Source organism: Paenibacillus sp. LX16 (assembly GCF_036252815.1).
Lineage (GTDB): Bacteria > Bacillota > Bacilli > Paenibacillales > Paenibacillaceae > Paenibacillus > Paenibacillus polymyxa_B.
Genome location: NZ_CP141152.1, coordinates 1,661,992 through 1,719,662 on the forward strand (window position 1 = coordinate 1,661,992; position 57,671 = coordinate 1,719,662).

Sequence of the window (57,671 nt, forward strand, 5' to 3'; positions counted from 1 at the left end):
CGTTGCTCGTACAGCGAATGTCCGTCAGGGTGTGCCCGATGTCGAATATGTGCGCAGCAAAAAAGTGTTCCGCAAATAAGGAGGCAACCGGGAATTTGTGATGAGCTTGTATTATGAACCTATCGTATATACGATCCCTCCTGAGGAGGAGGGCATGCTGCTGAAGACTATTTTACAAAAACGTATGAACATTTCTCGAAAGTTAATATCCAAACTCAAGCTGACCGAGCAAGGTATTATGCTGAACGGGACCCGTGTGTACATCAGCGTAAAGGTGAAGTCCGGAGATCGAGTAGAAATTCGTATGGAGCGCGAGCGTTCTGATGATATTTTACCTGAACCCATTCCTTTTGAGATATTGTTTGAGGATGAACATCTATTAGTGGTGAACAAGGCGGCGGGCATGATTGTCCATCCGACTCACGGACATTACACAGGAACACTGGCTAATGGGGTTGTGCATTATTGGCAGGCCAAGGGAGAGCTGTTCCGGTTTCGTCCTGTTCATCGTCTTGATCAGGAGACGACGGGTGTGCTGGTAGTAGCCAAAAATCCGTATGTACACCAGCATATTTCTGAGCAGATGATTGCGGGAACGGTGGATAAGCGCTATACGGCTCTGGTGCATGGGCACCCTGAGCTGCAGGAAGGTAAGGTAGACGGACCGATTGACCGCAACCCGGATGATCCGCATTTACGTATGGTGACCCCGGATGGTTATCCTGCCCTTACGCTGTATAAGCTGGAGGAAGTGTGGAACGGGGGAAGCCGCATCGGACTAAAGTTGGAATCCGGGCGTACGCACCAAATTCGAGTGCATATGACTTATATCGGTTGTCCGTTGATCGGAGATAAAATGTACCGGATTACACCCGATGATGCTGCGCAACGTGAGCGATATGATCAGCTTGATGCCAGAATGCCTCGACAAGCCTTACATGCCTCAGAGCTGTCCATGGTGCATCCTGTAACCGGGGAGCGGCTGACATTCTATGCTCCGCTGCCTGAAGATATGGCTGAAATGCAGGAGCTTTTAAGAGAAAACCAAATGGAGGTTAATTTAGCGATGAGCCAACTGAAAGTATATCAGTATTCTAAATGCAGTACCTGTCGTAATGCAGTGAAATGGCTGCAAAACAAGGGACATGATACGGAACTTATTCCTATTTTTGAACAGCCGCCCGGCCCGGAGGAATTGGAAGACTTAATTCGCAAAAGTGGGCTGGAGCTGAAAAAGTTTTTTAATACAAGCGGTGAGGTGTACAAAGAGTTAAAGCTGAAAGATAAGCTTGGAGACATGAGCCGTGAAGAGCAAATTTCGCTTTTATCCTCGAATGGAAGATTAATCAAACGCCCGATTGTAACCGACGGTAACAAAGTAACGGTAGGATTCAAAGAGGAAACATTTGAGGGCACATGGGGAGCTCAATAACGCCCAATTTACCCCCATGATATGTTATACTGTGGGGGTTAAATATTATGATGAATGGGAGCAATACAATCTGTGACACAACGCAATGAACAATCCGTAATGCTGGTTGACGGCATGGCCCTGCTATTTCGCGCTTATTATGCAACCGCCGCAAACGGCTATATCCGTCGTACAAAAGCTGGGGTGCCAACGAACGCCATATATGGTTTTATTCGATATTTTTGGGATGCAGTCCAAACGTTTAATCCTACGCATGTCATTTGCTGCTGGGATATGGGCGGAACGACATTCCGTGGGGAACATTTTGCTGCGTATAAGGGAAACCGAGCCGACGCACCAGATGATTTGATTCCCCAATTTACATTAATTCGTGAAGTGACGGACAGCCTCGGCATTCCCAACATTGGAGCGGAAGGCTTTGAAGCCGATGATTGTATCGGTACGCTTGCACGCCATTATTCGCAAAATGAGGACATGGATGTAATGATTCTCTCGGGAGATCATGATTTACTTCAATTGGTGGATGAGCGGACACGGGTCATTATTATGAAAAAAGGGCACGGCAATTATATGGTATACACCCCGGAGACCCTGCTGACTGAAAAAGGGCTTAAGCCGCGCCAAGTGGTGGACCTTAAAGGTCTGATGGGGGATGCAAGCGATAATTATCCAGGAGTACGAGGTATTGGTGAGAAAACGGCACTCAAGCTGGTGCAGGAATACGACTCTATTGAAGGCATTCTGGAGAATTTGGATCAATTAACACCCTCGGTCCGTAAAAAAATTGAGAGTGATTTGGATATGCTGCATCTTTCACGCAAGCTTGCTGAAATTCACTGCGGTGTACCTGTAGCATGTGCTTTGGATAGCTGTCTGCTGACGCTGGATCACGTGCAAATTGTAGACAAGTTTGAGCAGCTTGAAATGAAAAGCTTGTGTACATTGATGGGTGTCGCAACCGGATCATAATGAAGCTTGTTAGGCTTGATACGGACAATTTAAGTGAAATAAGTTTATAGGGATGCTGACGCTGGGTGCGTTAGTGTCCTTATTTTTATACCGTTATGTCAACGGAGTTGTATGTCATGTGAAGGATTATATACAATTGCGACAAGGGGATTGACCTCGGGCACATTTCAGGTGAATATAGTGGATAGAGAACCGGATTATTGAAAGGGGACAACAGCAACTATGACAGTATTGGGAGCAATTGAGGCAGGCGGTACCAAATTTGTATGTGGAATTGGCAACGAACATGGGGAGGTACTGGAACGAGCAAGCTTTCCAACAACCACCCCAGCAGAAACAATGGAGAATGTCATCGCATTTTTTGAAGGCAAGGGCATTGAAGCGTTGGGCGTAGGCTCGTTCGGGCCGATTGATCCTATCGAAGGCAGTGATACATATGGCTATATTACAACAACGCCAAAGCCACATTGGGGAAATTACAATCTAATTGGCAAACTGAAAGAGCATTTTGATGTGCCTATGGGGTTTGACACGGATGTGAATGGAGCAGCACTTGGTGAGTCTATTTGGGGTGCCGCCAAAGGATTGGACAACTGTCTGTATATTACGATAGGTACAGGCATCGGGGCGGGTGCTTTGGTTGGTGGAAAGCTGATACATGGATTATCCCACCCGGAAATGGGGCATATTCTGGTACGTCGTCACCCAGAAGATACTTATGAGGGGACATGTCCTTATCACGGAGATTGTTTGGAGGGACTGGCAGCAGGTCCTGCGCTCGAAAAAAGATGGAAGGTTAAAGGACATGAGCTTTCTGTTGACCACCCAGCCTGGGAAATGGAAGCGTACTATCTGGCACAGGCTTTAATGAGCTATGTATTAATCCTGTCACCGCAAAAAATTATTATGGGCGGGGGAGTGATGAAGCAAGACCAATTGTTCCCGCTCATTCGTACCAAGCTACAAGAACTTTTGAACGGATACGTACAGCATTCGAGTCTGACAACAGATATTGAGCAATATATCGTATCTCCGGGATTGGGTGACAATGCTGGATTGTGCGGTGCTCTGGCATTGGCAAAGGAAAAGCTGAATCATTAGAATTTATGGTTGACGGCACTCCAAGGTACGGTTATTATATAGGCAACAGCATAGTACGGCTCAAAAAGGGAAGCACCTTTCTTGCGAATACGCAGGAAAGGTGCTTTTTTTTGCGTTTTTGTGTTGTGCGGGACTGTCTTTCAACGATATGAGGGAGGAAGAAATCATGGAGATTGTATTTTTAAATCGCTTGTCCAAACGGAATGAACAGGGCTATGAGGACTTTGCTCAGGTATGGATTGGGCAACATGAAGGGGGATGGAGTGCAGGCTGGAGCACACAACATGTCCCGGATGAAAGTATAGACGACCTTTGGTATGAGGGCGGCTTGTGGCAGGAATTACTGCATGTATACCGTCATGAGCTAGCGCTCAAAATGGCTGAGGGCTACAGGCCCTTAATCCATGGCGTATTTCATGAGCAAGAAGGATCATCAGGACGAGGACAAACGCTGCAAAAGCTGTATTGCTACAGTGATTTGTTTCCACGTGATGAAGTGTATGAGCAGTTGACGATGTGGAGACGGCAAAAAGCAGCAACGGAACGAAAAGCGCCTTATTTTATTGCTACGAATCGGCTGCTTCGGCTCATTAGCGTCTATCTTCCCCATACCGAAGAAGAATTGTTGGAGCTGCCTGGTATGGGTCAGGGTAAGGTGTCGCAATATGGGACGGAGCTATTGGCTATTACGACACAAAATGACCGGACCACACCATTTCCGTTGAACTGGGTAACAGAGACGCTGGAAGAAGAAGTATTTTTGTCATGGCTATACAAGCAAAAAGAGAACCAATACAGGCAGGAGCTGAATAAATTCAGCCTAACTAGAACGATTATCGAAGGTATTTCGGACGGTCTTTCATTGGAGCATATCGGGATGAAGACAGGTTTGCATCGTAGAGAGATGATTGAAGCTGTGGAGCATTTGGACAGGGATGGTATTGATATGGAGAAGCTGATCCGCAAGGAATTGGTTAATGTATCTGAGGAGGAGCAGGCAGCCATCTGGTCTGCTTATGAAGAGTTGGGGGATACGCTGCTCAAGCCCGTCATGCTGAAAGTGTATGGGGAAGAAAAGGCGGCAGAAACAGGACTGGATCAAATTTATGAACGTCTGCGTCTGATCCGTATACGGTTTCGCCATCAGCAGGTACCCGACCGACATGTTGGATAGTATGGAACTTATTGGATAAACCTAAAGTGTTAGAGTACATTCAGGGTCCAACAAACTAAAAAGCAGCAGCCAGTTCCTCACAGGACACGGCTGCTGCTTTTTATGACCAAGCTTGAACATCGAAATAAGTATCCAACTCGGTACTTTACTTACCCTCTTCTTTTTAAACCCAGTCTTTCTTGCGGAAAATACAGAACATACTGACACCTAATGCCACCATAATACCAATGACGACAAAATAGCCATAACGTGTATGAAGCTCAGGCATATTATCGAAGTTCATCCCATATATTCCGGTAATGACCGTCAATGGCATAAATACGGTCGTTATTGCCGTAAACACACGCATAATTTCATTGGCACGATTGGCGATACTGGATTGATAAGCTTCTCGAAGGTTACCCATCAAGTCGCGGTAAGTTTCAAAAGTCTCCGAAATTTTCACAGCATTTTCATAAATGTCGCTGAAATATTTTTGTAATTGATCGTCGATGAGTCGCAAATCCCGTTTGTTCAGGGTATTGATGACTTCCTTTTGTGGACCCAGCACTTTTTTCAGCCACAGAATCTCACTTCGCAAGCCGATGATTTCGTTCAAATGCGACTTTTTCGTATGCATTAGAATATCTTCTTCCAGCTTTTCAATGCGGACCTCAATCCGGTCACCAACCAGAAAATAGTTGTCAACAATCAAGTCGACCAACAGATACATAAAACGGTCAGGCTGGCTGACTTCTTGCTCCCACAGCATAGGCTTGAGGGTACGAAGCTCATTGATTTTCTGCTTGGTCACCGTAATGATAAAATGGCGGCCGAGAAAAATGTTCAACGCTCGCAAAAATATTTCTTCATCATCAAAACGAATGCTATTTACAACGATAAAATAATGGCTTTCATAAATTTCAATCTTCGGACGCTGCTCTTCTTCACTCAAACAATCTTCTACTGCAAGATCATGCATGGAAAATAAAGGTTGGAGCACTGCCAAATCATCGACATCGGCATCAATCCAATAAAAACCTTCTGCCGGTGCAGTAAGCGCCATTTCAATTTCTTCGACAGGGGTAAAAACCCCGTTGTTGACCAAACGGATTTTCATATATGTCACTCCTTATGCTCCGTCGTAACGGAAATACGTTTACCTTAAGCATAAGGAATGGACTCAGTTAGCCAGTTAGCCGGTGCGGGTAAGCGTGCACTTCCATCAAAAGCCGGAGGCTTTTGGAGCATGCAGAGCCTGGCGTCCCGTCTTTCGGCAAGCTGAAGTCATTCCTATGCTGTTGTTCAGGGATCGCCGCCTATTCGGACTCGGGTCGCCTTCCATTCCGGATTCACCTCTCAAATGTTCTTTTTTAGATTGCCACAGTATCGCAGGAAACACTCAAATCTGCACTACTGCTCCATATTTTTGCCTAATAGCACTTGTATAGTATAACGCTCGGCCTACGGCCTTTCAAGCGCAAAATCATGGGCTAAATCGACAGTAGTGGCAAGAGCTGCCGCGGTAGGAGGATATGATTTAACCTATGGAAAAGGTAGACAAAATGTGAATGCAGGGCACAAATTTACAAGTCCTATCTTGACGAAGCCCAGCCGATGCATTAAAGTGAACAACAAGAACTTTGTGAACCCAAAATGAATATAGCGAAATCTTATCAAGAGCAGGTGGAGGGACTAGCCCGATGATACCCGGCAACCGGCGATTTTAATCGCACGGTGCTAATTCTTGCAGGACGCGCGCTTTGTACAAAGAGCGTCGCCCTGACAGATGAGAGAGGCGCATATGGATACAAATATGACCTTTCTCTAACCAGAGAAAGGTCTTTTTATTATATGCCCGGCATCTCAACAAGACGATTTTCGCAAAACTTACCGAACAAGGAGTGAGTTTACATGCCGATTAAAATCCCAGACACGCTACCTGCCAAGGAAGTGCTGGAGGGCGAAAATATTTTCGTAATGGATGAAAGCCTGGCTTATCATCAGGACATTCGTCCATTGCGTATCGCCATTTTGAATTTAATGCCTACAAAGGAAACGACGGAAACCCAACTGTTGCGCTTGGTCGGCAATACGCCGCTGCAAGTGGACGTCACGCTGGTGCACATGAAGTCTCATATATCCAAAAATACATCGCAAGAATATTTGAACATGTTCTATAAAACGTTTGACGAGATCAAGAACAGTCGTTTTGACGGCATGGTCATTACAGGAGCCCCGGTTGAACAGCTTGAGTTTGAGGATGTGAACTACTGGGAGGAGATCCGGCAAATCTTTGAATGGACGAAAACGAATGTAACTTCGACCATGCACATTTGTTGGGCCTCACAGGCAGGTTTATACCATCATTTCAATGTCCCGAAATACGGGCTCGATTACAAATGCTTTGGCGTATTTCCACACACCGTGATTAAACCTAAAGTAAAATTGCTACGCGGCTTTGATGAACTGTTTTATGCTCCTCACTCCAGACATACGGAGGTTCGGCGAGAAGATATTGATCATATTGCCGAATTAGAAGTTTTATCCGAATCCGAGGAAGCTGGAGTGTACCTGGTAGCCACGCTTGACGGTAAACAAATTTTTGTAACTGGACATTCTGAATATGACCCGCTTTCACTGAAATGGGAATATGACCGCGATGTGGCCAAAGGAATGGATATTGAAGTTCCCAAAAATTATTTTCCTAATGATGATCCTGAGCGCACACCGCCCTCAATCTGGCGGGCACACGCCAATTTATTATTCTCGAATTGGCTGAACTATTATGTATACCAAGAAACGCCTTATGATATCGGGCCCCAGATTTAAAAAGGGGCTTGTAGTTTACCCTTGTACAGTACCACCTTGCAGTAGCGCAGCAGTATAGTCTTTGACATCCATTTTTGCAGGATATGTTATAGCACCCACTATGGAAGTTAACAGGAGGATTCATATGAGTGAGAAACAGTGGAAAATCGAAAGCAGATTGGCACAAATCGGCTCAGTAGAGGAGCCAGTAACCGGGGCTGTTAATTACCCGATTTACCAATCTACGGCGTTCCGCCATCCCCGTCTGGGTCAAAGCACAGGATTTGATTACATTCGGACGATCAATCCCACGCGAAAGGTACTGGAAGAGGCTTCTGCTGCACTTGAATCGGGTGATGCAGGCTTTGCATGCAGCTCAGGTATGGCGGCGCTGCAAACGGTATTTGCATTGTTTGGACAGGGAGATCATCTCATAGTATCGCTGGATCTGTATGGCGGGACCTATCGTTTGTTGGAGCGTATTTTATCTAAATTTGGTGTAACAGCCAGTTATGTGGATACAAACGATCTTAAAGCGCTCGAACAGTCATGTCGACCGAATACCAAAGCTGTATTCATAGAAACACCTACAAATCCGTTAATGATGATTACTGATATTCGAGCGGTGGCTGAATGGGCATCACAACATCAGTTGCTTACCATTGTAGATAATACGCTGCTAACCCCATATTTCCAGCGACCATTGGAACTGGGCGCGGATATTGTGGTACATAGCGCAACCAAATATTTGGGTGGACACAACGATGTGCTGGCAGGGTTGATCGTAACCAAAGGCAAAGAGCTATCAGCTGAAATTGCCTTTCTGCACAATTCCATAGGGGCCGTGCTTTCCCCAAGCGACTGCTACCAGTTAATGAAGGGCATGAAGACGTTAGCGCTGCGTATGGACCGACATGAGCATAATGCAACAGTGCTGTCTAACTATTTACTGACGCATCCGGCGGTGGCGGAAGTATTTTATCCAGCTCTCGAAGGCCATCCAGGTCGTGAGATTCAAAATAAACAATCCAGCGGAAATACAGGTATCTTCTCCTTTAAAGTAAAGGATGCTCGTTATGTGGAACCTTTGCTTCGTCACATTAAGCTCATTGCGTTTGCGGAAAGTCTCGGCGGTGTGGAATCGTTAATGACCTATCCCGCTGTGCAGACCCATGCGGACATACCAGCAGAAATTCGGGATGCAGTCGGGGTAGATGATAGGCTGTTGCGTTTCTCCGTAGGCATTGAGCATACAGACGACCTAATTGAAGATTTGCGTTCGGCGTTGGAAGCGGCACGTCAAGAAGTAGAAGGAGGAGAGCTGCAATGATAGAGGATGCGAGGAGGATCGGCCAGGATCTGAACAAAGAGCGGAAGTTCGCTACCAAGCTGCTACATTTTGGTTCTGAAATTGACAGCGTTACGGGTGCCTCGAGCGTCCCGATCTATCAAGCTTCTACCTTTCACCATCATGATATTTTTAATCCTCCACAGCATGACTATAGCCGTTCAGGTAATCCGACACGACAAGCTTTGGAGGATTATATCGCTTTATTAGAAGGCGGGGCGTGCGGCTTTGCCTTTGCGTCAGGTATGGCTGCCATTTCCACTACATTTATGCTCTTGTCTGCTGGAGATCATGTCATTGTTTCCGAGGACGTATATGGAGGAACATATCGACTGCTGACCTCCATTTTGAAACGGATGAATATCGAAACGACCTTCGTAGACATGACGGACCTCAACCTTGTGAAAGAGGCGTTGCAGGAGAACACAAGGGCTGTATATATGGAAACCCCGTCCAATCCGACACTCAAAATTACCGATGTAGCAGGAATAACCTCTTGGGCACAAGACAACGGACTTTTAACTTTATTGGATAATACTTTTATGACACCTTATTATCAACGTCCGATTGAGCAGGGAGTCGATATTGTATTGCACAGTGCGACCAAGTTTCTGGGCGGACACAGCGATGTGCTGGCAGGACTTGCGGTAGCGCGTACCGAATGGTTGGGGAGACAAATCAAGCAGCTCCAAAATGGACTGGGTACCGTGCTGGCTCCGCAGGAGTCATGGTTGCTCATGCGTGGTATGAAGACACTGGAGGCTCGTATGGCTCACAGCGAAAAGAGTGCAGCCAAGCTCGCTAACTGGCTGAACGAGCGCAACGACATTGAGGCAGTATACTACCCGGGTCTGGAAAATCATCCAGGGCGTGAAGTTCATGAGCGTCAATCCAGCGGTTATGGTGCAGTGATATCGTTTGATGTGGGTTCTGGTGAGCGTGCAAAAGAAGTCCTCAGCCGCGTACGTATTCCAATTGTAGCCGTGAGTTTAGGAGCTGTGGAAAGCATCTTGTCGTATCCGGCGATGATGTCACATGCGGCTATGCCCCATAGTGTACGATTGGAGCGCGGGATTACAGACGGACTACTTCGTTTCTCCGTAGGTCTGGAGGATATTGACGACCTGATCAATGATCTGGATGAGGCGCTGCGCTAGAGCGTTAGCACATCCGCAGCATCTTTGTCGTTTTCACGCCGGGAGCAAATATGTACAGTACTAAACAGCAAGTTTCCAGTATTTCAGGAGGCTTGCTGTTTTCTATAAGAATGACATAAAGGACAGTGTGAAAAAAGGCACTTTTCAGTCCTGTTTTGTTATTACTTGGCTATATGCAATGTTGAGATAAGCTTGGCAGTTGCCTGTTTTCCTAGGTGAAAAGCAGAAAGAAGCGGGAATAAGTATGGTTCCTTACCTAAAGATATGTTAGTATTATCATTAGGTTTTACAATGCTAAATAGCACAGACAACATACAAGGCCAGTCATGAACATACATTACGGCAGGGTTCGAACGCAGGTTTGTGAAAGCATTCTCGTTCATAAGTCCTGTCGTTCATTTCGTCGCCCTGTGACAGCGAAGGAGGATACACCATGAGTGTAATCGACCATATTTTAGATAAAGCCCTACGCGGCGAACGCCTGAATTTAGAGGATACCGTTGCTTTGTTCGAATCAGACGAGGTAGAAAAAATAGGTCACGCGGCGAATAAAGTCATGAATCGCATGCACCCCGATCCCATTAAAACCTTCGTCATCGGACGAAATATTAACTATACGAACGTATGTGACGTATACTGTCGCTTCTGCGCTTTTTACCGTAGACCGGGTTCCGATGAAGGTTATGTTTTGCCGGATGAGGTGATCTTTCAGAAGATCAAGGAAACGCAGGAGGTAGGTGGCACCGAAATTCTAATGCAAGGCGGTGTGAATCCAAATCTGCCATTCAGTTATTATACTGATTTGCTGAAAGCTATCAAGGAGCGTTTTCCCGATATTACGATGCACTCCTTCTCGCCAGCTGAAATTCACAAAATGAAGGAAAAATCCGGTCTATCCATGGAAGACACGATTCGAGCCATTCATGAAGCTGGATTGGATTCGCTGCCAGGTGGAGGCGGAGAAATATTGGATGATCGCACACGCCGCAAAATTAGCCGTCTTAAAGGCTCTTGGCGTGATTGGATGGATGTCATGCAAACGGCTCACAAGGTTGGGATGAACACAACTGCTACGATGGTTATCGGCTTTGGCGAGTTAATGGAGGAGCGTGCGCTGCATTTGTTGCGTGTTCGTGATGCTCAGGACGAATGCATTGAAAACAAATATAATTCTGAAGGATTTTTGGCCTTTATTCCTTGGACCTTCCAGCCAGACAACACCAATCTGAAGAAGGAACGCCAGACGCCAGAGGAATATCTGAAGACCGTTGCGATCAGTCGTCTTGTATTGGATAACATCAAGCATATTCAATCCTCATGGGTAACTATGGGACCGGAAATCGGTAAAAAATCGTTATACTACGGTTGCGATGATTTTGGTAGCACCATGATTGAGGAAAACGTAGTTTCCGCTGCGGGCGCAACGTATAAGGTTAACATTGAATCCATTTTACAGTTGATCCGCGAAACGGGTCACATTCCGGCACAGCGCAATACCCGTTATGATATTATTCGTACTTTTGACAGTGCCAGCAGTATTGAACATGATTTTATCATGCAAAATTAATATCCGTTAATATATTGTTAATTACAAAACGCTTATCCATCACTAATCTATGTACAAGGATTAGTGTAGATAAGCGTTTTTTGATGTGTTACTTTGCTAAGCTTTCCATCGTTTCATATACATGATCTCAGCCTGCGGGTCAGCCATTTGGATGACTGCCTTAAAGCGCTGCAAATCCAATAGATGAACGCTGTAAACGATGACCATTTGTTCTTTTTTATCCTCAGATTCGCTTTTAATCTTGCCCTCTATCTGGGCAGCGCCTACAACAGGCGTGCTGTGTATACGCAGCCTGCGATATATGGCATCCTCGACGGTTGGCTGCTTCTTGCTGACAACACAAACCATACGCGTCAGACCGGTAAACATCAGCCGGGTCGTTTCATAGGCGGCGAGGCAGGATAAGGCTGAATAGAGAGCTGGCTCCCAGCCTAGCACAAAGCCAGCTGTAATGAGCAGCAGACCATTACACAGCATAACAATCTGTATTAATGGAATCTTGCGGTGTGTTAGCAACAATGTGGATGGACGGCCATCGTCAGATTCGTTAAGTCCTAGTGAATCGAGCAGACCACCATGACGAGCTGCCAGCCCTGCGCCAAGACCGATACAGATTCCGCCGCCCAAAGCGCATACGACCGGATGGCCACTCACTGCCGGAAAAGGTGAAAGAATGATGGCTGAGCCTGAAAAGGCGAACAAGCCGGGTAGTGCACGAAGCAGCATGGGTTTGTGAGTAGACAGAGAATACAGCAACATGAGTGGCAAGTTCAAAACAAATAGCAGTAACCCAAAATGCTCCTGTGTATAAAGCGACATGAGTCTGGAGATCCCCGTGACGCCTCCAGCGATCATATCATGCGGATGTAAAAACAATTCCAGACCGACGGATGCCGTAATTCCACCAATCACCGTATAAAAGACAGGGAACCTGCTCGCATCTCCTGAAGCGGGCTTCACAAGCCGTCTCATAGAGTTTCGGCATGTTTTACAGCGTGCGGCATAGCCTTCCCTCCTATGGATTGTCGTATCCAGCTTTTGCAGTTATGCTGAGTTACTTTCTTCCTTTCGTAGGCGGGGGTCCTTGAACTTAAATATTTTGTTTAACATATTAAAAATAGGTTTTGACTGCTTTGTCAGAAGTGGTCCAAGAATCGCCAGTATGAGTACATAGATGGCTGCAAAGGGTTGAACAATATCAAGCAAACCGCCTTCTTTACCCAAGTTGGCCATGATGATCGAAAATTCACCCCGTGCCACAATGGTCAGGCCGATATTTGCTGACGCTTTGGGAGATAAGGAGGCCGTACGCCCAGCCAGCATTCCTGCCCAAATGTTACCAAACAACGTGAGGACAACTGCTGCAAGCGCAAGCCATATCGCGTTTCCTCCTAGGGACAGTGGATCAATGGATAGTCCAAAGCTGAAGAAGAACAGGGCGCCAAAGAAATCGCGGAAAGGAACAATTAAATGCTCGATTCGTTTGTTATGTTCCGTTTCGGCTAGTACCAGACCGACCAACAGGGCGCCGATAGCTTCCGCCACATGAATCGTTTCCGAAAAACCTGCCACCAGAAACAGAGAACCAAAAACAAAAAGTCCGAATACCTCATTGGAGCGAATACGAAGAATCCGATTTAACAGAGGGACGGCCTTACGGCCGATAATAATGACTGCAAGCATAAAGCCAAGCGCGATTAGCGCTGATAGCAGCACACCCCCGAGCGAGGATGAATCGCTAAGAACCAATCCGGAGAGGATGGAGATGTATACGGCGAGGAAAACATCCTCGAACATAATAATGCCCAAAATCATTTCTGTTTCAGCATTGGCAGTCCGCTTGAGATCTACCAGCACCTTCGCAGCAATAGCACTGGATGATATGGTTGTAATTCCGGCGATAACCAGTGTCTCTGCTACAGGAAAGCCGCTCAGGAAGCCAAGAGCCAGCCCCAGTGTAAAATTGATGCCAATATAAATGGTGCCGCCCACGGCAATGGAACGGCCTGATTTAATTAACCGACCTACTGAGAACTCCAGACCCAAGTAGAAGAGAAGAAACAGCACTCCGATTCTTCCCATAAAATCAATAAAAGGGGCGCTTTCGATAAAGCGAAAATCAAAATGCCATAGCTCCATCGCATGCGGGCCAACTGCCATTCCGATCAGGATATAAAAAGGGATGACCGAGAAGCGCAGTTTGGAGGAGATAAGTCCGGCTGCAGCGATGAGAGCAATTGCCAATCCAACCTCAAATACCAGATGATCCATCCAATCACCCGCTTCCGTTCATAAGGATTTGTTTAAAGCGTTTTTGCTGATCGCGTTCCCCAACAACGACTACAGTGGCATCATCGTTAATAATCACTTCAGGACCAGGATTTACATATTTCTTTCCTTTTTTCTCCACAATGGCAATAACAGTGGCTCCCGAATTTTGCCTTACATCCAGCTCACCGATGGATTTGCCGATACTTGCATAGTGGGATTCGACTCTATACCATTCGATAATAAAATCGTCAAACGTCATTTCTACACTTTCAAGCTGTTTGGGCTTATATGTCATACCACCGATGATGGAGGCTACCAATCGCGCTTCCTGATCATTCAGGGTTGTCATAGAAATACTTTGTTCCAGATCCTCGTAATCAAAGTGATACAACTCGCGCCTGCCATCATCATGAATAATAATGACAATTCGGTCGCCACTCTCTGCATCTATTCGATACTTAATCCCGATTCCTGGCAAAATAGACTCTCGAATATCCATTTGTAAAGCCTCCTGTACAATACGTTATTTAAATGAATGGTATGGGAAATAAATCACATACTTTGGGAGTGACATGGAAACTTTCTTTTTGTATTAAATTTTATAAATTAACATAAAAAAATTGGTAAATATGCTTTAGGTAGTACACTTATTGGGAAGGTTAACAAATAGACATGCAAATGTGGAGATCTGCATGCAAGGGAGGTTAAGCCACATAACTAGAGGTGAATTTGATGGGGAACAAGTACAATTGCTTCTTTAGTTTGCAAATGACAGGAATAAAAGGCAGACGTAGTTTAGGGATGCTCAATAGCAGCACAAGCGCTATCAAAATGACAAAGGGAAGTGATTTGGCCGCAGCGATCACCAGATGAAGTAAAGGAGAGGATTTGCGTAAAGCTGGTTTGGAATGGTGCTCCAGACCGTGAGAATCTGTTTCTAACAAGGAAGCATCAGCATGAGGCACAACAGAAGATCCCGCAGTAAACTGAAGAGATTGAGTGGTGTCTTCCGCATGAAACGTCACAGGAAGGGACAAAATCTGAACGAGGCTCAATATGACGATCATGAATGTACGCAGCATGTTCAGCATCGTTAACATCTTATCTCCTCCCTCTTGTGAAAAATTCATATTACTATAACCTTAACATACCCCACCCTAAATATTCAAACGTCTTTCGTTATTTTCCTATATCACAGTCATTGTTTATAACACGCCAACCGGCTTTTTGAAACTTGATCATCCTCTTTTGGATATGTCTTTCTGTTTCCAGTCGTTCACTTCGTATAACCCTTCAGAGGCCGCCATATACTGAAAGCAGTGATCGAAAGGAGTGAGCCAATGGAACTGTTTACAGTGTGGACCAATACAGACGGAGATCAGGAAACCGACCGGTTTTACGAAGTGGTCAAAAGTAGAACAAAGGGACTACATATGTCACGGCGCGGATTTCGATTCACTTTCAGACAGTTGGACAACAAAGTGGCATGGACCTGCAAGGGCACAGAAAGCAATTCGGCGTTTGAAAGCTTTCTCCCCTGTGTATACAGCATCATGTCTTCGGCAATAGCGGATTATATTATCGAAGTCAAGGAGTGGGGGATGCTCAATCTCATTCTCACCAAAGCCTGTTCGCTGCTGGAGAAAGAGGATACAGAGCAAATTCGTAGTATGATTCGTTCGCTGTTAAATGATGATGGCCCGAGAGGTCGTTTAAAGCGTCATGGTAAGCTGACCACTCTCCTGGAGAAGGATTTCAAGGAGCTTCGTGTGATTAATTTGGAAGGTCTGATTCAATTTAGGCTCCATGCGTATAAAAAAGAGCTTGAAGAAATCGTCGACTATGCCATGGAAGAATTCTGGGCAGATCGGCAATACGAAGAATTTATGGGGCTGCTTAAATATTTTGTTTTTTTTCAGGAAAGCAAAGTTCCGCTCGTACACGTACTTCACCAAGGCGGACATAATTTTACGATTCTGGATAGTGCCATGGTACCCATACCGACTCCTGATGCAGATGACATCATTGTCGAGATGCCAGGCATTGAACTAGAAATGGAGGTCGAAGATCGAATCGTAAGCACCCTTATTTCGATTTCTCCTGCTTCCATTATATTGCACACAGACGATGAGCACACCCCCATAGTGCGGACACTCCTGCATATTTTTGAAGATAAAGTGAAGCTGAGCAGACTTTATCCAGGTCAGGATGTTCAAAAATAATAATCTTTTCGTATAAACCAATGGATTTCTGGAAAGCCTTTGCCTCAAGGGGAGGTTTTTTATGAGATCCATGTTGGTATGGAAACGGATTTTGGGAACCGTGTTAATTGCAACCTGTCTGGTATTGCCCGGCAATGAAGTTTACGGTCACAAAGAACCGGTCCAGCATAAAAAATGGCAGTCCACACCTGTTTTGGCTCCACGCGAAGAGCAGGTGATTACGACCATGACGGTCACGGCAACAGGATATACAGCAGGCTATGAATCGACTGGCAAACGGCCAAGTCATCCCGGCTACGGTATTACGTATTCCGGTGTAAAAGTGCGTCGTGACAAGAATACACTGTCTACGATTGCGGCTGATCCCAAAACGTTTCCTTTGGGAAGCATATTGTACATTCCAGGTTATGGATACGGGATTGTAGCGGATACAGGTTCTGCGATTAAGGGCAATAAAATTGACTTGTATTTTAAAACAACCCGGCAGGTGTATTCTGAATGGGGCAAGAAAGATGTGGATGTTCAAATTATTAAAAAAGGGAACGGAAAATGTACGGAAAAGATGGTGAAATCGCTCCAAAAGGCGATAGAAACGCATAAAACTATTCCGACTGCGACGCTGGATGCTTCCATATAATCCTTGAATATTGTTTTTTCCAACATCACATACTATGTTGCGGGATGAGCTTATCCCGCAAAACATACTGGGAGGTTGAGAATTATGCCAAATCAAGGCGGAAGTTCTTTCACGAACAAAGGCTTCAAGGCAAGCACAGGAAATCAGTTCAAAGCGGAATTTGCACAAGACAATACGGTAGGTGTCGTTTCACAAAAGGTAAAGCAGTCTGAACAAAATAAAATTCAAGACAACTTCCAGACACCAAATGAGAAGTATGATGAAGAATTTGCAACAGATCAAGGCGGTATAGGTGCAGTAGCGCAAAAAGTTCAAAACTCCAGTCGCAACAAAATTCAAAACAATGCTCAAACACCGAACGAAAAGTTCGACGAAAACTTTAACACGAAATAAAAAAGCATATACAATCGATAATGCTCCGGATTATATCCGGGGCATTTCGTTTTAAATGAAAGTGATTAGGTACAATAGGTCTAAGGTTTTATCTCCTTTTTAATTGTTTTTAAGGTGGAATTAAGGTTTAAAGTGCAAAATAAAGTCAGTTAAACAACACCACCTTGAAGCATAGGGTTTGGGAGGAGATATACAATGGACGAATTTAAAAATAATAACTCCGGACGCCGGAACGACAACGATCAGGTTGATACCGATAACGCAACTCGGCAAAACGATTCGAACGGTTCCTCATATTATTATTCTTACGGTCCTTTTTCTTCAGTTCAATCGGACGGACAACGTAAGGAAGGGCAGTCGGTGGAAAAGGATGTTGAGATTACGCCACCGCAGGCCGTGAGACCTCTTCCTCCCTCTTACCATCGGGCTATGCCTGAGCAACAGGATGGTTCGGGTCGGAATGGCGGTAACTGGCAATTCAAACCGAATAAGCCCAAGTCGCAAGTGAAAACAATTTTCTTATCTTTTTTGGCCGGGATGCTGGTCATTACGGTATTGATGTATACAGCTGACCGAACAAATATGTTCACACCCGAGACGGCATTGACTTCGGCGGCAGCTGAAAGCGGAGAAACGACTAATTCAGGAACAACCAGCTCGACTCCAAGCGCAGTTCCGGCTGTGATGCCTTCAGGTACCGCTGATGTTCAATCTGTTGTGGCCAAGGCTGGACCGGCAGTCGTCAAAATCGAAACGCTTGCCAAACAAACCAGTGGCAGTAGTGGCAGACAAAGCAGCCCTTATTATAATGACCCGCTGTATCAATACTTTTTCGGTAATCAGTATGGTGACAGTGGCAGCAGCGGTAACAGTAATGAAAATGAAGGTAGCAACAGCGGGCAGCTGACTCCGCTTGGTATTGGTTCCGGTTTTATTTTTGATAAATCGGGTTACGTCCTAACCAACAACCATGTTGTTGAAGGCGCGAGTGTGGTTCAGGTTACAGTAGAGGGAACTAATAAGCCTTACGAAGCCAAAGTCTTGGGCAAAAATGCTGATCTTGATTTGGCGGTACTTAAAATTGAAGGCAAAAATAACTTTCCGACAGTAACTTTGGGCGACTCCGATAACGCTAAAGTCGGCGAATGGATGGTCGCAATCGGCAACCCTGAAGGCTTTGAACATTCGGTAACAGCCGGGGTGCTAAGTGCGAAAGAACGTACGATCACCATTAATAGTGAATCGACTGGAAAACCGACGCAATACAAGCATCTCATTCAGACGGATGCGTCCATTAACCCTGGTAACTCTGGCGGACCGCTGTTAAATCTGCAAGGGCAGGTTATCGGTATGAACGTAGCTGTTAGTGCAGACGCACAGGGAATCGGATTCGCGATTCCGTCCAATACGATTTTGGAAGTCGTCGATAAGCTGAAAAATAACCAGCCTATCCCGAAAGAACCTGTACCTTTCATTGGTGCAAGTCTGTTAAATTTGAGTCCTGAAGTAGCCAAAGAACTGGGTACATCCCTGACCGAAGGCTCGGTTGTACGGGATATTATATACAAATCACCAGCTTATCAGGCCGATCTGCGTCCTTACGATGTGATTATCGGAGCGAATGGCACGCCTTATAGCACATCACAAGAGCTGATCCAGTTCATTCAAAAACAAAAGGTGGGTACAGCACTGACACTTAACATCGAACGAGCCGGGCAGAAAAAAGATGTTCAGCTGAAAATTGGCAACAAAAATGACTTTAGCTCGACGCTTCAGCAATAAGATGATAACTCTACAAAAATGAACAAGTGCACGTAAGAAACGGAAGGAGGATCCCTTCCGTTTTTGCTGTATGAAGAAGCAGCCAGATGCTACACGCGTCTACTCCTGCTACAATAGAAGGAAAAGAAGAGATAAAGGAGTTCGATCGTGTATGCGTTCTACTATTCTAATCATTGATGACGATGAAAAAATTGTTTCCATGCTCCGCAGAGGGCTGGCATTTGAAGGCTATGAAGTGCTGACAGCCGCCAATGGAGCAGAGGGATTAAATAAAATGCTAACAGCTGAGCCTGATGTGGTCGTGCTGGACGTAATGATGCCGCAGGTCGATGGTTTTGAGGTATGCCGTCGTATGCGGGAGGGTGGAAGCACGGTACCTGTCCTGATGCTTACAGCCAAGGATGAGGTGGAGAACCGGGTCAAAGGACTTGATCTGGGAGCCGATGATTATCTCGTCAAGCCGTTCGCTTTGGAGGAGCTGCTGGCACGAGTACGAGCGCTTTTGCGGCGTAAAACCGAACAACAGGACAATAACGGAAGTCGACTTACCTTCGAGGATTTACAACTGGATAACGAATCTCGTGAAGTGGTTCGTGGCGGTAAACGCTTGGAACTGACGGCCAAAGAATTTGAACTGCTCCATTTGTTCATGCAAAACCCGAAGCGTGTTCTCTCGCGTGATCTGATTATGGACAAAATTTGGGGCTATGACTATAGCGGAGAATCGAATGTGCTGGAAGTATATATTGCCATGCTGCGACAAAAAACGGAGCAGGATGGCGGTAAACGACTCATTCGTACAATTCGGGGAGCTGGCTATATTTTAAGAGGTGATGTGTAATATGTCTATTCGGTGGCGGCTGACAGCTTGGTATTCAAGCATCTTGGCTATAGTACTTGTCATTTTTGGTCTGGCTATTTACGGACTGGTATATTACTACACATATAATGAAGTGAAAAGTCAGCTTATGACTCAGGCGCCACAGATTAACAAGCAATTACGCCTTATTATTAAAGGGGGATTGTTTGAAGTCCCTAACCTTGATTTGGGATTGGAGCAGGGGCGTGGAATTGATGACTCTCAGCTATATGTACAAATTTACAATTATACATCAGGTGTTACCAAAACGACTCAAAATATGAAAGACCTTAATATCACTTTTCCTGTTCCATCTACAGCGGCAGGAGCAGTTCAAAATGAGGGGATTCGGCGTGTGAACGTAAATGGGGATTCCTTTATGATTAATCAACAGCCGATCAAATCCGAGGAGTTGGGCTTGGTGGTCGGGTTGCTACAGGTAGGACAATTCACGGGCTCTCAGGACCGACTTATGAACAGGTTACAAAATGTGCTTGTATATGGTTCGTTGTTTGCATTACTTGCTGCTGCGACTTCAGGTCTCTTTCTGGCTCGCAAGTCTATGAAGCCGCTGGTCAAGGTCATTGAGGGGGCAAATCAGATTCAATCCAGTAATGATTTGAGTGTTCGGATTGAATATGACGGACCACCAGATGAAATTGGTCAATTAATCGGGACGGTTAACAACATGCTGGGGCGCACAGAGGTGTTTTACAAGGAGCTGGAAGATGCGTACGGCGCACAGCGCCGTTTTGTGGCTGATGCTTCCCATGAGCTTCGTACGCCGCTAACGACGATCCGTGGCAACGTTGATTTTTTGCTCAAAATGTGGACTACCGAACCAGGAGAGCGACCGAATATGGATGAAGAGATGATTCGCGAGCTTTCTATGGAGGCATTAAATGACATGGCGGATGAAGGCAAACGGATGAGCCGTTTGGTGAGTGATATGTTGTCACTCGCGAGAGCGGACACAGGGAAAACGTTCGATAAGACTCCCGTTGCGCTGGAACCGCTTGTAAGTGAGGTTGCCCGTCGTGCTCAGTTTTTAGAGCGAACGGCCGAATGGAATGTGGGAGATTTTTCGTTGCTGAATGGTATTTATATGGATGGCAGCAAGGATTATTTGCAGCAAATGCTATTCATTTTTATTGATAATGCATTCAAATATACACCTGAAGGCACAGTCCGATTTGATGCCATTGTTTATCAAGGACAGGTGGGGCTACGGATCAGTGATACGGGCATTGGAATGGACAAGAGTGAGGTTCCCTTTATTTTTGACCGCTTTTACCGGGCAGATGAGTCACGCGGGGTGACAGAGGGAATTGGGTTGGGGCTATCTATTGCCAAGTGGATTATTGATGAACATCACGGGTCTGTGGAAGTGGTTACGCGACAAGGAGAAGGAACGACATTTGTCATCTGGCTTCCGGTCAGCTTTTCCGCGCCTTTGGAATAGGCTATAATAGGAAGGCAACTACATCATAGAATTGGCCGGTAAAGGCTAGGATGCCCACAGCTACCGAGTTATCGGAGCTGTATACTGTGTCGAAGAAAGCGGGGGCTCATTTTGGAAGTACTCAGAATTTCGCCCCGGGGTTACTGCTACGGCGTAGTCGATGCCATGGTATTGGCTCGTCAGGCAGCCAGAAATCTGGACTTACCCCGGCCTATTTATATATTGGGCATGATTGTGCATAACAGTCATGTCACCAATTCCTTTGAAGACGAAGGGATTATTACACTGGACGGCCCGAACCGTATGGAGATTTTAAGCCAGGTAGAGAGCGGTACTGTTATCTTCACTGCTCATGGCGTATCACCAGAGGTTCGCAAGCTGGCACGAGACAAGGGGCTGACTACGGTAGACGCGACTTGCCCTGACGTCACAAAGACGCATGATCTGATTCGGGAGAAGTCTGCTGAAGGCTATCAGATTGTTTATATTGGCAAAAAGAATCATCCAGAGCCAGAGGGAGCTATCGGTATTGCTCCTGATCATGTTCATCTGATTGAAAAGGAAGAAGAGATCGACAGTCTTACGTTGCCAGCTGGCAAAATTCTTATCACGAATCAGACGACCATGAGCCAATGGGACATCAAGCACATTATGAAGAAGCTGCTGGAGAAGTTCCCGGGTGCTGAGATACACAATGAAATCTGTTTGGCGACACAGGTACGTCAGGAAGCGGTAGCTGAGCAGGCTGGACAGGCGGATCTGGTGATCGTTGTCGGTGATCCGCGCAGTAACAATTCAAACCGATTAGCTCAGGTTTCGGAGGAAATTGCTGGTACAACAGCTTATCGTATTTCAGATGTAACTGAGCTGAAGAGGGAGTGGCTTGAAGGCGTAGCCAAAGTGGCTGTGACTTCTGGGGCTTCAACGCCGACACTGATTACCAAAGAGGTTATTACGTATTTGGAGCAGTATGATGCGGCTAACCCGGATACGTGGGAGATTCAGCGAACCATAGATATGAAAAAACTGCTGCCTCCTGTACGAGAGAAGTCAAAAACAACGAAATAGTATGTGATTGATTACAGCCGTTATTCGGATACAACCATCCGGATAGCGGCTTTTTAAATTGTTTTAAATTGTAGATATTATCCGATTAGCTTCACTAAGTTAGAATATTGAATAATTCGGGATAATTAAGCCTTGACGAGTATAGCTAAAACAGGTATAGTTGCTTTAACGAATAAAAGCTTAAAAGCGAACAAGCGTCTAAGTGTCATAATATTAACCTATATGTTGGTTTATAAAATATGTTTCATAGAGAGGAAGAAAAAAATGATCGTTATCGCTGGTGTTCAAACACCTGAAGAGCATATTCAAGCTATTGTTGAAGTTATTGAGAAAGAAGGACTGCAGGCTCATGTATCAAGGGGATCGGATCGCACGATCATCGGACTGATCGGTAGCGTAGAGCCCAAGCTGGCTGAACATCTGCGTCAAATGAAAGGCGTAGAAAATGTGGTTAAAATATCGAAGTCCTATAAACTGGCCAGCCGTGATTTTCATCCGGAAAATACGGTTATCTCTATTAAAGGTGTAAATATCGGCGGGGGCGAGCTTGTCATTATGGGTGGACCATGTGCTGTTGAGTCTGCTGCACAGATAGATGAAATTGCGGGATTGGTCAAAACTGCAGGCGCGCAAGTTCTCCGTGGGGGTGCTTTTAAGCCGCGTACAGGGCCATACAGCTTCCAAGGAACGGGTGTAGAAGGTTTAATCATGATGGCTGAGGCGGGGCAAAAGCACGATCTCTTGACCATCACAGAGGTCATGACACCTGAATACGTAGACATTTGTGCGGAATATGCCGATATCCTGCAAGTAGGTACACGTAATATGCAAAACTTCGATCTGCTGCGCAAGTTGGGTACTTGCGGCAAGCCAGTGTTGCTCAAACGCGGTTTTAGCTCGACTTATGACGAGTTCTTGAATGCTGCCGAGTACATCCTGGCAGGTGGCAATCCGAATGTTATGCTGTGTGAGCGCGGTATCCGCACATTTGAAACCTACACCAGAAATACACTCGACTTGTCCGCGATCCCTGTTTTGCAACAGTTGAGCCATTTGCCGGTCATTTCCGATCCTAGCCATGGCACAGGTAGACGTGAACTGGTTGTTCCTATGACGAAGGCTTCGGTAGCTGCCGGAGCGGATGGTTTAATTATTGAGATGCATACAGACCCTGACAACTCGATGACGGGTGACGGCGTACAATCCCTGTTCCCAGATCAATTTTCAGATTTGCTAAAAGATTTGGAAATATTGGCTCCTGCTGTGGGGAAAACATTTCACACGCCTACTACCATTGCTTAAAACCAATGTTTAACATTAATGCATAAAAGTTTTGCTGCAACGCAGTAATGAGATTTAAATTGCCTAAAAGCCCGATGTTTCGGGCTTTTTGTGCTATTCAAATGTTATCAAGGGCGTAAGAATATCTAACATTAGTTTAAAAAATACCTTACATAGCTATTGACCCGTGTCATGTTTGAGATTTATAATGACGACAGAAAAAAACATTCGATCATGAACATTTCAGGGTTGTATAAGACTTAATGTTCGGAAAAATTGGGAGGAAGAAGACATGTCCGTTGAAAACGTATTGAAAACAATTCAGGAAAATAATATTGAGTGGGTAGATTTTCGTTTTGTAGATTTGTCTGGTCGTGCTCACCATATTTCATTGCCAGCTTCCGAAGTAGATGAAGAGACATTTGTTAACGGTGTTGCTTTCGACGGTTCTTCCATTCCCGGCTATCGTGGCATTGAGGAATCCGACATGGTTATGCTGCCCGATCCAGAAGCGGTTTTTATCGACCCTTTCACTCAGCATCCTACACTGAATATCCTGTGTGACATTGCTACGCCAGACGGCGAAAAATACGACCGCGATCCTCGCGGCATCGCAAAAAAAGCTGAGGCATTTCTGCAATCGGCAGGAGTGGGCACAGCAGCATTTTTTGCACCAGAGTCCGAGTTTTTCATCTTTGATGATGTACGCTACGAAAGCGGCATGAACAGCTCCTCCTTCTTCGTAGATTCCGAGGAAGCAGCTTGGAACACGAACCGTAAGGAAGAAGGCGGCAACCTGGGCTTTAAAGTGGGAGTGAAGGGCGGATATGTACCTGTAGCGCCAGTAGACACCCAACAAGATATCCGTAGTGAAATGTGCCGTTTGCTTGAAGAAGCAGGTCTGAGAATTGAGCGCCATCACCATGAGGTAGCTACGGCAGGCCAAGCGGAAATCAACTTCCGTTTTGATACACTCAAGAAAACAGCAGACAACCTGCTCGTTTATAAATACATTGTACACAACACAGCTCGTCAATATGGTAAAGTGGCAACATTCATGCCGAAACCGATTTTTGGGGATAACGGAAGCGGTATGCACGTTCACCAATCTATTTTCGATGGGGACACTCCTTTGTTCTACGAAAAAGGTGGATATGCTAATCTGAGCGAAATGGCTCTTCATTACATTGGCGGTATTCTGTACCACGCACCTGCGTTGATCGCTTTGACCAACCCAAGCACCAACTCGTTCAAACGTCTCGTTCCTGGCTACGAAGCACCAGTTAATCTGGTATTCTCCAAAGGTAACCGTTCTGCGGCTGTACGTATTCCAGTAGCAGCTGTTACTCCTAAAGGCTGTCGGATCGAGTTCCGTACACCGGACTCCACAGCTAACCCTTACCTTGCCTTCTCAGCAATGCTGATGGCGGGTCTGGATGGCATCAAGCGCAAACTGAACCCAATCGAATTGGGATATGGTCCACTTGACAGCAACATCTACGAGCTGTCTGACGCTGAAAAAGGTAAAATCCGTAGCGTACCTGGTTCATTGGATGAGGCTCTGGACGCTCTGGAAGCTGACTACGAATTCTTGACTGAAGGCGGCGTATTTACGAAGGACTTTATTGATAACTATGTAGAGCTCAAACGTTCTGAAGCTAAATCGGTGAACATCCGTGTTCATCCACACGAATACAGCCTGTATTTTGACTGCTAATAAGTCGATAGCATAGCTGCTTTGAATAACAAGCATTAGCTTACGAGTAACAGTTGTTATTCAAAATAGGTCTCCGGTCTTATGCCGGGGACCTTTTGATATTAAAGTGAAAATCACAGAATAAAGATGTTAAATATGTTAACATTCACAACTCTGTCACATCATAAATGAAATTAAAAACATTTTTATACAAGTCTTGAACGCATTTACGAATACTGCTATCATAGCGATAATATCCACACCAGAGTAGAGAAGGGATGGGAATTTGTTGAGTAAGAGAGCCTACAATTTTAATGCAGGACCAGCGGCATTGCCGCTCAAAGTACTGGAACGTGTACAAGCTGAATTCGTAGATTTCCAGGGAACAGGGATGTCGATCATGGAAATGTCACACCGTGGAGCTGTGTATGAATCTGTTCATAATGAGGCGCAGGAACGTCTGTTATCTCTGCTGGGCAATCCACAAGGCTACAAGGTGTTATTCCTACAAGGGGGCGCAAGTACGCAGTTTGCAATGCTGCCTTTAAATTTCTTGCGCGAAGGACAGACTGGGAGCTATGTAATGACAGGTAGCTGGTCGGACAAGGCATATAAAGAAGCCAAGCTACTGGGCAAGGCTCATATTGCTGCATCCTCCGCTGATGAGAAGTACATGCGTCTTCCGAATGTGGATTCCTTGGACTTGCCTGAGAATACTGCTTATGTGCATATGACGTCCAACGAAACGATTGAAGGTACACAATTTAAGCAATTCCCGGATACGGGTTCCGTACCATTGATTGTGGACATGTCCAGTGATATTTTTTGCAAGCCTTTTGATGTTACTCAATTTGGATTGATTTATGCTGGCGCACAAAAAAATCTGGGACCTTCTGGTGTGACGGTCGTGATTGCCCGTGAAGAGTTGCTGACTTCCTCACCGGACAATATTCCTACGATGTTGCGTTATAGCACATATGAAAAAAATAACTCTCTCTACAATACTCCCCCATCCTTTGCCATATACATGGTGAATGAAGTGCTGAAATGGATTCAGGAAGAAGGCGGTTTGGAAGGCATTGAGCGTGTGAACCAGCAGAAAGCTGCTTTGCTATACGACCGCATTGACAGTAGCGAAGGTTTCTATCGTGGTTGTGTGGACAGTGCTGATCGCTCTATCATGAATGTAACCTTCCGCCTCGCGAACGAGGATCTGGAAAAACAATTTATTAAGGAATCCGAACAGGCCGGGTTTATCGGACTGAAGGGGCATCGCAGTGTAGGAGGACTTCGCGCCTCAATCTACAATGCTGTTCCGCTGGAGAACTGTCAAGCATTAGCCGAGTTTATGGACGGATTCAAGCAACGTAATAGTTGATTACATGGACATATATTTCGATACACGATATTAGAAATCGAAAAAGTAAATGTAGAGCCTTCCCTGAATGTGTATAGGGGAAGGCTTTTAGTGGTGTGGGTTGAAATTTTTGTCGTTTGATGTTCAAATCTGTCTGATTTTGTTAAAATAAAAGAATGTGTATGTTTTCAATGTATACACTTTGGTTAAACTGTAGGTTATTTGTCTGATGAATTTAAAGATGAAGGGAACGAAACGTGATGCCATTACATATTGTGCTTGTCGAGCCGGAAATCCCGGCTAACACAGGGAATATTGCCAGAACGTGTGCTGCAACCGGAACTCATCTGCATCTGGTGAAGCCACTGGGCTTCCGTACCGACGATGCCACATTAAAACGGGCCGGACTTGATTATTGGTATGCTGTCCACATTGAATATCATGAGTCTTTTGCTGAAGTGCAGGAAAAATATCAGGAAGGTCGCTTTTTTTATGCGACGACCAAAGCGAATCAGCAATATAGTGATATTGCATTTCAAGATGGAGACTTCTTGGTATTTGGTAAAGAAACGAAAGGTTTGCCGCCAGAGCTGCTAGCTGCTAATCCAGATACATGTATCAAGATGCCTATGTCTGATAAAGTAAGATCTCTAAACTTGTCGAATTCCGCTGCGATTATCGTATATGAAGCGTTGAGACAAATGGATTTTCCAGGTTTATCGTAAAGAACATCGAGTGAACAAGTATAAATGCGAATAAAGAACCAGGACCTTAGTTGGTAATAAAAGTTTCACCTATATTGCTAAATCTACATGATAGTGGAACTTAAATAAAGGTTGTATGGTCAAAAATTTGCGAAATTTCTCAGCGAGGGCTAATGATAATTGGCTTTCCGGTCGATAAAAATATTATAGACATTCTGTACCATACTTTGATATGGTTCATGATTTTATGAAAAAATGTAATAAAATTTCCTGTGATCAGCAGGATTCGACAAAAAGACAGCGAATACTACATAAAGAATAGTGTCTTTGTACCTAGTTTTTCGCATGCTAAGAAATTTGTAAGTTATTACTCAATAGGAGAGGTGTACGATCACGATGAAACCTGCCGGTGTGGTACGTAAAGTTGATCAGCTGGGAAGAATAGTTTTGCCTAAGTCACTGCGTAAAAGATATCAAATGAATGAGGGAGATCCTGTCGAAATTTTGGTTCAGGGTGACCATATTATTTTGGAGCGTTACCGTCCAAAATGTGTATTCTGCGGGTCAGTAGAACAAGTGAACGATTTCAAAGACCGTTATATTTGTGCTCAATGCCTGACAGAAATGACACAGTATTCCTCCTAAATGAGGCAAAAGCATCACGACATTCGTTCGTGATGCTTTTTTTCGGATAGAGCCGTACGTCGGCAAGCATATTTAATTTGTTAGCAGACTACACATAGCTATTTATAGAACAAAAAATGAGTAGGGACTGGACGCAAATTACCATCTGACGGTTTGTTTACGACTCGACCGTTAAGTATAAGCGACGAGGAACCGCCTCCGTCCAAGTTATAGGCATCTTGAACACCTAGATTGTACATTTTTCCTTGCAGTTCTTCGAGCGTCGCGCCCGAACCCCCGCTTTCATTGTAGCCGTCTACGACAATGATGAGCAACTGATCATCTTTATAGTTGCCAATGACCGTACGTGGGGCCCGCTTGGGGGAGACTTTCCATTTGTCAGGAATAGGCATTTTTTGTCCCCTTTGCAGCAGAACGGGAACGAAGGTAGCTCCAAAGGCAGGCTTTAAGCTGTCAAGAGCACCTTGACTGTAAAATTTGCCACCGATAAGCTTGCCATCGTTACTCAGTCCGACGAAGGACAAATCCTTAAAACTGGACTGAAAGCCAGTAAGGTAGTGGCCGTTCAAGACAGTAGTGCTTAATGGATAGCGTTTGCCGTCTCCATCCGCAAAGCCGCCTGCATTGATGCCTGCAATAGCTCCGTGTCTCAAGACTGCACGCATGGTGGTTTCGGAGCCACCCAATTTGTCACTTCCCAAAGACATTTTCATAGCAGTAGGATCTTTAAGTTTGACCTTCATAGCGTAGCCATGATAAATTCCCGGGTTTACCTTAAACAATTCAATAGTAATCCGGTTGCTATCTACCCGCTCATAGGGAACTCCCAGTTTGGCGGTGATGCGTCGATCATAGATGACCGCGGGCCGCTTGGACTGCGTAGAGGCAGTCACGACAAGCTGATTCATCGTTTGCGTCGTTTGCTTGTATAGCTCAGAAGTCCGGCGAATTGTAGACAAGGTGTATGTTGCCGTTTGTTTGGCTTCATCAAGCTGCTTCCCTACTGATTGCGTTTGTAGAGTGACTTCAGCTTTTTGCAGACTCGAAGAAGTAGACCCAGGAAAGCTCAATGAGGGATGAACTAACAAAATACACCCCAACAAACCGATAAAAGGAGCAAGGGCCAACATAAAGAACCGGTTCACTTGTTTTGCGTCTACATTCATTTTAGCAAGTCCATTTTTTTCTGAAGTGTATTGAGTTGCTGCTTGACTTCGTTTAATTGGGTATACAGTTTATTGCTGTTATCGGTCTTATTGTTTGCATTATCCTTCGTAAAGGTCAGTAGTTCATTGAAGGACTGGACTTTGCCCTGCAATCCGCTAACTTCCTTGGAAAGAGCAGTCAGTTGCTTTTCATAGTCAGATTTGAGTGCTTGAATCTGTTGGTCTGTATGGATTTGCATCTCGTTTAGCATTTGCTGCTTCAAGTGATTGCTATACAGATAGGTTGCGAGAGCACCTAATATAATAAGAATGAACCAAAATAGCAGAAAAGCCTTTACGGGTAACCCCTTTCTTGAATTGCTCCGCCGAGCTTCGGCAGGAGGGCGTTCAGGTGAAGCTTGCATACGATTTTCAACTCCCGTGTAAAGTCAAATTTCCAGTCTTTATTTGCAGTTCCAATTCTATCATGGGCCTATTTATTTCGCAAAAGCGAAATAGTTGTATAAAAATATTGGAAAAAGAGATTGCATCGGAAGGAAGTCCTAGGATACAATTTCCTTAAACGTTTTTCGCTTCCTATACGTTCACATTCGCGCAATTTCTACATATGCAATCACCAATTTTAGAATTATTTTCGCTACTAACTATGTATTTTTTTGTGAAATCAGGAGGTTTAGATATGAGAAAAGTATGGCAGGTGGTTATCATAGATATCCATCCTACAAGTATGCTGGGAACAAAGCTTATTTTGGAAGACCAGCAGGATTTGCTTGTCAGAGGGATGTCTTCCTCCGGAACGGAAGGCTTGGAGCTGGCTTGCTCCATTCGACCGGAAATCATTTTAATGGACTACAGGTTGCCTGAGGGAACGGCGGAACCATTTTTAACACAAATGCGGGCCTTGTCTCCGGACAGCCATATTGTTATTATGACGGATGAGGATAATATTACGTTATTTCAGCAGCTAATTTCGCTTGGAGCAAATGGAATGTTATCCAAACAGGCATCACCGAGCCAGTTAATCCATCTGATCAACGGTTTACGTGAAGGATTTGCTTCTTTACCGATGGATTGGATTCGGTATGGAAACTGGCCCTTTATGCCGTTAATGGCATCCGAGCCTTTTGACGAATTGACACAAACCGAAGTGTTTATTATGGAACGTATTGTACAAGGAATTACATATGACAAAATTGCTATCGAGATCGAAGTTAGCCGGCGCTCCATTGATAATTATCTACGTAAAATTTATGCAAAATTAGGCGTGTCTAGCCGGGCGCAGGCGATTGAACGTTATGCCTTATATGCGCGTCAGAGGAAGCAGCTATATGCCTGATGCGTCAGCCCGGAGATCATGACCTATTTTTAAGGAGAAGGAGGATGTTCATGCAATATTCCTTTGCTTCACGAACGGCTGCGATGTTGGCTTCTCCAGTGCGTCATATCCGGGAAAATGCGAGAAGACACTCCTTTATATCTCTGGCTGAAGAATTACCTGCACAAGAGCTGTTTCCGGTGAAGTTGCTGGAAGAAGCGGCCCATGATGTGTTTGGTTCCGGCCCTGACGCCCTCCAGTATGGTGAACCGGAGGGCTATTTCCCTTTGCGAGCATGGCTTGCGGGAGAGTGGGAACAGCGTAAAGGAGTAAGAGTACCACCAGGTCAAATCCTTCTCACGACAGGCAGTCAGCAAGCCATTGACTTGATCATAAGGCTGATGGTGGATGAGCGTGATCCGGTATTGGTCGAAAACCCTACATCTCCTGGATGTTTACAAGTGCTATCTATGCAGGGCGCGCAGATCGTTCCTGTAGAATCAGATGGGGAAGGTGTCATTCCTGATAAGCTTGAAGCTTTAATAATCCGTTATCGACCCAAGCTTTTTTTTGCCACGCCAACGTTTACGAATCCGACGGGCTCCTTGTGGAGCGCGGCTAGGCGGCAGGAAATTTTGGACCTGTGCAGGCATCATGAGGTACTAGTAGTTGAGGATGATTCTTATGGTGAATTGCATTTCAAACAAAAAAATGAGTCCCAGGACAAGAGTCTGCATGGTCAGAGTCGAAAATTTGCAGAGACTTACCCCTCACTATTTGCGCTGGATCATGCGGGTCAGGGCGGTCAAGTGCTCTATATCGGTTCGTTCAATAAAACCGTTGCTCCTGCGCTGAGAACGGGTTGGGCTGCTGGTCCTGCGCCGCTGATAGAAGGAATGTACGCCTTGAAGCAGCTGGCTGATATGCAATCCAGTACGATGAACCAACGGCTGCTGTTCCAATTGCTGACCAGCTCGCGTTTTCAATGGCACGAGCACTTAGCGATGCTGAACAAGGAATATTCGACTCGACTTCAATTAATCTTGGAGCTGCTTAAGCGCCCGTTTTGGAAAGACGTGACGTATCATATTCCGTCCGGTGGCATGTATGTATGGGTGCAGTTGCCCGATGGGCTCGACAGCGCATTGCTGCTAAAGGCGGCGTTACCCAAAGGCGTAGCCTTTATGCCAGGTGCGCTATGTGCGGTTGGCAGTGAAGGCGCGTCCCATATCCGCCTCAATTTTAGCCATCCGGGCCGCGAGCAATTGCTTATGGGCATGAATCTGATCGGTGAGACGATCAGTGAGTTCACCGCCCGAAGCTAGCAAAAACCATTGCCCCAAGTCAGTCACCCTCCGTTTCCGCAGCAACGGTGGAGTAAGTGATTGGCGCTTCCGCGATCTGGAGCTGTCCACTGTCCTCGTCAAGCTCTGCGTCTATTTCAGCGGCTGTTTTAATGCCATGCTCTTGCAGTACTGCCGCATACTCGTTCAGGGCAGCTTCGCCAAACGGAGTCAGTCGATAGCGGCCGCGGGATACGCGTTCAAACCAGCCGTAGTAGTTGTGCTGGAGTACGGCAGCAGCTGTGCTGACGGCTGCTATGCGGGCGAGCTGAGCCGGGGCAGCTTCCCCCAAGCCCTGCAAAGCTGCGGCTACGCGCAGCGCTTTTTCCCGGTAGGCAGTGACCAGCTTGCGTCGGGTGCTGCCGCCGGTATTGTGGTCACCGCTGCGTGCGTGAAATTCCCGCAGCAGCTTTTCCTTGCGCGAGCCGTGGCGTACCGTTGCTGCGTTGTGGACATTGTCGCTATGCGCCGCAGGCTTACACAGTACCTCAACGAGCGGCGGTTTAGTTTTGAAATGGGTAACGGTGAGCAAGCCAAGTCCCAACTGGCGGCACAGTCCGACCAGCTCGTTCCAGCGTTGATTCACGGCCCCTTTTTTGGCACGATTTCGTTCTACAGCTACATATACATTGCTGCTTAGTTTTAAACGCTGCATACCTTGCAGCACAAGCGCCAGGTTAAACGTCTTTTTGATCTCCACAATCAATGGTGTCTGTTGCCCTGGCTTGATACCCACCAAATCGCAGTTGCGCACCTCTCCTTTGACTTCATATCCCAAGTTCTCAAAAAAGGCTTTCACCGGAGCGTACAGCTCCGTCTCATGCCGAACCGCCATGACTTCTTCCGCTCCTTTATCCCATTATTCCGAGCTTATATTGTACCATAATGCGTCAGGTCCGCGTCGTTGTTGTATATTTTAGCACAGTGTATCCCTTGGTTTTTTCGAAAAAGCAGAGAGACCTGTCACAAAAAATAGGTCAATTCTGAAATCAATCTGCATAGGTATGTATTACACTTTTTTTAAGGGGATTGCATCATATCCTGAAAGGCGTGACGAGTGTAGCCATAATCATCAGGAGTGGAGGATAGTCATTACGCAGTCATGGGAGGAACCGAGCATGAATATTTTTGAACGCGTTGCGGAGTACCGGGCGGAAAACAACCGTCTGGCCTGGAGCGGCACTTTTAGAGAGTATATTGAGATACTCAAGAAAGACCCGACGCCGGCGATGACAGCTCATGCACGGGTTTACAAGATGATTGAATCTTTTGGTGTAGAAGAGGTTGGGGGACATAAGCGATATAAATTTTTTGAGCAGGAGATCTTTGGACTGGATCGAGCGCTGGAAAAGTTGGTGGAGGAATATTTCCATTCCTCAGCCAGGCGGCTCGATGTGCGCAAGCGTATCCTTCTTTTGATGGGACCTGTCAGTGGGGGGAAATCGACACTGGTCACGTTGCTAAAACGTGGTCTGGAGAAATTTTCAAGAACGGATCAGGGAGCCGTATACGCGATTGAAGGTTGCCCCATGCACGAGGACCCGCTTCATCTGATTCCCCATGAGCTGCGTCCCGATTTTGAAAAGGAGCTGGGTGTACGGATTGAAGGTAATCTCTGCCCATCCTGCCAGATGAGATTGCGCACGGAATTTGATGGTGATATTGAAAAGGTCCGTGTGGAGCGGGTATTTATATCGGAAGAAAACCGGATTGGTATTGGTACGTTCAGCCCTTCTGATCCGAAGTCACAGGATATTGCTGATTTGACGGGCAGCATCGACTTTTCCACGATTACAGAGTATGGTTCGGAATCCGATCCGCGTGCGTATCGGTTTGACGGAGAATTGAACAAAGCGAATCGTGGACTGATGGAGTTTCAGGAAATGCTGAAATGCGATGAGAAGTTTTTGTGGAATTTGCTTTCTCTGACCCAAGAGGGAAATTTTAAGGCTGGGCGGTTTGCGCTCATCAGTGCAGATGAACTGATCGTGGCTCACACCAATGAATCCGAGTATAAAAGCTTTATTGCAAACAAAAAGAACGAGGCGTTGCAATCACGGATGATTGTAATGCCGATTCCTTATAACCTGAAAGTATCTGAGGAAGAAAAGATTTACGCCAAGCTCATTGATCAAAGTGATATGAGACATATCCACATTGCTCCTCATGCGCTGCGAACGGCTGCCATTTTCTCCGTGCTTACCCGCTTGAAGGAGACGAAGAAACAAGGGATGGATCTGGTCAAAAAGATGCGCATGTATGACGGTGAAGAGGTCGAAGGATACAAGGAAGCCGATCTGAAAGAAATGCAAAGTGAGTTTCTGGAGGAAGGTATGTCCGGGGTAGATCCGCGGTACGTCATTAATCGTATTTCTAGTGCATTGATTAAGCAAAATGTGGAATCCATCAATGCCCTGGACATTTTACGAGCAATTAAGGATGGTCTGGATCAACATGCCTCCATCACAAAGGAAGAACGGGAGCGCTATCTGAATTTCATTTCCGTGGCTCGTAAGGAATATGACGAATTGGCGAAAAAAGAAGTGCAGAAGGCCTTTGTGTACTCTTTCGAGGAATCAGCCAAGACGCTGTTTGACAACTATTTGGATAACATCGAAGCTTTTTGCAATTGGGCGAAAATTCGCGATCCGCTCACAGATGAGGAACTCGACCCGGATGAGCGGCTCATGCGCTCTATTGAGGAGCAAATCGGGGTATCGGAAAATGCGAAAAAAGCGTTCCGTGAAGAAATATTAATCCGTATTTCCGCGTATTCTCGCAAGGGACGGAAGTTTGAGTATCATCATCATGATCGGCTGCGAGAAGCCATTGAGAAGAAGCTGTTCGCCGATTTGAAGGATATTGTGAAGATTACGACTTCAACCAAAACGCCTGACGCTAATCAGCTCAAACGGATGAATGAGGTGATTAAGCGACTGATTGAGGAGCATGGCTACACAGGAGCCAGCGCCAACGATCTGTTAAGGTATGTAGGTAGCCTCCTGAATCGGTAAGACGAATAATAAACCAGTACAGTATGGTGAAACTATGGGTTGATCTGGATGGTGTCATACGGTTGTGAGGTATCCGATGAACGTGTTTCGTAGCGGGAATTCGGCAAGCACAGGGGATTTCAGGTGCTGCCGAATTCTTTTTTTGTATCATTAAGCAGTTGAGTTTATATATTTTTTCTGAAATTGCTATGAAAAAAATCATAATCAATCTTCTGCTTTTTTAACATTTTCTAAAAAGTTGCCGATAAATATGGTAATGTAAAATCTATGTAAACTATTATTTGGAGGAACTTATGATTCATGTCGCGGAGAGTAGATTAAAACAGATACAATATATTGGTATTACTGATGATGATTTGGCTTTATTGCATCATTATCAGGGACTATTCCAATCTATTGTGAATGAGGTGGTAGATCGGTTTTATAAGCATGTAGAAAAGGTTCCGCATCTCATGTCGATTATTTCCAAATGGTCGAATGTTGAACGACTAAAACAAACACAACGTGAATACTGGCTTTCTCTCGCAGATGGAAAAATAGATGATCAGTTTATCGAACACCGTCTTTTTGTGGGGCAGGTACATTCCCGAATCGGATTGTCTTCCGATTATTATTTAGGCACGTACATTGCTTATCTTGATATTGCAGTCGACATTTTAAAGCGTTCGGGGATAGAGGACTGGTTTTCTATTGTGCATGCTCTTTCCAAAATGTTCAACCTGGATTCCCAGCTTGTACTGGAAGCTTATCAGGAAAAGGAAAAGGAACAAATTAACGAGCTGGCCGACGAACAAACGCAGGTGCTGACCGTTGTGTCCCGAATTGCGCAAAATTTGACCGGGATGATTGCTGAGCTTAGGGAAAATACGGATAATATCGCGGAGAGTGCCTGCAACACTGCTTCTTCGCAGGAACATACAGAGAAATTGGTACAGCATTTGAGCGACGAGATTAAGTATATTGAGCAGATGAGCGGTACGATCCGGGAACTGTCCGATCAAACTCATCTGCTGGGACTGAATGCGGCGATTGAGGCTGCTCATGCGCAGGAAGCAGGGCGCGGGTTTCAAATTGTGGCACAGGAGGTGCGAAAGCTTGCATCTAATTCGAAGCAAGCACAGGAGCAAATTCAGCGCAAGGTGCTGGATATTGCCCGTATGCTTGACAGTGTGCAATCCGAAACAGCTGTCACAACAGCCAGTGCTCGGCAACAGGCAATAAGCTCAGAGGAATTGGCTTCGTTCACAAAGCTGATCGAAAACATGGTGAGGGAATTGGAAATGCTGCAGCACTCCTCGGAAATGCTAAAGGTGTAAGATGTGGCTTGAAGAGTATCCTTACGTTAGAGGCTTCACTATTGTAACGATTCAGTCATAGACTTTTTCCATTCTATATGAGCCGCAAGTACTCTTTTCCATAACTCGTCCCGTTCCTGGCGACTGTAGTTAACGAGCGGCTCGCCAAATACATCTGCCAACACTTCCAGCCACTGCGACTTCTTATCCAGCTCTATTTTTTCCAAACCGTTTAGCCCGCGTTTTTTCCAAATACATCCTCTGAGTTCATTCGCCTCTAATGCTTGCCTTTGCCGAATCAGAAACAGGTTAAACCATGGAGATTCCGGTGAGCGGCTATAGAAATGATGTTTCGGCATAAATTCTTCCAAATCCTGAACAACCGCAGGAGCAAAATCAACGCCAACAAATGAAGCAAGCGAGTCATGCTCTAAGCGCCAACCTTTTGTAACAACCCCGGATTCCATGACTTTATAATGAAGAGGGGCTTGTTCATAAGTCCCCATACGGAGTGGAAGAGGCTCATATGGCATATCGCCCAGCCCGACATCAACAATCCATACTTCATCTTCTTGCTGCTCATTTAGCAAGTTCACTGTTAGTCCAAGATGAAATGAATTAATGCGTGGTTCAGCTCCCAGAGGTTGTACCCCGGCACGATGCAGAGAAACTTTGTACCCTAGTGAATATAGTAGTGCACTAAAGGCACCATTCAGATGAAAACAATAACCACTTCTCCCATGTAGAATGAGTTGAACGGATTCTTGAAAACCAATGGCTGCCGGCTTCCTTGCAAAAATGTCCAATGTTTGCCATGAAAGATGTTTTACATGAGCCTTATGCAGCTCAACTAGATAGGAAAGGGTAGGAGACTGAATTTCGGGAATTCCGATTCTGTTTAAATAAGCTTTTATTTCTTCTTTTGTCATGGTGTACATGTACAATCACCTCTATTGTTAGTTTCCCAAATTCTCTTCTCGAAACCATTGAGCATTGAGTCTTAGCATCATTGTAGAAGGGGGGAGTGCTGTTTACAATGCTATAAATTTTTGGTTGTACCGGCACAGTCAGCAATTCGATTGGCTTTAGCGGCATGCGCTTTTCCTGTAGTTGGTTGTCAGAAAACAAAAAAACAGACCGTTTTATCGGGTCTGTTTTTTTGTTTAGTTCCAAGCTGACAGATTATAATAACGATCTAAGTTCACGTCGGTATTTGTTCAAATGCACGAACGACGGAATGACTCGCTTGGCAGAACGGAAGCCGCCTATTCTGATATTGCGGACCACATGATAGGGAGAGATCAATAGTGCGTGAAGCAGATGCAAATCATGGGTGCTCAATGGACGATATCGTTGATAGTAATCTATCGCGCGCAGCATCTTTGTCCCATTCCAAAGACAATTCCGATGAAGAAGATGGGAGAGATCTTTCATCCTTACATGTAGGGAGCAATTTTCAAAGTCGATCAAATGGATTTTGAGCTGTTTGTCTTTAATCAGATTGGGATAATTATAGTCGCCGTGTATAAATGCGGCGGCTTTTTGCTCCTGAGCAATGGCTTCTCTAACTTTGGGCTGCTGTAGGCGATGGGACACTTCTTCACAAAGAGCTACGAGATGCGCTGTGCCTCTATATGGGATGAGGCGTTTTTTGTATCCAGCTATTTCATCGCTCAAGCCTTCATAACGGATTCTGGATGGCGGAGCTTCAGTGATAGGAAAGCCCACGGCACTGGAATGGAATTTGGCTAAAGTAGCAATTCCCTTTTTGAAGTCTATTCTTTTTGTGAATTCTGGTCTGAGTCCATGAACCCAATTGGTTAATGTATACGAAACACCTTCATAGGTCATGTAAGCCGTTTGTTGTACTGTTGGATAGACCTTTTGGCTACGTGTAAACCCGCGCTCATCCAAGTAGGACAAGACACGTGTAATAAAACGGATCTCTTCTTCCGGGAATTTGTAGGGTTTTAAACAATAAGTCGTATTAGCGGTCTCAATCTTGTGAATGTCCTTCATTTGACGGCTACGCTGAATTTTGATTCCGTACATCTGCTCAACGTTCGATAAAATCGACATTTTGCTCCTCACTTTCTTTTATACATGAGCCCACTCTTGCAAAATATGGATGATTTGTAATCGAAGAGGCCACGACTGATCCCAATTGTCCAGGATTTCGCGATCTCTTGAACGATTCGGGTGTCGGGAAGCATGCCAGGCTTCTCGTGGTAGTTTATATAAAGCTGTAACAATCTTCCGTTCAGTACGGCTTAGCGGTTTGCGTTTTTGGTATCCCTTCAGCAAGGATTGCACAAATTCAGGGTTGAATTGAGTCGTATTCATAAGGGCCTTTGCCAAATCAGCATAGACTGAGCCGATCTTAACCCGATCCCAATCAATGATTTTGAGATGACCGTCTTCCGAAATAATAACATTCGGGGTAGTGATATCACTGTGTATCAAGGAGGGATGCCGATGTTCCATCCGAAGCAGCCTTATAATGGATGCATCCTGCAAATCCTTCCATGCTCGTCTGGATAAACGTTTGCAGTCTTCACCGTGAGCATTGTACCAGTTGCGGTACGTTTTATCATGGCGACTGGTTTTTGTCATTTTTCTTTGAAAAAGACGATCCTGGTTTTTCCATATCCTCAATTGTTGAATGGTCGGAGGGGACTTTCCTTTATCCATCCGATGCAAGCCGGTGGAGGTGGCGTGAAGTGTGGCAAGTGCCCGCCCCAGTTTTTCAAAATCTTCAGCGGTCTCCAGTCCCCGTCCTTTGATCCACTGGCTTACATAAAATGGCGTTCCCTGATATAGAGTCCATAACTTGCCGGAATGAGTGGGGAGCCATGCGGGCATGTAGGTATACTTTCTCTTTTTCAAAAGCCTGATATGGCTAGCAGCTCGTTCCATCTGTTGAATCGTATTTGAACGGACCATCTTTGTACGACTAAAGGGTTTTAATGCATAAGTTCCCTTTTTCGTTTTCACCTGGATCACTGCATTTTTTCGGTATAATGATGAGATTAAGCTTGATTTTAACGGGATCAGGCCGAAACGACGGGTGATTTTGCGAATCTGTGCTTTAGTATAGGATTTCGCCATAAGAACCTCACTTGACTTTGGATTGAAGAAAAAAGGTAATCCTCTGTTAGTTATCAGTCTATTCATGAAGAAATAATAGGTGCAGTTTTATGGAGCCATCTTCGTTCTTTTCCTGTGTCACATTGGTTAAAAAAACGGAGCAGCGAAAGTTCGCTGCTCCGTTTTAATTAGCTCTGTACTTAGTTACCCTAATTATGACCTGGGTAATTAATATTCGTTGTCATCATCATCATCGTCTGTATCCACGATTGCGCCAGATGATGCATGGATATCAAGCTCAACGGTTCCTTCGTTGGTGAGTACCTTTACCTCGTAGATGAATTGTCCATCTTCCTTATCCAATTTAGAAGACAAAAGGGTACTCCCGGGTACGTGCTTAAGCGCGATTTGTCCAGCCTGCTTTTCAGTCAGGGTGATGTGATTTGGCTTGTTAAGGGAGGACTCGTTATTCGAGTCATGATCAAGCTCAGAATGGGAACGGATGGTTTTCCCAGTATAAGCATCAATATCTATATCCCAATCTTTATCCCCTTGCTGGAGATCCACCTCATAGTAGACTTTTCCGTTCTTGCGCTCCAGTTCGACATCTTCAACTTGTGCATTATTCCCCACAGCCTTCTTGGCAATGTTGGTAGCGGCGGTCGCTCCAATAAGGCCCGTAGGTTTAGCGGCCCATACGGCATTCGCTGAGACACCCGTAACTGTAACTCCAAGCAGAACCGTGGCTGCCATAATTCCTAATGTATAGTTTTTTTTCATTACATCATTCCTCCTTGTGCTATAAGCATGAATACAGCTTATCTCTTGAACATGAGAGGAACATAATAGAAGCATGAGAAAACCATGAGAAAACATGATCTGAGATGATCATCAAGTCGTCATGATTCGTTGTGCTCCTGTTTTTCTTTTTCCCACGTTATAGAGTCGATAGAGCCCGATACTGCATTGACCTGTACTACTGCTTCACGCCCATCTTTTACCTCAACCTCAACCAGATAGTAGAGGCCTTTGTCGTTGCGATGAAGCTCAATATCATCGGATGTTCCGTTAACTGCTTTGGCAGCAAGCTTGGCTGCTTCTTTCTCTGTAATAACGAGAGAAACCGGGTCAGGTTTATTAGCTGGATTCGATGTGTCTCTGGTTGGTAAGGTACCCGGCTTGTGATCTTGGGGCTCCTGCTTCGCATCTGTATAAGCCTGTGTCCGCTTAATGGAGTCGATGACACCGTCATAGGCATTGGCTTTTATATCGTACTTCCCTTTGGCGCGTTCCAGCCTGATCAGATAAAAATCACCCAAGCGTTGGGATTCGAGCACCTCGCCGGGATACTGATGCAATACGGATTGGATGACGGCCTTTTCTTCCAATGGAGAAGCTGCTAACGACCGTGCCCAAGGCCACTGTAAAAGACAAATTGTAATCAATACAGCCGCCAGCGTACCTCCAATCATCCACACATAGATGGCTTTCATCGTTATTCCCTCCTTTGGCTTATTATTTTAGAACGGTAGGGAGGATGATCATTGCCGTTGTTCCGCTCCCCTCTACACTTTCTAGCCCAATTTGAGCATGTATAGCTTGTGCAATTCCTGTAGCCAATGATAAGCCTAGCCCAGCCCCACCTTCCTCGCGGCTTCTGGCTTCATCCACACGATAGAAGCGGTCGAATACTTTAGATAACTTTTCTTCCGGGATTCCAATTCCTTGATCTGTGATTCTTATGCAGGGTTGAGCTGTACCGCCCACCGTATCAATCATCAGGTGTATCGGCTCGTCGCTGTATTTGCGTGCATTATCCAAAAAGATAAAGAGGAGCTGCTTCAGCTTATTTTCATCGGTATAGCCAATGCAGTCTGCCTGTACATCCAGTTGAATTGGTCGGGCGAACGCATTTTCAAAGGTAGTCTTTAATTCTGTCGCTATCCTAGTCAGGCGTACAGGCTTCAGCACGACATTCCACTGTTCTTCGTTTCTGGCCAACAGAAGAAGCTGCTCTGCCATGTCCTTCATTCGGATCGCCTCGGAATGGATTGCTTCAACGGATTCGGCGAAAATGTTGGGATGCTGCAACCCCCGCCGTTTGAGCAGGCTGGCATAACTTTCAATAATGGTGAGCGGTGTCTTCAATTCATGGGACGCATTAGATACAAATTGTTCTTGCCTGACGAAATTCCGCTCCAGCAGTTCAATCATGTCATTAAATGTTTCCCCCATTTCGACCAGTTCGTCGCGTGATGATGAATTGAGCGGAAGACGTTTAAATTTCCCGCTGCGCTGAATTTCTTTCATCGTACTAATCATAGATGTAATTGGACGTGTAATCAGTCTGCCGAGCAGTCTTCCCGATACCACGACAGGAATGAGCGCAATGCCAGTGACAGCAACAAGTACGATTCTGAGTACCTGGAGCGTCTGCATCGTCGGTTGCAGACTTTCGATCACCTGGAGATTGACAACCTCGCCATTGGTCCAAATCATGGGGAGCGATACAAGAATGTAACGGTTGCTTTCATAGGTAATCATGCGAACCTGCCGTGTTTCATCAAAAACGCCCTTCATCAAGCTAAGAGATTGCTCGGAAGAAGAGGTGATAGGGGGAAGAAAGTCGCCTTCTGGTTTCATCAGCCGAAGCATGCCATCCAGCGGCACATAGGCCCGGAGAAGATCCTCAGCGGCTACGGATACCGGAGCGCGTTGAATGCCGCGAATCATGTTCTCTGCTGTGGCCTCTACCTGATCTTTTCGACTGTCTATCGAAAGTTGGCTGAATAGGAAATAGACTGAGAAATTAATGGCCACAAGTAAAATCCCGAATAATAACGAGGTATACGTATGGATTTTGTTTTGTAGCTTCATAAGGATTCCTTCAGAACATAACCAATTCCGCGTACAGTATGGATCAGCTCAGGGAGCTGGCGCGTAGGGTCGATTTTATTGCGCACGTAGCGAATATACACATCGACCACATTGGTATCGCCCATATAATCTATGCCCCATACGTTCTCCAGTAATTGTTCACGGCTAAGTACCTGCCGCTGATGTCGGAGTAAATGAACGAGCAAGTCAAACTCTCGCGGTGTAAGCTCAATGTTGTGCTCTCCCCGAAGAACTTCACGAGTACCTTCATGGAGACGTAAATCCCCGGCACTAAGCCATTTGTCTACCACATGTGGAGCCATATCTTTTGCTGCACCCACTCTGAGTGCGGCCCGTACGCGTGCAAGCAGCTCTTCGATCATAAACGGTTTGGTAACATAATCATTGGCTCCCAAATCGAGTCCCTCGACCTTATCTGCAATGGAACTTTTAGCCGTCAGCAAAATGACAGGAACGTTCGCATCATGCTTACGAATCCTCCGAAGTAGCTCGATGCCATTGAGACCGGGAATCATAATATCCAGCAACACTAAATCCCAATTACCTTTGCAATACGTCTCCAGCCCATCAATTCCGTTTTTTTCTTTACATACTTGATAGCCTTCAAATTGAAGTTCGATCTCTAGAAGCCGGGCAATCTTTTCTTCGTCTTCTACGATCAAAATAGATTGTTTCATGATCATGCCCTCCTGTAGGCGAATAGCCGATACGGAAGTATTTTAGCATATACGGACAGGTAAGACACTTCAAAGCGCACGGCAGTGAGGGAAGAGATATTTATAATGTGTTATATTTCTTGACATTAAAAAGGGATAAAATGTAATAATAGCGCTATGATTTTGTTTTTTTATCCTTTGTGCACAACAAACAAGCCTTTGTTTTGGTCAGGACGAACATTGTTTATGTTAGGAAAGTTGCAGTAACATAAGTTAAAACTATTCACCAGAACCGAAATAAGGGCAGACCGCGGGCTTGCCCTTTGTCGCCAGGAGCGTAAAATAAAATGAAGCGAAAGCAGGGATTCAAAATGCATAAGCTTGGGATGATTACGATTGGGCAAGCCCCCCGCTCAGATGTGACCCCTATCGTAGAAAGGGCGTTGGAGGGACGGGCAGAGCTGGTACAGGCCGGTGCGCTGGATGGGCTCTCATTGGACTATATACAACAGCATCTATCACCGTCACCAGGAGAATATGTATTAACCTCGCGCTTGACGACCGGGGAGTCGGTGGTCATTTCACGCGAAAAAATCCAGCCGCTGCTCCAGGAAAAAATCACACGTTTGGAGGAGCAAGGCATACGTACTATTTTGCTACTCTGTACCGGTGTGTTTCCTGGATTGCATACCCAAAGCGCTTTTCTAATTGAGCCAGATCATGTGCTTCCTCCTGTACTAAAGGCCATATCCAGCGGAAGAAGACTGGGTCTCATTGGACCGCTCGAAGAACAGAAGAACAACCTCAAGCTTAAATTCAGTCCTTATGGATTGAATCCAGAGTTTGTGGCGGCCTCGCCTTACAGTGGCAGTGAGGAAGAATTTTGCCGAGCAGCTGGACAGTTCAAGAATCAAGCCGATCTGATCGTGCTGGATTGCATGGGCTATACGGAAACGCATAGAGAGCTAGCGGCGCATTACTCAGGGATTCCCGTTGTATTGTCCAATGCCTTGATTGGAAAACTGGTATCGGAAATGGTGTAAGGAGTAAAAATTGGAGGTAAGAACTATGAGTCAACAACGTATTGAAATCAGTAAAAATGTATTGCAAAAATGTTTGGGACTTACCGCTGGGGAGACGCTTCTGGTCGTAACCGACGATGATAAAAAAGAATTGGGCGAGTCCATATATGAAGCTGGCAAGGCACTGGGGGCAGAAGCAGCTATTTTGACGATGAAGGTTCGCTCCAAATCGGGCGAGGAGCCTCCGGCCCCTGTTGCCGAAGCCATGCTTCGCTCCAACGTTGTTGTATGTGTCACTCGGTATTCGCTGACACATACAAGTGCCCGTAAGCAAGCCGCAGCTGCTGGAGCACGCCTAGCGACCATGCCTGGCATGACAGACGATATGTTCATGAATGGAGCAATTGCTGCTGATTATCCGAAGGTCAAGGCGCTGACCGAAGAGGTGACCGCATTGCTGACTGCTGCCAAGCAGGTACGGATTGAAAAGGATGGATATAGCCTGAACTTTACCATAGAAGGGCGCAACGGTGTTCCCAGCACAGGTATGTATTTGAATCCTGGCGAATCGGGCAACCTGCCTTCCGGTGAAGCGTATATTGCTCCGCTGGAAGGAACGGCACAGGGTCAGATTGTGGTGGACGGTTCTGTAGCAGGAATTGGTGCCTTAAAAGACCCGCTGCTGCTGACAGTGCAAAATGGCAGATTGATCGCCGCAGAAGGGGAAGCCGGACAGTCCCTGCTGAATATGCTCGGTGAAGGCGATGGTAGAATGCTGGCCGAATTTGGTATTGGAACGAATGATAAAGCCCGCATTACAGGTGTTGTGTTAGAGGACGAGAAAGTATATGGCACGATTCATGTCGCTTTTGGCAGCAATAATACCTTCGGGGGAACTGTCGCTGCGGGTGTACATATTGACGGAGTCGTACAAAAACCGGATGTATATCTGGATGATCGTCTGATTATGAAGGCTGGTCAGTTGCTAGAGAGATAAAAGGGAGGAAGTTATCATGCTTGGAATGATCAGAGTGCTTACCATGCAGGACAAAGCAGCTATCGACCTTCACGGCCAGGTCATTGAGCAGCGCTACGGGCTGCCTGTCACCAGTGTATGTATTCCCGATCAGCCGAAAGGAATCTACGATGATATCACAGACCGGGAAGCGGTGCCTAAAATTGTGCTCGCGGCGCAACAACTCGTTGAACAAGGCTGTACGTCTATCGGTATTAGCTGCGCGGCTGATCCGGCGCTAGAAGAAACTCGTCAAGCTGTATCTGTACCTGTATACGGGGCGGGGGCCTGTGCGGCACTCTTGGCTTTGACATCGGCCAGCTGTGTAGGCGTGTTGACCATTTTGGAGGAGGCTCCGCCGCTGATTCGCCACATTTTGGGCAATTCCTATATCGGTACAGAGCGTCCCATAGGTGTGCAGACGACACTGGACTTGAACACTCCACAAGGTAAAGAGGCGGCTATGGCAGCAGCGTTGCGGCTTCAGGAGAAGGGGGCTGAGGTCATCGTACTTGCCTGCACAGGTTTTGTAACGATGAACTTTGCGCCAGAGCTGGAGCGTACACTAGGGATTCGGGCTATTGACCCGATTGTGGCGTTGGGTGCAGCCGTTTCGGTACGCTAGCAGCCACTTCGTGTGGGGGACAAGCAGGATAGTTCTTAAACCTCATTATAAATAGTTGAAAATTAAAATAAACCGCCTTTTCTAGAAAAGGGCGGTTTATTTATGTTCCATTGAGCTACTAAAGATAGGAATGGGCTGGTGTGGATAGACTTGACCAAGCGGTAAAAGGTTTTGTTTTGTATACTTTTTTGGTACACTATCCTGAAAATTAGATGAACTAAGGATTTTGCAAAATAAATAGCAGGGTGGTCTGTCTTTATGAAAATACCGGGTGTAACAGTTCAAGAGCTCATGGCAATACCCGTGTTGAAGGAGGCGAAGGTATTAAGCGGAGAACAAGGGCTAAGCCGGATTGTCCGATTTATTGACATTATGGAAGTCCCTGACCTGAAAGGCTGGGTCCGGGAAGGTGTATTGTTGATGACAACGGCTTATTCGATCCGTCATGAGCCTGAGGTATTGTGTCAAATTATTCAATTACTGCATCAGGGCGGAGCGGCGGCGCTCGTGATCAAGCCTACCCGCTTTCTCACGGGAATTCCCCACAGTGCACTTGAAGAAAGCGATGCCTGCGGCCTTCCTGTGATTGAGATTCCAGCCGATATTCCCTATACGGATATTACGCAGCGTGTCATGGATATGGTGTTGAACCGACAGGCAGAGCTGCTGCGACGTTCGGAAGAAATCTATCGAACGTTAACGACGATGGTGCTGGAGAACAGTGGCATACAGGCTGTAAGTGATAATATAGCAGAGCTTTTTAAAGCTCCGGTTGCTTTGATTGATAATGGAGGTCAAGCCATAGTCACTTCACCACAAGAATGGGAGTGGGCGAAGGTACAAGATGCTCGTCATTTTCCCATTAGTGTGGATAAACGTACAGTTGCCAAGTTGGTTATTGCCCGCAATGAGCTGGATGATATGGAGCAGGTTGGTATTGAGCAGGCACGGCTGGTGATGGCGTTGGAATTAATGCGTGAAAAGGCGGTAGAAGATACGGAAAGCCGACTACGGGGGAACTTTATAGATGAGCTAATGACACCTCCGTTGCCGTTGCGGCATGAGGTTGAGCGGAGAGGTCGTCAATTGGGATTCAATCCGGAATATGACTGGGAGGTGGCTGTACTGGAAAGTGCTGCGGCTCCGCCAGAAGAGATTCTTTCTGGGCTACTGAGTGTGGAATCGACCCGACGGCGTGTGGTGTCTCATATTGAGTTCCGTTCAAATCGTGCGATATTATTTCTGCCGACTCTTCAGCCGAATGATCATCAGAACGCACCTGGCTCTGATCAGGAAACGTCCTGGAGTGAGACGCTGAAAAACTGGTCAACTGAAAAAGCCTGGGGTACCGTCGATTATTATGTAGGCATCGGCAGTGCCAAAAAGTTATGGGAGCTGCTGCAAAGCTACAATGAAGCACGTCGTGCCATTACTGTAGCTCAGCGGCTGTATCCTGATAAACGTGTATGCAAATACAGCGATATAGAGATGCACTATATGCTTGGTGAAGCGATGGACAAAGAGGAGTTTTCAAATGTATTTGAACGCAAGCTGGGGAGACTTCAGCAATATGATCGCTCACATGGCAGTGACTTACTCAAAACGTTATTTTATTATTTGGAAAACAGGGGCAGTCTGGTAGATACAGCCAATTATCTTTTTATACATCGTAACTCAGTAAAATACAGATTGGAACGGATACGCGACATGACAGATTTTGATCTTAACGATCCACGTGAGCAGTTTATATGTCATACCTGTCTGATTCATTATTATTTGCGGGAACATAAGTAGCTGGAGCGTTTTTTTTATGCAGGGAGGGCAGGACATGGATAAAAAAATACTGATAGCGGACGATGAGGCGAGCATTCGGAATGCGCTAGCTTATGCGTTAAAGCGCGAGGGTTTTTTGGTGGAAACCGCCGTTGATGGGGAGGACGCCTTGGAAAAAGTGCGTTTGTTCCATCCGGATGTGCTCATACTGGATGTGATGATGCCCAAACTGGGCGGATATGAGGTGTGCCGCCGTTTGGAAAGTCGGAAGGGCATCGGTATTTTACTGCTGACGGCCAAAAACGATATCGTTGATAAGGTACTCGGGCTGGAGCTGGGTGCGGACGATTTTATGAGCAAACCGTTTGACCTGAGGGAGCTGCTCGCTCGTATTAAAGCATTGGTACGGAGACTGGAGCGAGAAGGAGCGCCTGCCCCGGAAGGAACAGAAGTGGTCTTCGGTCCATTACGGGTACGTCCGTCCAGCCGAACGGCTGAACTTGGAGCCATAGCGCTGGATCTGACCCCTAAGGAGTTTGATGTGCTGGCGCTGTTGGTGTCTCATGCCGGGAGGGTATATACACGGGACGAGCTGCTGGAGCAGGTATGGAGCTTCGATTATGTGGGCGGAACGCGTACGGTGGATATTCATATCCAGCGTTTGCGCAAGAAGCTTGAGCCACACCAGGCGATATTGCAGACCGTGTATGGTATCGGCTATAAGGCAGAGAAAATGACGTGAACGAACATCATTCACTCCATCAGCAAGGAAGCTTGCGGTCCACCGACCAACAGAAGCGCAAACGCAAACCTACAGGCTTGAGCCTGCGTTGGAAATTTCCGCTGGTACTGGCGGCTTTGCTGCTGTTTACTGTCGGTGTGCTGAGCTGGCTCGTGCTTACTGGTATTCGCGCTAACCAGACAGACCAAATGGAACGCAGCTTAAAACGTCAGGCCGAAATTGTAGAAATGCGTGTAAAACAGTCTTACCTGTTGGGAATGCGCCAATCACCTGAAGACTTTATGAAGAAGCAGGCACCTGGGCTCGCAGTGGAACTGGGCGTATCCAGTAATATGCGTGTTATTTTATATGATGGTCAGGGGCATGAGGTTGGCAATTCTCTACCGCTGGCTTTTAGAACAGATGTCAGCCAGGCGCTCTCCTATGCGATCCAAGGCAAAATTGCGTATATTACAGAAGGAAGCGCAATCACTTATTTAGCTCCACTTCAAGGTCCGGACGGCTTGCTGGGAGTGGTACAGCTTCACAGCTCAACAGAAGCGCAGCAGCAGTTCTACCGGGCTATTGCCCACTTGTTTCTATGGACGGGGGGCGCGGTGCTGGTATTGAGCTTTATTTTAGGTTTAGGTTATGTCAGCCGCCAGACAAGGGACATCGGACGACTGACTCGCGCTTCCGAACAGATATCAGCAGGGCATTATCCTGAAGCCAGACTGCTGCGGCGGCAGGATGAGCTGGGAAGACTGGATGAAGGAATGCTCCAAATGAGTCATGTGATCCAGAAGAGCATTACCGCGCTGGAAAACGAAAAGCTCCGGCTGGAAGAAGCGGTTCAGCGCTTGAGAGAGCTAGAGCAGCAGCAAAAATCTTTTATTGGAAATATCAGCCATGAACTAAAGACCCCATTAACCTCTATTCAAGCTTATGCTGATTTACTCGATATGTATGGGGATGATCCTGAACTGGTGCGTGAAGCGAGAGAAAGCATCAGTAAGGAAACAAAACGGTTGTACGAGCTTGTCGAGGACTCGCTGCGGCTATCTGTGCTGGATAAATATGATTTTGAATTGCATACGGAGGCTGTGGAACTGCATTCGTTACTGGAAGATGCAGGGAGTCGTATTCGAGGAAAAGCGGCAGCGCGTAGACTGAATTTTTCGATAGATACCGTTCCTACCCAGGTGTGGGGAGATCCTAAGCATCTAATGCATATTGTATTGAATTTGCTGGATAATGCAGTGAAATACAATCGGGACGGAGGCTGGATTACGTTATCGAATCGGGTAGAACAGGATACTGTGATGGTGTATATACGCAATTCCGGTCCATGGATTCCAAGGGAGCAATGGGACATGATTTTTGAGCCGTTTGCTACCTTAAGTCGTGATCGATCTCGTCAGGACAGCGGTACGGGACTCGGTCTTCCTCTGGCGCGCAGATTGGCGGAGCGCATGGGGGGAGAGTTGCAGCTTACAGCTTCAGATCATAGTGAGTTGGAAAATGGCAACGGCCATACGAATGAAAGTGGTAATGAATTTTCGCTTAGACTCCCCCTCTTGGTTCACGATAGCTCCCTGTAAACGGCCGATTGTTAGCACAGGGCTAGAATGGTGTCTTGTTTACAACTTGGAAACAATTCGATGTATTCATGAGATGTTCAGACATTAAACTGGGGGTATCGTTAACAAGGAGGCCGTTGTACATGATAAAGAAAAACATAGACAGCTATAGGCAAAAGAACGGCTCCTCTCATCGCGAAGATTCCCGTACAAGAGTTTTTAGACAGAAAGCCACGGGGGTGCTCATGACCGGCTTAATCGCTGGGGGATTGCTCAGTGGTTGCGGCATGAAGAGCGCAGGAGAGACAAATCCAGCATTCGGTATGAAACCGGGCCAACAGCTTACTGTGATTGACACGGATGCAGCCCAGAAGCAAGTAACGGACGAGCTGGTGGTATCGTCTATCGACAGGCTGGGGGATGTCTACGCAAGGTCTTGGCTGAGCGACGAAGAGCTGATTGTAGAGAGACAGACCAGGCTGTTGATTCATAATGTAAAGACAGGCAAGGAGCGGATTTTAACACCAGGTCGTAAGGCTCCACAGTTACTTGCTGTGGTATCACCGGATCAGCGCCATGTCTTTTTTACTGAAGGTAGCACCAGCAGCAAGTATGATATCCAGGGCTACATTTTGGAACTAAGCAGTGGTAAGGTTACATCGATTGGCAAGCTGGATATGACTAACGAAGTGAGCTGGAGCGATGAGAATGATCTCATTACAGGCAGACCGGATGGTAAAATCCAGCTGATTGGTCTGGACGACAAAGCTGAAGAATTAAGTTTTCAAGATCCGAATCGCTCTGAATTGATTTCTCATGTCGAAAAAGTGGGTAACGCCATATTTTATACAGGCAGTGATAAACAAGGGTATCCGGTGCTGAATCGGTTCACCCTCAATCATCCTCAGGCTATAACCATTGCAGAGGGTGCCATGTCCTTTGCCGTGTCGCCTGACGGTAAGTCTATTGCCATTGAAAAGCGGAAATGGAATACATCCGAACCAGCCCGTATGATCATTTTGGATGAACAGGGCAAAGAGAAAGGAATCGTCGGTCAAGGTACTTTAATGAGTCGTGGAAGCTGGTCCAGCGACGGGTCCAAGCTTGCTTTTTCCATTTATGATGAGGATCAGCAAGGCATGAGAGGGCTGTATGTGTTTGACCAGTCCACGGGTAAAACCACTCCGGTTACGACCGATATTCAATCCTATGACAGCCCAACGGTATGGAGCCCATCCGCACGGTTTTTATCCATGTACCAGAATATTTCGGAAGGTGGAAAACAGCTCAATCAAAGCTACATCGTCGAATTTAAGAGGAAGTAGTAAAAGGCGCATATCCGTTTGTTCGGAATGCGCCTTTTTAAATGTAGGCTGGCAATTGATTTTGTATGACTATACAAACTTGCGATGATGTTTTTTACCATCATATGAGAATAAGGCGAGCTTACCCTCAATCAAAGTTTCCAAATGAACGGTGCGCCCCCACAGCTGATATACATACGGAAGTGTGCGCTCCATATATTTTAAATCCAGCTCAATGCCTTCGTACTGGTGCTTGAGCTTCAACTCGCCCGTATGCAGGTAATCTCCATCCTCGACGACGATATAAGGTGAGCCTCCATTCACACGTGAAAACACGAGCTGATCTCGTATGTTTTCCCAAGATTTATCGGTGATTTTCCAATCGGGTCCCCGTTTCTCAAACACATACAGATCCAAATCCTCTGTCAGTTTCTTAGTCATGTAATTGCGTATAAAAGAGGTGTCTGAGTCAAACTCTCGTACCTCGAACATTTTAGCTCGACCCTCGCCCGGTTTGCGTCCTTGTCGCTCTTGCTCCTCACGGGTTGGGTTATCCCATCGTTTTTCAATATCCTCAAATATTTTCAGACCCAAATAGTACGGGTTCAGGCTTTGCTTGGAAGGCTGTACGACAGAAGCGTTCAGCATCGCAAATTCAACGGTTTCCTCCCCGGTCAAATCTAGTTCCCTTACAATCCGCTGGTGCCAATAGGAGGCCCAGCCTTCATTCATGATTTTGGTCTCCATTTGGGGCCAGAAATACAGCATTTCGTCCCGCAGCATCGTCATAATATCTCGCTGCCAGTCCTCCAGCACCTCCGAGAATTCCTGAATAAACCAGACGATATCTTTTTCAGGTTCCGGTGGGAACTTGCGTACCTTGACGCCCTCGGTCTCGGTCGGATCATGCTGCTTCGCTGTTTCCAGTGACCATAGATCATCGTAAGGCCCAGGAGGGCGCTGGCGTTTTCCAGGTTCTTTCTGCTCCCGGATTTTGAGCTCCATATAGCGTTGTTTATCCAGATGTCTGGGTTTGATGATCTGTGGATCCACATGTTCTTGTATCGCCAGTACAGAGTCAATGAAGGATTCCACAGCCTTTGAACCGTATTCCATTTCATAGCTGTTGATTCGATCTGCTGTGGCCGACATACTCTCCACCATATTGCGATTAGAAGCTGAAAAGCGAGCGTTGTGTTTGAAAAAATCACAGTGTGCCAGTACATGAGCGACAATTAGTTTATTTTGCACCAAAGAATTTCCTTCCAGCAGGAAGGCGTAGCAGGGATTGGAGTTAATGACCAGCTCATAGATTTTGCTCAATCCAAAATCGTACTGCATTTTCATCTTGTGAAAGGTTTTTCCGAAACTCCAGTGGCTGAAGCGCGTGGGCATACCATAGGCTCCGAACGTGTATACAATATCCGCCGGACAAATCTCATACCGCATCGGGTAGTAGTCGAGCCCGAATCCATCGGCAATTTCCATAATTTCTGATATCGCATATTCTAGCTCCTTCTGGTCGGTACTCATCCCACCGATCCCCCTTCCCGTTTACGAAAAAAGGTACGTAAGGCTTGGTATACCTCACCTTTTTCCTTGATCACATAGTACATAAACTGATCCTTTTTAATATTCTTGTAGGCTGACATCAGCGTGCTGCTGCGATTATATTGATTCACTTCTCCATAGCCGAACATATTGCTTCGCTTTATAAGTTCCTCGATTAGCTTCACACACCGCTCATTGTCCGAGGTCAGGTTATCGCCATCTGAGAAATGGAAGGGATAAATATTGTAGCTGGATGGAGGATATCGTTTGTCGATAATCTCTAGGGCTTTCAAATAAGCGGAAGAGCAGATCGTGCCGCCACTTTCTCCGCGGGTAAAAAATTCTTCCTCCGTAACCTCTTTAGCCTCGGTATGATGCGCGAGAAATACAATTTCCACCTTTTCATACTGACGGCGCAAAAAGCGGGTCATCCAGAAAAAGAAGCTACGAGCGCAATATTTTTCAAAAGAGCCCATCGAGCCTGATGTGTCCATCATGGCTATAATCACCGCGTTGGATTGGGGAATAGTCTTCTCTTCCCATGTTTTGTAACGAAGATCGTCCGGACTAATATGATGAATGCCCGGTTTCCCCTCACGGGCGTTGCGGCGCAGATTTTCGAGAATGGTTCGTTTCTTGTCAATGTTCGCTTGCATGCCTTTTTTGCGTATATCATTGAACACGATAGATTCAACCTCAATTTGATCCTTATCTTTTTGCTGTAAATTCGGTAATTCCATTTCCTCGAACAGCATATCTTCCAGTTCTTCTATGCTGACTTCCGTTTCCATAATATCGTGTCCCGGCTGGTCGCCGGCTTTCTCACCTTTACCAGGCTTCTGGGAGGCAGGATCACGTCCGATGACATCCCCCACCTGACTATCTCCATCCCCTTGGCCTACATGCTTTTGCTTTTGATAATTATAAATGAAGCGATATTCATCCAGACTGCGAATCGGCACTTTAATAATCTGTTGACCGTCCGACATAATAATATTTTCTTCCGTTATCAGATCGGGTAGATTTTGCTTAATGACATCTTTGACCTTCTGCTGATGACGTTGCTGGTCCTGGTACCCTTTGCGATGCAGCGACCAATCTTCGCGGGATACGACGAATGAATATGGCTGGCGTGGTTCCGGCATTATTAGGCACCCCCCAAGTGGATACACGGCACAGTTTGGCCTTGTTGGTTATTAAGTATATTCACGGGGATGAACGATATGTGATGGAACTCGATTTAAATTCTGCCCGTTTGCTTTTATAATGAAAGTAAAAAATGTAAAAAAAGAATGGAGAACATTGGGTTATGGAAGAAATTGCAGTACTTATAGTAGATGATGAGCAGGGGTTGCGGGATATGCTGACAACGGTGTTAAAAAAAGAAGGGTTCCTTCAAGTCAAGCATGCTGCAACAGGTCGGGAAGCGCTGCAAGTCGTGATGGAATCTCAAATGGATGTGATTGTACTTGATGTTATGCTGCCTGATAGCGATGGGTTTGAGGTGTGTCGTCAAATGCGTCTATATACGGATGCTCCTATTCTTTTTTTGACGGCAAGAGATACAGATCTGGACAAATTAATGGGGTTTGGTATTGGAGGGGACGATTATATTACCAAACCGTTTAACCCGCTGGAAGTCGTTGCCCGTATGAAAGCTCGAATGAAATATCGGAAAGTTTCGACAGTGGCCATGAAGCAGACCTTACGTACTTTAGATTTTGGATATTTCCGACTGGAACTGGAATCCGGTGTGTTGTTTGTGGGGGACAAGCAGGTCGAGTGTCCGGCACGTGAATGGCTACTGCTAGTATTTTTGTGCAAGCATCCTAACCGTATTTTCAGTGTACGGCAGCTTTACGAGGCGATATGGAGCGAGGCTTTCTTGGGTGATGAGAAGACCGTAGTGATTCATATCTCCCGTTTGCGGAAAAAAATAGAACCTGATCCCAAGCGCCCGCAATTTTTAATCAATGTAAGAGGGCTTGGTTATAAAATGATGTCAGTCAAGATGGGGGAGCAAGAATGAACTCTCTAGTTAAGATGTCCTTTCGTTTTATGAAAGTAACGTTATGCTTTGTACTGGCCTATGTCCTATGTTTTGTTATTTGCACGATCTTATATATTTTTATGAAAAGTATATTTGGAGCATCTCAAAATATAAATATTGATCTATTCTGGACAGGACTTGGTATCGTGCAGAGTGTTGTGTTCATAGCTGCCTACGGATGGTATATAGGCAAACCTTTGGTGTATGTAATTAAATGGATTGGAAATATTGCGACGGGGGAATTCCAAGCGCCGCTAAGTGAACTGGAACTGCCGGAGAGCAAAAAAAATCAGAAAAATAGTTATAAACCTCCGTATCAATTGTATAAAGAAGTTTTTGAACAAATGAACATCTTATCGGCTCAATTGCGCAGCAATGAGGAAGAGAGAGTGGAAATAGAGAAACGAAAACAGCAGTGGGTAGCAGGTGTAAGCCATGATCTCAAAACACCATTATCTTATATTGAAGGATATGCGGCCATGCTAACTGCTCAAGAGTATGACTGGTCTGATGAAGAAAGAAGAAGCTTTAGTATGAGTATCAGTGAGAAAGTGACTGAAATGAAGCAGTTGATTCAGGATTTGAATGCTTCTATGCAGCTTAAGGAAAGTCCATTGCCAATCCAATTGGAGAAGGAGGACATTGTGGAGTTTCTCCGTAGTGCAGTCATAGATATCGCTAACCATCCTTCGGCCGAGCAATACGAATTTTCTTTTACGTCCATGGAGGCGGCATGTATTATGCCCTTCGATAGCAAGTTATTAGGCAGAGCGCTGCAGAATTTTTTGATTAACGCAATCATTCATAATCCTCCAGGTACACACGTTTCCATGAAAGTAAACAAAGCGAACGATAAGCTTCATATTTCTATCGAAGATGACGGAATAGGAATGAATTCTAATAAGTTCATGCAGGTACCTCACTCCCAAGGGCATGGAATACCTATTGCCAAAAGCTTTATTGAAGCGCACAACGGAACGCTTCATATCCTTCCAGGCAGTAAAGCGGGTACAAGGATGGAGATTTCACTGCCGCTAAACATCTAATCTCACATTTTACAGTTTGCTCGATTTTTTTGCCTGTTGTTTAGGGACTGTTTACCTGATGTTTACTTTACTTTAGTAAACTGTGTGTAACTTAAGCTTCAGCATTAGAAGTCGAGAGGAGATCAGGAAATGTCTGAATATGTAATACATACACAGCAGCTAACTAGGCGTTTTGGAAAACGGGAATTTGTAAAACGAATAAATCTCCAGGTACCCGGACAGCAGATTTATGGATTTTTAGGACCTAATGGGGCAGGTAAAACAACCACGATTCGTATGCTACTTGGGCTGATTAAATCCACATCCGGAGAAATTGAGATTTTCGGGAAAAAGCTAAAGGATCAGCGTATGGAAATATTGAAGGATGTTGGCTCCTTGGTTGAATCACCTGCCTATTATGCCCATTTATCCGCATATCGAAATTTGGAAATCGTTACAACCATGCGTGGACTGCCGACCCGAAGAATTCATGAAGTGCTGGATTTAGTGAGATTAACGAAGGATGCGTATCGTCCGGTAAAGGGATATTCCTTGGGGATGCGACAAAGACTGGGGATTGCTATGGCGCTTATTGCCAACCCCAAATTATTGATACTAGATGAACCGACGAATGGTTTGGACCCGTCTGGTATTCAGGAAATTCGGGAGTTAATTATGAGCCTTCCTGGCGCTTACGGAATGACGGTACTGGTTTCGAGCCATTTATTAAGCGAAATTGAGCAGATTGCAACCTATGTAGGAATTATTAATCAGGGTGAAATGATTTTCCAGGGAACGATGAAGGAACTCACCGCCAAAAGCAAGCCTCAATTATTCATTGAAACCCCAGATCCTGTTCTGGCTGCCGGTGCACTGATTCAGCATGGATGGACAGCCGGAGCTGAATCGATTGAACAAAATGAGGTCGTGACTCCTATTGTAGATCGGCAACAATCTTCGGAGATGATCAAGGTGCTTGTGGAGCACAATCATCCCATTTATCGGGTCACAGAGAAGAAAAAAACCTTGGAGGAGATATTCCTGGAACTGACAGGTAAGGAGCGAAGCTTATGATACTCCGGGTTATAAAGGCAGAGGGGCTTAAGCTGAAGAAAATATGCTGGTGGATTCCTCTTATACAGGGGTGTGTACTTACAGGCATGACTGCCGTGGAATGGTATCTTTACTTTCGGCAAGGACCAGGGGGTGTCTATGCTGGTTTTGCCGTTATGTTTATGTTCCTTTCGTTTGTGATGCTGCTTGGCGGTACACTTTTGGCGAGCATTATGGCCGGTACAGAGCATGATACTCAAACATGGAAGCAGCTTATGGCCATGCCTGTTCCCAGAAGCCATATCTATTTATCCAAAATCGTATGGATCGTGATTCTGCAGTTGGGTACCGCCTTGATCACTGTAGCAGGTATGAGCCTCATCTGGGTGTTATATACAAACGAACCCATTCCTTGGCGGATCATGCTGTTACAGCCGATTAATGCAAGCTTGGCTACCCTACCAGTACTTGCAATTCAACTTTGGCTGTCTACGCTTTTCACTAATCAGGCATTCCCATTAGCGTTTGGTATATTCGGTTCTATTGCAAGCTTGTTTTTGGCACGCACAAGTATTCTGTGGATTAAAATATTGCCTTGGTCGTACCCTGCACTCTCAAGTCCTCTGATGAAGGAACACATGATTTGGGTGATCGTTGCTTTAAGTGCGGGAGTCATCTTTACGGGACTTGGTACATTACAGTTTACCAAGCATGAATTCAAATAGAGAGGAGAAGATACATGGGCTCTATTTTACGCGTAGAGACGATAAAGCTTCAATGGATCATGGTATGGATTCTCATTATATTAGATGCGGTCATAAATTCTTTAATGGGAGTCCTGGAGCTGAACGATTTGAAGCAGTTTTTTTCGCCCAGCTGGTTAACTTTATATACGTATTCAGCGCAATTTCACTCTATGTTTTTTTATCCGCTCTATTGTGGAATTATCGCTTCTCTTTTGTGTGCGTATGAGCATCGGGATGGAGGATGGAAGATTTTATTAAGCAGCCCGTATCCTCGTCAGCAAATTTATTATGCAAAATATATATTGCTCATTCTCATACTGGGTCTTGATCAGCTTATATTTATAGTAGGCTATTTTGTAAGCGGAAATATAGCAGGTGCTCCAGGAGAAATCCCTTGGTCTGTCGTTCTTTCAACCGGTTTGGGAGGGTGGATCGGGATTTTTCCCCTGGCAGCACTACAGCTTATGCTCTCGATAAAAATTCGGAATTTTGGAGCTTCTCTGGGAATGTCTATTTG

Annotated in this window: 54 protein-coding genes, 1 pseudogene and 1 riboswitch (2 of these 56 only partly in view); of the genes and pseudogenes, 38 read left to right on the plus strand and 17 right to left on the minus strand. The window is 45.7% G+C overall.

The features are described 5' to 3' along the window. The 6 genes and pseudogenes from T3H97_RS07615 to T3H97_RS07640 all read left to right on the plus strand — a co-directional run. Positions 1-79, plus strand: the 3' portion of a protein-coding gene (locus tag T3H97_RS07615) for a cob(I)yrinic acid a,c-diamide adenosyltransferase (protein WP_311082193.1). Its footprint begins 485 nt before the window's first position; only the last 79 of its 564 coding nucleotides appear in the window; its start codon lies beyond the left edge, outside the window; its stop codon occupies positions 77-79. Positions 80-100: 21 nt separating this feature from the next. Next, positions 101-1,054, plus strand: a pseudogene (locus tag T3H97_RS07620) (RluA family pseudouridine synthase); the annotation flags it as partial. A 12-nt stretch (positions 1,055-1,066) separates the two neighbouring features. Continuing rightward, positions 1,067-1,432, plus strand: a complete 366-nt coding sequence (locus T3H97_RS07625) for an arsenate reductase family protein (protein ID WP_328802800.1) — start codon at positions 1,067-1,069, stop codon at positions 1,430-1,432. A 72-nt stretch (positions 1,433-1,504) separates the two neighbouring features. Next, a complete protein-coding gene (locus T3H97_RS07630; protein ID WP_013309415.1) occupies positions 1,505-2,401 on the plus strand; it encodes a 5'-3' exonuclease in 897 nt (298 codons plus the stop codon). Between the two features lie 222 nt (positions 2,402-2,623). Beyond that, positions 2,624-3,502: an ROK family protein gene (locus T3H97_RS07635; protein ID WP_071640060.1), complete on the plus strand. Its 879-nt coding sequence runs from the start codon at positions 2,624-2,626 to the stop codon at positions 3,500-3,502. Positions 3,503-3,668: 166 nt separating this feature from the next. Beyond that, positions 3,669-4,676, plus strand: a complete 1,008-nt coding sequence (locus tag T3H97_RS07640) for an HRDC domain-containing protein (protein ID WP_328802166.1) — start codon at positions 3,669-3,671, stop codon at positions 4,674-4,676. Positions 4,677-4,839: 163 nt separating this feature from the next. On the opposite strand, the gene corA is transcribed toward T3H97_RS07640, so the two are convergent. Continuing rightward, positions 4,840-5,775, minus strand: a complete 936-nt coding sequence (gene corA / locus T3H97_RS07645) for a magnesium/cobalt transporter CorA (protein ID WP_023987788.1) — start codon at positions 5,773-5,775, stop codon at positions 4,840-4,842. Positions 5,776-6,325: 550 nt separating this feature from the next. Beyond that, a riboswitch (SAM riboswitch) is annotated at positions 6,326-6,451 on the plus strand. A gap of 118 nt (positions 6,452-6,569) precedes the next feature. Here corA and metA point away from each other — a divergent pair. The 4 genes from metA to mqnC all read left to right on the plus strand — a co-directional run bounded on the left by metA (position 6,570) and on the right by mqnC (position 11,538). Then, positions 6,570-7,487 carry a homoserine O-acetyltransferase MetA gene (gene metA / locus T3H97_RS07650; RefSeq protein WP_274484588.1) on the plus strand — a complete coding sequence of 306 codons (918 nt, stop codon included), beginning with the start codon at positions 6,570-6,572 and terminating at the stop codon, positions 7,485-7,487. A 124-nt stretch (positions 7,488-7,611) separates the two neighbouring features. Then, the gene (locus tag T3H97_RS07655) at positions 7,612-8,796 is read left to right on the plus strand and encodes a PLP-dependent transferase (RefSeq protein ID WP_328802167.1); all 1,185 of its coding nucleotides are present in this window, start codon (positions 7,612-7,614) and stop codon (positions 8,794-8,796) included. Then, positions 8,793-9,971, plus strand: a complete 1,179-nt coding sequence (locus T3H97_RS07660) for an aminotransferase class I/II-fold pyridoxal phosphate-dependent enzyme (protein WP_250244051.1) — start codon at positions 8,793-8,795, stop codon at positions 9,969-9,971. Before T3H97_RS07655 ends, T3H97_RS07660 begins: the two co-directional genes overlap by 4 nt. Before the next feature lie 433 nt (positions 9,972-10,404). Next, the gene (gene mqnC, locus T3H97_RS07665) at positions 10,405-11,538 is read left to right on the plus strand and encodes a cyclic dehypoxanthinyl futalosine synthase (protein ID WP_061829148.1); all 1,134 of its coding nucleotides are present in this window, start codon (positions 10,405-10,407) and stop codon (positions 11,536-11,538) included. A gap of 96 nt (positions 11,539-11,634) precedes the next feature. On the opposite strand, the gene T3H97_RS07670 is transcribed toward mqnC, so the two are convergent. From T3H97_RS07670 to T3H97_RS07685, 4 genes are all read right to left on the minus strand, one after another. After that, entirely contained in the window at positions 11,635-12,498 is an 864-nt protein-coding gene (locus tag T3H97_RS07670; protein ID WP_328802169.1) for a YitT family protein, read from the minus strand. Positions 12,499-12,582: 84 nt separating this feature from the next. After that, positions 12,583-13,809 carry a cation:proton antiporter gene (locus T3H97_RS07675; protein WP_328802170.1) on the minus strand — a complete coding sequence of 409 codons (1,227 nt, stop codon included), beginning with the start codon at positions 13,807-13,809 and terminating at the stop codon, positions 12,583-12,585. Between the two features lie 4 nt (positions 13,810-13,813). After that, the gene (locus tag T3H97_RS07680) at positions 13,814-14,308 is read right to left on the minus strand and encodes a cation:proton antiporter regulatory subunit (protein WP_328802171.1); all 495 of its coding nucleotides are present in this window, start codon (positions 14,306-14,308) and stop codon (positions 13,814-13,816) included. Between the two features lie 205 nt (positions 14,309-14,513). After that, positions 14,514-14,909 carry a hypothetical protein gene (locus tag T3H97_RS07685; protein ID WP_328802172.1) on the minus strand — a complete coding sequence of 132 codons (396 nt, stop codon included), beginning with the start codon at positions 14,907-14,909 and terminating at the stop codon, positions 14,514-14,516. A 240-nt stretch (positions 14,910-15,149) separates the two neighbouring features. On the opposite strand from T3H97_RS07685, the gene T3H97_RS07690 reads away from it, so the two are divergent. From T3H97_RS07690 to T3H97_RS07745, 12 genes are all read left to right on the plus strand, one after another. After that, positions 15,150-16,031 (plus strand): putative sporulation protein YtxC, encoded by an 882-nt coding sequence (locus T3H97_RS07690; RefSeq protein ID WP_103048236.1) that lies wholly within the window; start codon positions 15,150-15,152, stop codon positions 16,029-16,031. 61 nt (positions 16,032-16,092) lie between these two features. Next, complete coding sequence (locus T3H97_RS07695) at positions 16,093-16,668, plus strand: 3D domain-containing protein (RefSeq protein ID WP_013309429.1); 576 nt, start codon at positions 16,093-16,095, stop codon at positions 16,666-16,668. A gap of 84 nt (positions 16,669-16,752) precedes the next feature. After that, a complete protein-coding gene (locus T3H97_RS07700; RefSeq protein ID WP_328802174.1) occupies positions 16,753-17,061 on the plus strand; it encodes a hypothetical protein in 309 nt (102 codons plus the stop codon). Positions 17,062-17,256: 195 nt separating this feature from the next. Beyond that, positions 17,257-18,843 (plus strand): S1C family serine protease, encoded by a 1,587-nt coding sequence (locus T3H97_RS07705; RefSeq protein WP_103048234.1) that lies wholly within the window; start codon positions 17,257-17,259, stop codon positions 18,841-18,843. 151 nt (positions 18,844-18,994) lie between these two features. Then, positions 18,995-19,684: a response regulator transcription factor gene (locus T3H97_RS07710; RefSeq protein ID WP_025723298.1), complete on the plus strand. Its 690-nt coding sequence runs from the start codon at positions 18,995-18,997 to the stop codon at positions 19,682-19,684. A gap of 1 nt (position 19,685) precedes the next feature. Beyond that, positions 19,686-21,164 (plus strand): sensor histidine kinase, encoded by a 1,479-nt coding sequence (locus T3H97_RS07715; protein WP_025723297.1) that lies wholly within the window; start codon positions 19,686-19,688, stop codon positions 21,162-21,164. 111 nt (positions 21,165-21,275) lie between these two features. Next, positions 21,276-22,232 carry a 4-hydroxy-3-methylbut-2-enyl diphosphate reductase gene (locus T3H97_RS07720; protein ID WP_013309434.1) on the plus strand — a complete coding sequence of 319 codons (957 nt, stop codon included), beginning with the start codon at positions 21,276-21,278 and terminating at the stop codon, positions 22,230-22,232. A 264-nt stretch (positions 22,233-22,496) separates the two neighbouring features. After that, positions 22,497-23,534 carry a 3-deoxy-7-phosphoheptulonate synthase gene (gene aroF, locus T3H97_RS07725; RefSeq protein ID WP_328802175.1) on the plus strand — a complete coding sequence of 346 codons (1,038 nt, stop codon included), beginning with the start codon at positions 22,497-22,499 and terminating at the stop codon, positions 23,532-23,534. A 271-nt stretch (positions 23,535-23,805) separates the two neighbouring features. Beyond that, on the plus strand, positions 23,806-25,230 hold the full coding sequence (gene glnA, locus T3H97_RS07730) for a type I glutamate--ammonia ligase (RefSeq protein ID WP_061829159.1): 1,425 nt from the start codon (positions 23,806-23,808) through the stop codon (positions 25,228-25,230). 265 nt (positions 25,231-25,495) lie between these two features. Continuing rightward, positions 25,496-26,587 carry a 3-phosphoserine/phosphohydroxythreonine transaminase gene (gene serC, locus T3H97_RS07735; protein ID WP_080683023.1) on the plus strand — a complete coding sequence of 364 codons (1,092 nt, stop codon included), beginning with the start codon at positions 25,496-25,498 and terminating at the stop codon, positions 26,585-26,587. 239 nt (positions 26,588-26,826) lie between these two features. Continuing rightward, positions 26,827-27,291 carry a tRNA (uridine(34)/cytosine(34)/5-carboxymethylaminomethyluridine(34)-2'-O)-methyltransferase TrmL gene (gene trmL, locus T3H97_RS07740; RefSeq protein WP_328802176.1) on the plus strand — a complete coding sequence of 155 codons (465 nt, stop codon included), beginning with the start codon at positions 26,827-26,829 and terminating at the stop codon, positions 27,289-27,291. Between the two features lie 375 nt (positions 27,292-27,666). Continuing rightward, positions 27,667-27,915, plus strand: a complete 249-nt coding sequence (locus T3H97_RS07745) for an AbrB/MazE/SpoVT family DNA-binding domain-containing protein (RefSeq protein ID WP_013309439.1) — start codon at positions 27,667-27,669, stop codon at positions 27,913-27,915. A gap of 98 nt (positions 27,916-28,013) precedes the next feature. Here T3H97_RS07745 and T3H97_RS07750 read toward each other — a convergent pair whose 3' ends face one another. Together T3H97_RS07750 and T3H97_RS07755 are read right to left on the minus strand one after the other, a co-directional pair. After that, a complete protein-coding gene (locus tag T3H97_RS07750; protein ID WP_209941471.1) occupies positions 28,014-29,081 on the minus strand; it encodes a phosphodiester glycosidase family protein in 1,068 nt (355 codons plus the stop codon). Then, positions 29,078-29,485 carry a hypothetical protein gene (locus T3H97_RS07755; RefSeq protein WP_328802177.1) on the minus strand — a complete coding sequence of 136 codons (408 nt, stop codon included), beginning with the start codon at positions 29,483-29,485 and terminating at the stop codon, positions 29,078-29,080. The genes T3H97_RS07750 and T3H97_RS07755 overlap by 4 nt, the downstream gene beginning before the upstream one ends. Positions 29,486-29,760: 275 nt before the next feature. Here T3H97_RS07755 and T3H97_RS07760 point away from each other — a divergent pair, with 275 nt between their 5' ends. Next, entirely contained in the window at positions 29,761-30,417 is a 657-nt protein-coding gene (locus T3H97_RS07760; RefSeq protein ID WP_013309442.1) for a response regulator transcription factor, read from the plus strand. Positions 30,418-30,467: 50 nt separating this feature from the next. Then, the gene (locus tag T3H97_RS07765) at positions 30,468-31,721 is read left to right on the plus strand and encodes an aminotransferase-like domain-containing protein (protein WP_025722568.1); all 1,254 of its coding nucleotides are present in this window, start codon (positions 30,468-30,470) and stop codon (positions 31,719-31,721) included. Between the two features lie 19 nt (positions 31,722-31,740). Here T3H97_RS07765 and T3H97_RS07770 read toward each other — a convergent pair whose 3' ends face one another. After that, on the minus strand, positions 31,741-32,574 hold the full coding sequence (locus T3H97_RS07770) for a DUF2161 domain-containing phosphodiesterase (protein ID WP_328802178.1): 834 nt from the start codon (positions 32,572-32,574) through the stop codon (positions 31,741-31,743). Between the two features lie 283 nt (positions 32,575-32,857). On the opposite strand from T3H97_RS07770, the gene T3H97_RS07775 reads away from it, so the two are divergent. Together T3H97_RS07775 and T3H97_RS07780 are read left to right on the plus strand one after the other, a co-directional pair. Next, the gene (locus T3H97_RS07775; protein WP_165176125.1) at positions 32,858-34,753 is read left to right on the plus strand and encodes a PrkA family serine protein kinase; all 1,896 of its coding nucleotides are present in this window, start codon (positions 32,858-32,860) and stop codon (positions 34,751-34,753) included. A 293-nt stretch (positions 34,754-35,046) separates the two neighbouring features. After that, a complete protein-coding gene (locus T3H97_RS07780; protein ID WP_328802179.1) occupies positions 35,047-36,069 on the plus strand; it encodes a globin-coupled sensor protein in 1,023 nt (340 codons plus the stop codon). A gap of 38 nt (positions 36,070-36,107) precedes the next feature. Here T3H97_RS07780 and T3H97_RS07785 read toward each other — a convergent pair whose 3' ends face one another. From T3H97_RS07785 to T3H97_RS07815, 7 genes are all read right to left on the minus strand, one after another. Continuing rightward, the gene (locus T3H97_RS07785) at positions 36,108-36,986 is read right to left on the minus strand and encodes an arylamine N-acetyltransferase family protein (protein ID WP_328802180.1); all 879 of its coding nucleotides are present in this window, start codon (positions 36,984-36,986) and stop codon (positions 36,108-36,110) included. 244 nt (positions 36,987-37,230) lie between these two features. Further along, positions 37,231-38,127, minus strand: a complete 897-nt coding sequence (locus T3H97_RS07790) for an aminoglycoside phosphotransferase family protein (protein ID WP_328802181.1) — start codon at positions 38,125-38,127, stop codon at positions 37,231-37,233. 18 nt (positions 38,128-38,145) lie between these two features. After that, positions 38,146-39,156, minus strand: a complete 1,011-nt coding sequence (locus T3H97_RS07795; protein ID WP_328802182.1) for an aminoglycoside phosphotransferase family protein — start codon at positions 39,154-39,156, stop codon at positions 38,146-38,148. Between the two features lie 207 nt (positions 39,157-39,363). Continuing rightward, entirely contained in the window at positions 39,364-39,915 is a 552-nt protein-coding gene (locus tag T3H97_RS07800; RefSeq protein ID WP_328802184.1) for a PepSY domain-containing protein, read from the minus strand. 119 nt (positions 39,916-40,034) lie between these two features. Next, positions 40,035-40,628, minus strand: coding sequence for a PepSY domain-containing protein (locus T3H97_RS07805; protein WP_328802185.1), 594 nt, complete (start codon positions 40,626-40,628; stop codon positions 40,035-40,037). A 22-nt stretch (positions 40,629-40,650) separates the two neighbouring features. After that, positions 40,651-42,012 carry a sensor histidine kinase gene (locus T3H97_RS07810; protein WP_328802186.1) on the minus strand — a complete coding sequence of 454 codons (1,362 nt, stop codon included), beginning with the start codon at positions 42,010-42,012 and terminating at the stop codon, positions 40,651-40,653. Continuing rightward, positions 42,009-42,710 carry a response regulator transcription factor gene (locus T3H97_RS07815; protein WP_328802187.1) on the minus strand — a complete coding sequence of 234 codons (702 nt, stop codon included), beginning with the start codon at positions 42,708-42,710 and terminating at the stop codon, positions 42,009-42,011. The genes T3H97_RS07810 and T3H97_RS07815 overlap by 4 nt, the downstream gene beginning before the upstream one ends. A 326-nt stretch (positions 42,711-43,036) precedes the next feature. Here T3H97_RS07815 and T3H97_RS07820 point away from each other — a divergent pair, with 326 nt between their 5' ends. The 7 genes from T3H97_RS07820 (at position 43,037) to T3H97_RS07850 (ending at position 50,750) form a co-directional block, all read left to right on the plus strand. Beyond that, entirely contained in the window at positions 43,037-43,732 is a 696-nt protein-coding gene (locus T3H97_RS07820) for an AroM family protein (RefSeq protein ID WP_328802188.1), read from the plus strand. A gap of 25 nt (positions 43,733-43,757) precedes the next feature. Beyond that, complete coding sequence (locus tag T3H97_RS07825) at positions 43,758-44,708, plus strand: aminopeptidase (RefSeq protein ID WP_328802189.1); 951 nt, start codon at positions 43,758-43,760, stop codon at positions 44,706-44,708. 16 nt (positions 44,709-44,724) lie between these two features. Beyond that, a complete protein-coding gene (locus tag T3H97_RS07830; RefSeq protein WP_328802190.1) occupies positions 44,725-45,351 on the plus strand; it encodes an aspartate/glutamate racemase family protein in 627 nt (208 codons plus the stop codon). Between the two features lie 258 nt (positions 45,352-45,609). Continuing rightward, positions 45,610-47,145: a PucR family transcriptional regulator gene (locus tag T3H97_RS07835; protein ID WP_328802191.1), complete on the plus strand. Its 1,536-nt coding sequence runs from the start codon at positions 45,610-45,612 to the stop codon at positions 47,143-47,145. A 34-nt stretch (positions 47,146-47,179) separates the two neighbouring features. Then, positions 47,180-47,866 carry a response regulator transcription factor gene (locus T3H97_RS07840; protein WP_328802193.1) on the plus strand — a complete coding sequence of 229 codons (687 nt, stop codon included), beginning with the start codon at positions 47,180-47,182 and terminating at the stop codon, positions 47,864-47,866. Continuing rightward, on the plus strand, positions 47,863-49,446 hold the full coding sequence (locus tag T3H97_RS07845) for a sensor histidine kinase (protein ID WP_328802194.1): 1,584 nt from the start codon (positions 47,863-47,865) through the stop codon (positions 49,444-49,446). The genes T3H97_RS07840 and T3H97_RS07845 overlap by 4 nt, the downstream gene beginning before the upstream one ends. 122 nt (positions 49,447-49,568) lie before the next feature. Further along, entirely contained in the window at positions 49,569-50,750 is a 1,182-nt protein-coding gene (locus T3H97_RS07850) for a WD40 repeat domain-containing protein (RefSeq protein WP_328802195.1), read from the plus strand. A 69-nt stretch (positions 50,751-50,819) separates the two neighbouring features. Here the strand turns inward: T3H97_RS07850 and T3H97_RS07855 are convergent, their stop codons facing one another. Continuing rightward, complete coding sequence (locus tag T3H97_RS07855; protein ID WP_328802196.1) at positions 50,820-52,262, minus strand: SpoVR family protein; 1,443 nt, start codon at positions 52,260-52,262, stop codon at positions 50,820-50,822. Continuing rightward, entirely contained in the window at positions 52,259-53,425 is a 1,167-nt protein-coding gene (gene yhbH / locus T3H97_RS07860; protein WP_023987828.1) for a sporulation protein YhbH, read from the minus strand. The genes T3H97_RS07855 and yhbH overlap by 4 nt, the downstream gene beginning before the upstream one ends. Positions 53,426-53,589: 164 nt before the next feature. Here yhbH and T3H97_RS07865 point away from each other — a divergent pair, with 164 nt between their 5' ends. The 5 genes from T3H97_RS07865 to T3H97_RS07885 all read left to right on the plus strand — a co-directional run. Then, positions 53,590-54,309 carry a response regulator transcription factor gene (locus T3H97_RS07865; RefSeq protein ID WP_328802197.1) on the plus strand — a complete coding sequence of 240 codons (720 nt, stop codon included), beginning with the start codon at positions 53,590-53,592 and terminating at the stop codon, positions 54,307-54,309. Further along, the gene (locus T3H97_RS07870; protein WP_328802198.1) at positions 54,306-55,376 is read left to right on the plus strand and encodes a sensor histidine kinase; all 1,071 of its coding nucleotides are present in this window, start codon (positions 54,306-54,308) and stop codon (positions 55,374-55,376) included. The genes T3H97_RS07865 and T3H97_RS07870 overlap by 4 nt, the downstream gene beginning before the upstream one ends. A 129-nt stretch (positions 55,377-55,505) precedes the next feature. Then, positions 55,506-56,429 (plus strand): ABC transporter ATP-binding protein, encoded by a 924-nt coding sequence (locus T3H97_RS07875; RefSeq protein ID WP_190298922.1) that lies wholly within the window; start codon positions 55,506-55,508, stop codon positions 56,427-56,429. After that, on the plus strand, positions 56,426-57,133 hold the full coding sequence (locus T3H97_RS07880; RefSeq protein WP_134903595.1) for an ABC transporter permease: 708 nt from the start codon (positions 56,426-56,428) through the stop codon (positions 57,131-57,133). The genes T3H97_RS07875 and T3H97_RS07880 overlap by 4 nt, the downstream gene beginning before the upstream one ends. 14 nt (positions 57,134-57,147) lie before the next feature. Beyond that, positions 57,148-57,671, plus strand: the 5' portion of a protein-coding gene (locus T3H97_RS07885) for an ABC transporter permease (RefSeq protein ID WP_328802199.1). Its footprint extends 211 nt past the window's final position; only the first 524 of its 735 coding nucleotides appear in the window; it begins with the start codon at positions 57,148-57,150; its stop codon lies beyond the right edge, outside the window.

Coding starts and splice junctions, on each gene's coding strand:
- T3H97_RS07625 (WP_328802800.1), top strand. CDS start 1,067: ATGAGCCAACTGAAAGTATATCAGTATTCTAAATGCAGTACCTGTCGT.
- T3H97_RS07635 (WP_071640060.1), top strand. CDS start 2,624: ATGACAGTATTGGGAGCAATTGAGGCAGGCGGTACCAAATTTGTATGT.
- T3H97_RS07640 (WP_328802166.1), top strand. CDS start 3,669: ATGGAGATTGTATTTTTAAATCGCTTGTCCAAACGGAATGAACAGGGC.
- corA (WP_023987788.1), bottom strand. CDS start 5,775: ATGAAAATCCGTTTGGTCAACAACGGGGTTTTTACCCCTGTCGAAGAA.
- metA (WP_274484588.1), top strand. CDS start 6,570: ATGCCGATTAAAATCCCAGACACGCTACCTGCCAAGGAAGTGCTGGAG.
- T3H97_RS07655 (WP_328802167.1), top strand. CDS start 7,612: ATGAGTGAGAAACAGTGGAAAATCGAAAGCAGATTGGCACAAATCGGC.
- T3H97_RS07660 (WP_250244051.1), top strand. CDS start 8,793: ATGATAGAGGATGCGAGGAGGATCGGCCAGGATCTGAACAAAGAGCGG.
- mqnC (WP_061829148.1), top strand. CDS start 10,405: ATGAGTGTAATCGACCATATTTTAGATAAAGCCCTACGCGGCGAACGC.
- T3H97_RS07675 (WP_328802170.1), bottom strand. CDS start 13,809: ATGGATCATCTGGTATTTGAGGTTGGATTGGCAATTGCTCTCATCGCT.
- T3H97_RS07680 (WP_328802171.1), bottom strand. CDS start 14,308: ATGGATATTCGAGAGTCTATTTTGCCAGGAATCGGGATTAAGTATCGA.
- T3H97_RS07685 (WP_328802172.1), bottom strand. CDS start 14,909: ATGTTAACGATGCTGAACATGCTGCGTACATTCATGATCGTCATATTG.
- T3H97_RS07690 (WP_103048236.1), top strand. CDS start 15,150: ATGGAACTGTTTACAGTGTGGACCAATACAGACGGAGATCAGGAAACC.
- T3H97_RS07695 (WP_013309429.1), top strand. CDS start 16,093: ATGAGATCCATGTTGGTATGGAAACGGATTTTGGGAACCGTGTTAATT.
- T3H97_RS07700 (WP_328802174.1), top strand. CDS start 16,753: ATGCCAAATCAAGGCGGAAGTTCTTTCACGAACAAAGGCTTCAAGGCA.
- T3H97_RS07705 (WP_103048234.1), top strand. CDS start 17,257: ATGGACGAATTTAAAAATAATAACTCCGGACGCCGGAACGACAACGAT.
- T3H97_RS07710 (WP_025723298.1), top strand. CDS start 18,995: ATGCGTTCTACTATTCTAATCATTGATGACGATGAAAAAATTGTTTCC.
- T3H97_RS07715 (WP_025723297.1), top strand. CDS start 19,686: ATGTCTATTCGGTGGCGGCTGACAGCTTGGTATTCAAGCATCTTGGCT.
- aroF (WP_328802175.1), top strand. CDS start 22,497: ATGATCGTTATCGCTGGTGTTCAAACACCTGAAGAGCATATTCAAGCT.
- glnA (WP_061829159.1), top strand. CDS start 23,806: ATGTCCGTTGAAAACGTATTGAAAACAATTCAGGAAAATAATATTGAG.
- trmL (WP_328802176.1), top strand. CDS start 26,827: ATGCCATTACATATTGTGCTTGTCGAGCCGGAAATCCCGGCTAACACA.
- T3H97_RS07745 (WP_013309439.1), top strand. CDS start 27,667: ATGAAACCTGCCGGTGTGGTACGTAAAGTTGATCAGCTGGGAAGAATA.
- T3H97_RS07750 (WP_209941471.1), bottom strand. CDS start 29,081: ATGAATGTAGACGCAAAACAAGTGAACCGGTTCTTTATGTTGGCCCTT.
- T3H97_RS07755 (WP_328802177.1), bottom strand. CDS start 29,485: ATGCAAGCTTCACCTGAACGCCCTCCTGCCGAAGCTCGGCGGAGCAAT.
- T3H97_RS07760 (WP_013309442.1), top strand. CDS start 29,761: ATGAGAAAAGTATGGCAGGTGGTTATCATAGATATCCATCCTACAAGT.
- T3H97_RS07765 (WP_025722568.1), top strand. CDS start 30,468: ATGCAATATTCCTTTGCTTCACGAACGGCTGCGATGTTGGCTTCTCCA.
- T3H97_RS07770 (WP_328802178.1), bottom strand. CDS start 32,574: ATGGCGGTTCGGCATGAGACGGAGCTGTACGCTCCGGTGAAAGCCTTT.
- T3H97_RS07775 (WP_165176125.1), top strand. CDS start 32,858: ATGAATATTTTTGAACGCGTTGCGGAGTACCGGGCGGAAAACAACCGT.
- T3H97_RS07780 (WP_328802179.1), top strand. CDS start 35,047: ATGATTCATGTCGCGGAGAGTAGATTAAAACAGATACAATATATTGGT.
- T3H97_RS07785 (WP_328802180.1), bottom strand. CDS start 36,986: ATGTACACCATGACAAAAGAAGAAATAAAAGCTTATTTAAACAGAATC.
- T3H97_RS07790 (WP_328802181.1), bottom strand. CDS start 38,127: ATGTCGATTTTATCGAACGTTGAGCAGATGTACGGAATCAAAATTCAG.
- T3H97_RS07795 (WP_328802182.1), bottom strand. CDS start 39,156: ATGGCGAAATCCTATACTAAAGCACAGATTCGCAAAATCACCCGTCGT.
- T3H97_RS07800 (WP_328802184.1), bottom strand. CDS start 39,915: ATGAAAAAAAACTATACATTAGGAATTATGGCAGCCACGGTTCTGCTT.
- T3H97_RS07805 (WP_328802185.1), bottom strand. CDS start 40,628: ATGAAAGCCATCTATGTGTGGATGATTGGAGGTACGCTGGCGGCTGTA.
- T3H97_RS07810 (WP_328802186.1), bottom strand. CDS start 42,012: ATGAAGCTACAAAACAAAATCCATACGTATACCTCGTTATTATTCGGG.
- T3H97_RS07815 (WP_328802187.1), bottom strand. CDS start 42,710: ATGAAACAATCTATTTTGATCGTAGAAGACGAAGAAAAGATTGCCCGG.
- T3H97_RS07820 (WP_328802188.1), top strand. CDS start 43,037: ATGAAGCGAAAGCAGGGATTCAAAATGCATAAGCTTGGGATGATTACG.
- T3H97_RS07825 (WP_328802189.1), top strand. CDS start 43,758: ATGAGTCAACAACGTATTGAAATCAGTAAAAATGTATTGCAAAAATGT.
- T3H97_RS07830 (WP_328802190.1), top strand. CDS start 44,725: ATGCTTGGAATGATCAGAGTGCTTACCATGCAGGACAAAGCAGCTATC.
- T3H97_RS07835 (WP_328802191.1), top strand. CDS start 45,610: ATGAAAATACCGGGTGTAACAGTTCAAGAGCTCATGGCAATACCCGTG.
- T3H97_RS07840 (WP_328802193.1), top strand. CDS start 47,180: ATGGATAAAAAAATACTGATAGCGGACGATGAGGCGAGCATTCGGAAT.
- T3H97_RS07850 (WP_328802195.1), top strand. CDS start 49,569: ATGATAAAGAAAAACATAGACAGCTATAGGCAAAAGAACGGCTCCTCT.
- T3H97_RS07855 (WP_328802196.1), bottom strand. CDS start 52,262: ATGAGTACCGACCAGAAGGAGCTAGAATATGCGATATCAGAAATTATG.
- yhbH (WP_023987828.1), bottom strand. CDS start 53,425: ATGCCGGAACCACGCCAGCCATATTCATTCGTCGTATCCCGCGAAGAT.
- T3H97_RS07865 (WP_328802197.1), top strand. CDS start 53,590: ATGGAAGAAATTGCAGTACTTATAGTAGATGATGAGCAGGGGTTGCGG.
- T3H97_RS07870 (WP_328802198.1), top strand. CDS start 54,306: ATGAACTCTCTAGTTAAGATGTCCTTTCGTTTTATGAAAGTAACGTTA.
- T3H97_RS07875 (WP_190298922.1), top strand. CDS start 55,506: ATGTCTGAATATGTAATACATACACAGCAGCTAACTAGGCGTTTTGGA.
- T3H97_RS07880 (WP_134903595.1), top strand. CDS start 56,426: ATGATACTCCGGGTTATAAAGGCAGAGGGGCTTAAGCTGAAGAAAATA.